The sequence below is a fragment of the Crenobacter oryzisoli genome, assembly GCF_030385785.1.
Classification (GTDB): domain Bacteria; phylum Pseudomonadota; class Gammaproteobacteria; order Burkholderiales; family Chromobacteriaceae; genus Crenobacter_A; species Crenobacter_A oryzisoli.
The window spans coordinates 1-55,287 of record NZ_JAUEDK010000021.1 but is presented as its reverse complement, the minus strand read 5'-3'; the positions used below and the strand labels follow the sequence as shown (position 1 = coordinate 55,287).

Annotated in this window: 51 protein-coding genes, 7 tRNA genes and 1 riboswitch (1 of these 59 only partly in view); of the genes, 34 read left to right on the top strand and 24 right to left on the bottom strand. The window is 65.0% G+C overall.

The genetic code is table 11. The features are described from left to right. From QU481_RS12705 to QU481_RS12695, 3 genes are all read left to right on the top strand, one after another. Positions 1-1,578 carry the 3' portion of a sensor histidine kinase gene (locus tag QU481_RS12705; RefSeq protein ID WP_289830389.1) on the top strand. It extends 531 nt beyond the left edge of the window, so 1,578 of the gene's 2,109 nt are visible here — the last part of the coding sequence; the start codon falls outside the window, past its left edge; it ends in the stop codon at positions 1,576-1,578. Beyond that, positions 1,578-2,858: a sigma-54-dependent transcriptional regulator gene (locus QU481_RS12700; protein ID WP_289830388.1), complete on the top strand. Its 1,281-nt coding sequence runs from the start codon at positions 1,578-1,580 to the stop codon at positions 2,856-2,858. The genes QU481_RS12705 and QU481_RS12700 overlap by 1 nt, the downstream gene beginning before the upstream one ends. Positions 2,859-3,009: 151 nt before the next feature. After that, positions 3,010-3,771, top strand: a complete 762-nt coding sequence (locus tag QU481_RS12695; RefSeq protein WP_289830387.1) for a HesA/MoeB/ThiF family protein — start codon at positions 3,010-3,012, stop codon at positions 3,769-3,771. A gap of 200 nt (positions 3,772-3,971) precedes the next feature. Here QU481_RS12695 and QU481_RS12690 read toward each other — a convergent pair whose 3' ends face one another. The 7 genes from QU481_RS12690 to QU481_RS12660 all read right to left on the bottom strand — a co-directional run bounded on the left by QU481_RS12690 (position 3,972) and on the right by QU481_RS12660 (position 7,731). Continuing rightward, a complete protein-coding gene (locus QU481_RS12690) occupies positions 3,972-4,463 on the bottom strand; it encodes a TlpA family protein disulfide reductase (RefSeq protein ID WP_289830386.1) in 492 nt (163 codons plus the stop codon). 26 nt (positions 4,464-4,489) lie between these two features. Beyond that, complete coding sequence (locus tag QU481_RS12685; protein WP_289830385.1) at positions 4,490-4,897, bottom strand: acyl-CoA thioesterase; 408 nt, start codon at positions 4,895-4,897, stop codon at positions 4,490-4,492. 87 nt (positions 4,898-4,984) lie between these two features. Beyond that, positions 4,985-5,374, bottom strand: a complete 390-nt coding sequence (locus QU481_RS12680) for a VOC family protein (RefSeq protein WP_289830384.1) — start codon at positions 5,372-5,374, stop codon at positions 4,985-4,987. Positions 5,375-5,389: 15 nt separating this feature from the next. Then, positions 5,390-5,761, bottom strand: coding sequence for a VacJ (locus QU481_RS12675; RefSeq protein ID WP_289830383.1), 372 nt, complete (start codon positions 5,759-5,761; stop codon positions 5,390-5,392). Between the two features lie 27 nt (positions 5,762-5,788). Continuing rightward, on the bottom strand, positions 5,789-6,658 hold the full coding sequence (locus tag QU481_RS12670; protein WP_289830382.1) for a TonB family protein: 870 nt from the start codon (positions 6,656-6,658) through the stop codon (positions 5,789-5,791). A 90-nt stretch (positions 6,659-6,748) separates the two neighbouring features. After that, positions 6,749-7,213, bottom strand: coding sequence for a Dps family protein (locus QU481_RS12665; protein ID WP_289830381.1), 465 nt, complete (start codon positions 7,211-7,213; stop codon positions 6,749-6,751). Positions 7,214-7,296: 83 nt separating this feature from the next. Continuing rightward, entirely contained in the window at positions 7,297-7,731 is a 435-nt protein-coding gene (locus QU481_RS12660) for an FxsA family protein (protein WP_289830380.1), read from the bottom strand. 13 nt (positions 7,732-7,744) lie between these two features. Here QU481_RS12660 and cutA point away from each other — a divergent pair, with 13 nt between their 5' ends. The 6 genes from cutA to QU481_RS12630 all read left to right on the top strand — a co-directional run bounded on the left by cutA (position 7,745) and on the right by QU481_RS12630 (position 8,998). Beyond that, positions 7,745-8,068, top strand: coding sequence for a divalent-cation tolerance protein CutA (cutA, locus tag QU481_RS12655; RefSeq protein ID WP_289830379.1), 324 nt, complete (start codon positions 7,745-7,747; stop codon positions 8,066-8,068). Between the two features lie 120 nt (positions 8,069-8,188). Beyond that, positions 8,189-8,264 (top strand) — tRNA-Lys (locus tag QU481_RS12650). 24 nt (positions 8,265-8,288) lie between these two features. Further along, a tRNA-Lys gene (locus tag QU481_RS12645) sits at positions 8,289-8,364 on the top strand. A 10-nt stretch (positions 8,365-8,374) separates the two neighbouring features. Continuing rightward, positions 8,375-8,450: transfer RNA gene (locus QU481_RS12640), tRNA-Lys, on the top strand. Between the two features lie 11 nt (positions 8,451-8,461). Beyond that, a tRNA-Lys gene (locus QU481_RS12635) sits at positions 8,462-8,537 on the top strand. Positions 8,538-8,662: 125 nt separating this feature from the next. Then, complete coding sequence (locus QU481_RS12630) at positions 8,663-8,998, top strand: hypothetical protein (RefSeq protein WP_289830378.1); 336 nt, start codon at positions 8,663-8,665, stop codon at positions 8,996-8,998. Between the two features lie 58 nt (positions 8,999-9,056). On the opposite strand, the gene pyrE is transcribed toward QU481_RS12630, so the two are convergent. Next, positions 9,057-9,698 carry an orotate phosphoribosyltransferase gene (gene pyrE / locus QU481_RS12625; RefSeq protein WP_289830377.1) on the bottom strand — a complete coding sequence of 214 codons (642 nt, stop codon included), beginning with the start codon at positions 9,696-9,698 and terminating at the stop codon, positions 9,057-9,059. A 74-nt stretch (positions 9,699-9,772) separates the two neighbouring features. Here pyrE and QU481_RS12620 point away from each other — a divergent pair, with 74 nt between their 5' ends. Together QU481_RS12620 and QU481_RS12615 are read left to right on the top strand one after the other, a co-directional pair. Continuing rightward, positions 9,773-10,546 carry an exodeoxyribonuclease III gene (locus QU481_RS12620; RefSeq protein ID WP_289830376.1) on the top strand — a complete coding sequence of 258 codons (774 nt, stop codon included), beginning with the start codon at positions 9,773-9,775 and terminating at the stop codon, positions 10,544-10,546. Position 10,547: 1 nt separating this feature from the next. Beyond that, on the top strand, positions 10,548-11,141 hold the full coding sequence (locus QU481_RS12615; protein ID WP_289830375.1) for an alpha/beta hydrolase: 594 nt from the start codon (positions 10,548-10,550) through the stop codon (positions 11,139-11,141). Between the two features lie 174 nt (positions 11,142-11,315). Here QU481_RS12615 and QU481_RS12610 read toward each other — a convergent pair whose 3' ends face one another. Continuing rightward, positions 11,316-12,152 (bottom strand): sulfurtransferase, encoded by an 837-nt coding sequence (locus tag QU481_RS12610; RefSeq protein WP_289830374.1) that lies wholly within the window; start codon positions 12,150-12,152, stop codon positions 11,316-11,318. Positions 12,153-12,322: 170 nt separating this feature from the next. Continuing rightward, the gene (locus QU481_RS12605) at positions 12,323-12,724 is read right to left on the bottom strand and encodes an HIT family protein (protein ID WP_289830372.1); all 402 of its coding nucleotides are present in this window, start codon (positions 12,722-12,724) and stop codon (positions 12,323-12,325) included. 153 nt (positions 12,725-12,877) lie between these two features. Here QU481_RS12605 and paeA point away from each other — a divergent pair, with 153 nt between their 5' ends. The 4 genes from paeA to QU481_RS12585 all read left to right on the top strand — a co-directional run bounded on the left by paeA (position 12,878) and on the right by QU481_RS12585 (position 16,485). After that, positions 12,878-14,191 (top strand): polyamine export protein PaeA, encoded by a 1,314-nt coding sequence (gene paeA / locus QU481_RS12600; RefSeq protein WP_289830371.1) that lies wholly within the window; start codon positions 12,878-12,880, stop codon positions 14,189-14,191. Between the two features lie 180 nt (positions 14,192-14,371). Next, entirely contained in the window at positions 14,372-15,238 is an 867-nt protein-coding gene (locus tag QU481_RS12595) for a DMT family transporter (protein ID WP_289830370.1), read from the top strand. Between the two features lie 179 nt (positions 15,239-15,417). Further along, on the top strand, positions 15,418-16,023 hold the full coding sequence (locus tag QU481_RS12590) for a hypothetical protein (RefSeq protein ID WP_289830369.1): 606 nt from the start codon (positions 15,418-15,420) through the stop codon (positions 16,021-16,023). 201 nt (positions 16,024-16,224) lie between these two features. Beyond that, positions 16,225-16,485: a hypothetical protein gene (locus QU481_RS12585; RefSeq protein ID WP_289830368.1), complete on the top strand. Its 261-nt coding sequence runs from the start codon at positions 16,225-16,227 to the stop codon at positions 16,483-16,485. Positions 16,486-16,954: 469 nt separating this feature from the next. On the opposite strand, the gene QU481_RS12580 is transcribed toward QU481_RS12585, so the two are convergent. From QU481_RS12580 to kefF, 3 genes are all read right to left on the bottom strand, one after another. Then, positions 16,955-20,803 (bottom strand): DUF3683 domain-containing protein, encoded by a 3,849-nt coding sequence (locus tag QU481_RS12580; RefSeq protein WP_289830367.1) that lies wholly within the window; start codon positions 20,801-20,803, stop codon positions 16,955-16,957. A 234-nt stretch (positions 20,804-21,037) separates the two neighbouring features. Then, positions 21,038-22,843 carry a monovalent cation:proton antiporter-2 (CPA2) family protein gene (locus tag QU481_RS12575; RefSeq protein WP_289830366.1) on the bottom strand — a complete coding sequence of 602 codons (1,806 nt, stop codon included), beginning with the start codon at positions 22,841-22,843 and terminating at the stop codon, positions 21,038-21,040. Continuing rightward, a complete protein-coding gene (gene kefF / locus QU481_RS12570) occupies positions 22,840-23,409 on the bottom strand; it encodes a glutathione-regulated potassium-efflux system oxidoreductase KefF (RefSeq protein ID WP_289830365.1) in 570 nt (189 codons plus the stop codon). The genes QU481_RS12575 and kefF overlap by 4 nt, the downstream gene beginning before the upstream one ends. Before the next feature lie 181 nt (positions 23,410-23,590). On the opposite strand from kefF, the gene QU481_RS12565 reads away from it, so the two are divergent. Together QU481_RS12565 and QU481_RS12560 are read left to right on the top strand one after the other, a co-directional pair. After that, the gene (locus QU481_RS12565) at positions 23,591-27,553 is read left to right on the top strand and encodes a Pls/PosA family non-ribosomal peptide synthetase (RefSeq protein ID WP_289830364.1); all 3,963 of its coding nucleotides are present in this window, start codon (positions 23,591-23,593) and stop codon (positions 27,551-27,553) included. Beyond that, positions 27,541-28,098, top strand: a complete 558-nt coding sequence (locus QU481_RS12560) for a 4'-phosphopantetheinyl transferase superfamily protein (RefSeq protein WP_289830363.1) — start codon at positions 27,541-27,543, stop codon at positions 28,096-28,098. Before QU481_RS12565 ends, QU481_RS12560 begins: the two co-directional genes overlap by 13 nt. Before the next feature lie 68 nt (positions 28,099-28,166). Here the strand turns inward: QU481_RS12560 and pdxA are convergent, their stop codons facing one another. The 3 genes from pdxA to QU481_RS12545 all read right to left on the bottom strand — a co-directional run bounded on the left by pdxA (position 28,167) and on the right by QU481_RS12545 (position 32,900). Then, complete coding sequence (gene pdxA / locus QU481_RS12555) at positions 28,167-29,135, bottom strand: 4-hydroxythreonine-4-phosphate dehydrogenase PdxA (protein ID WP_289830362.1); 969 nt, start codon at positions 29,133-29,135, stop codon at positions 28,167-28,169. A gap of 179 nt (positions 29,136-29,314) precedes the next feature. Next, positions 29,315-30,655 carry a peptidylprolyl isomerase gene (locus tag QU481_RS12550; protein WP_289830361.1) on the bottom strand — a complete coding sequence of 447 codons (1,341 nt, stop codon included), beginning with the start codon at positions 30,653-30,655 and terminating at the stop codon, positions 29,315-29,317. After that, complete coding sequence (locus QU481_RS12545) at positions 30,645-32,900, bottom strand: LPS-assembly protein LptD (RefSeq protein ID WP_289830360.1); 2,256 nt, start codon at positions 32,898-32,900, stop codon at positions 30,645-30,647. The genes QU481_RS12550 and QU481_RS12545 overlap by 11 nt, the downstream gene beginning before the upstream one ends. Before the next feature lie 73 nt (positions 32,901-32,973). Here QU481_RS12545 and amgK point away from each other — a divergent pair, with 73 nt between their 5' ends. Genes amgK through QU481_RS12520 form a run of 5 tightly spaced genes read left to right on the top strand, consistent with a single transcriptional unit; the run spans position 32,974 to position 36,646 of the window. Continuing rightward, entirely contained in the window at positions 32,974-33,978 is a 1,005-nt protein-coding gene (gene amgK / locus QU481_RS12540) for an N-acetylmuramate/N-acetylglucosamine kinase AmgK (protein WP_289830359.1), read from the top strand. Continuing rightward, positions 33,978-34,670: an N-acetylmuramate alpha-1-phosphate uridylyltransferase MurU gene (gene murU / locus QU481_RS12535; RefSeq protein WP_289830358.1), complete on the top strand. Its 693-nt coding sequence runs from the start codon at positions 33,978-33,980 to the stop codon at positions 34,668-34,670. The genes amgK and murU overlap by 1 nt, the downstream gene beginning before the upstream one ends. Beyond that, positions 34,670-35,200, top strand: coding sequence for a crossover junction endodeoxyribonuclease RuvC (ruvC, locus tag QU481_RS12530; RefSeq protein WP_289830357.1), 531 nt, complete (start codon positions 34,670-34,672; stop codon positions 35,198-35,200). Before murU ends, ruvC begins: the two co-directional genes overlap by 1 nt. Positions 35,201-35,256: 56 nt before the next feature. Next, positions 35,257-35,850: a Holliday junction branch migration protein RuvA gene (gene ruvA, locus QU481_RS12525; protein ID WP_289830356.1), complete on the top strand. Its 594-nt coding sequence runs from the start codon at positions 35,257-35,259 to the stop codon at positions 35,848-35,850. Positions 35,851-35,890: 40 nt separating this feature from the next. Further along, entirely contained in the window at positions 35,891-36,646 is a 756-nt protein-coding gene (locus tag QU481_RS12520; RefSeq protein ID WP_289830355.1) for an NYN domain-containing protein, read from the top strand. A gap of 56 nt (positions 36,647-36,702) precedes the next feature. Here the strand turns inward: QU481_RS12520 and ribB are convergent, their stop codons facing one another. Continuing rightward, positions 36,703-37,353 carry a 3,4-dihydroxy-2-butanone-4-phosphate synthase gene (ribB, locus tag QU481_RS12515; protein WP_289830354.1) on the bottom strand — a complete coding sequence of 217 codons (651 nt, stop codon included), beginning with the start codon at positions 37,351-37,353 and terminating at the stop codon, positions 36,703-36,705. Between the two features lie 128 nt (positions 37,354-37,481). Next, a riboswitch (FMN riboswitch) is annotated at positions 37,482-37,624 on the bottom strand. Positions 37,625-37,697: 73 nt separating this feature from the next. On the opposite strand from ribB, the gene ruvB reads away from it, so the two are divergent. Both ruvB and QU481_RS12505 read left to right on the top strand, forming a co-directional pair. Then, positions 37,698-38,732, top strand: coding sequence for a Holliday junction branch migration DNA helicase RuvB (gene ruvB / locus QU481_RS12510; protein WP_289830353.1), 1,035 nt, complete (start codon positions 37,698-37,700; stop codon positions 38,730-38,732). Positions 38,733-38,815: 83 nt separating this feature from the next. Further along, complete coding sequence (locus QU481_RS12505; protein WP_289830352.1) at positions 38,816-39,217, top strand: hypothetical protein; 402 nt, start codon at positions 38,816-38,818, stop codon at positions 39,215-39,217. Positions 39,218-39,289: 72 nt separating this feature from the next. Here the strand turns inward: QU481_RS12505 and proB are convergent, their stop codons facing one another. From proB to QU481_RS12490, 3 genes are all read right to left on the bottom strand, one after another. Beyond that, positions 39,290-40,408, bottom strand: coding sequence for a glutamate 5-kinase (gene proB / locus QU481_RS12500; protein ID WP_289830351.1), 1,119 nt, complete (start codon positions 40,406-40,408; stop codon positions 39,290-39,292). 70 nt (positions 40,409-40,478) lie between these two features. Continuing rightward, on the bottom strand, positions 40,479-41,918 hold the full coding sequence (locus QU481_RS12495) for a cyclic-di-GMP receptor FimW-related protein (RefSeq protein ID WP_289830350.1): 1,440 nt from the start codon (positions 41,916-41,918) through the stop codon (positions 40,479-40,481). Positions 41,919-41,987: 69 nt separating this feature from the next. Beyond that, positions 41,988-43,334 (bottom strand): adenosylmethionine--8-amino-7-oxononanoate transaminase, encoded by a 1,347-nt coding sequence (locus QU481_RS12490; RefSeq protein WP_289830349.1) that lies wholly within the window; start codon positions 43,332-43,334, stop codon positions 41,988-41,990. 200 nt (positions 43,335-43,534) lie between these two features. Here QU481_RS12490 and QU481_RS12485 point away from each other — a divergent pair, with 200 nt between their 5' ends. Together QU481_RS12485 and QU481_RS12480 are read left to right on the top strand one after the other, a co-directional pair. Further along, positions 43,535-44,008, top strand: a complete 474-nt coding sequence (locus QU481_RS12485; RefSeq protein ID WP_289830348.1) for a pilin — start codon at positions 43,535-43,537, stop codon at positions 44,006-44,008. 353 nt (positions 44,009-44,361) lie between these two features. Next, positions 44,362-46,170 (top strand): PglL family O-oligosaccharyltransferase, encoded by a 1,809-nt coding sequence (locus QU481_RS12480; protein WP_289830347.1) that lies wholly within the window; start codon positions 44,362-44,364, stop codon positions 46,168-46,170. Positions 46,171-46,264: 94 nt separating this feature from the next. Here QU481_RS12480 and rpoH read toward each other — a convergent pair whose 3' ends face one another. The 4 genes from rpoH to ftsY form a co-directional block, all read right to left on the bottom strand. Next, positions 46,265-47,119 carry an RNA polymerase sigma factor RpoH gene (gene rpoH / locus QU481_RS12475; protein ID WP_289830346.1) on the bottom strand — a complete coding sequence of 285 codons (855 nt, stop codon included), beginning with the start codon at positions 47,117-47,119 and terminating at the stop codon, positions 46,265-46,267. Positions 47,120-47,248: 129 nt separating this feature from the next. Then, positions 47,249-48,157 carry a permease-like cell division protein FtsX gene (gene ftsX, locus QU481_RS12470; protein ID WP_289830345.1) on the bottom strand — a complete coding sequence of 303 codons (909 nt, stop codon included), beginning with the start codon at positions 48,155-48,157 and terminating at the stop codon, positions 47,249-47,251. Beyond that, positions 48,154-48,807 (bottom strand): cell division ATP-binding protein FtsE, encoded by a 654-nt coding sequence (ftsE, locus tag QU481_RS12465; RefSeq protein ID WP_289830344.1) that lies wholly within the window; start codon positions 48,805-48,807, stop codon positions 48,154-48,156. The genes ftsX and ftsE overlap by 4 nt, the downstream gene beginning before the upstream one ends. 68 nt (positions 48,808-48,875) lie before the next feature. Further along, positions 48,876-50,009, bottom strand: coding sequence for a signal recognition particle-docking protein FtsY (ftsY, locus tag QU481_RS12460; RefSeq protein WP_289830343.1), 1,134 nt, complete (start codon positions 50,007-50,009; stop codon positions 48,876-48,878). Between the two features lie 73 nt (positions 50,010-50,082). Here ftsY and QU481_RS12455 point away from each other — a divergent pair, with 73 nt between their 5' ends. The 8 genes from QU481_RS12455 to tuf form a co-directional block, all read left to right on the top strand. Continuing rightward, the gene (locus QU481_RS12455) at positions 50,083-51,465 is read left to right on the top strand and encodes a M16 family metallopeptidase (protein WP_289830342.1); all 1,383 of its coding nucleotides are present in this window, start codon (positions 50,083-50,085) and stop codon (positions 51,463-51,465) included. Continuing rightward, positions 51,455-52,759 (top strand): M16 family metallopeptidase, encoded by a 1,305-nt coding sequence (locus tag QU481_RS12450; RefSeq protein ID WP_289830341.1) that lies wholly within the window; start codon positions 51,455-51,457, stop codon positions 52,757-52,759. The genes QU481_RS12455 and QU481_RS12450 overlap by 11 nt, the downstream gene beginning before the upstream one ends. A 67-nt stretch (positions 52,760-52,826) precedes the next feature. Then, a complete protein-coding gene (gene rsmD / locus QU481_RS12445) occupies positions 52,827-53,387 on the top strand; it encodes a 16S rRNA (guanine(966)-N(2))-methyltransferase RsmD (RefSeq protein WP_289830340.1) in 561 nt (186 codons plus the stop codon). 77 nt (positions 53,388-53,464) lie between these two features. Beyond that, positions 53,465-53,716 (top strand): YfhL family 4Fe-4S dicluster ferredoxin, encoded by a 252-nt coding sequence (locus QU481_RS12440; protein WP_289830339.1) that lies wholly within the window; start codon positions 53,465-53,467, stop codon positions 53,714-53,716. 161 nt (positions 53,717-53,877) lie between these two features. After that, positions 53,878-53,962 (top strand) — tRNA-Tyr (locus QU481_RS12435). Positions 53,963-54,011: 49 nt separating this feature from the next. Beyond that, positions 54,012-54,085 (top strand) — tRNA-Gly (locus tag QU481_RS12430). Positions 54,086-54,104: 19 nt separating this feature from the next. Next, positions 54,105-54,179: transfer RNA gene (locus tag QU481_RS12425), tRNA-Thr, on the top strand. A gap of 38 nt (positions 54,180-54,217) precedes the next feature. Beyond that, positions 54,218-55,287: elongation factor Tu (gene tuf / locus QU481_RS12420; RefSeq protein WP_289830338.1), on the top strand; the 1,070-nt coding region annotated here is incomplete at its 3' end.

Genomic DNA, 55,287 nt, shown 5'->3' with positions numbered 1-55,287 from the left:
GGCTTCGCTGCCGCCCAGGCGTCCGCGGTCCCGGTGCCGCCATCTCGCGAGGCGATCCGTCAGGTCACGCTGCGCCGACCGCTGGAGACGATAGAGAACGAGGGCGACCGCAGCCTGGTGCTGCGCGTGCTGGCGAGCTATCGCACGCTCGACGATCAGCCGCGCATCCTGGCGGTGCGCCAGAGCGCGCCCGACCGCATCGCCCGTGACGCCTCGCTGATCGAGAATGCCCGCTCCGAGTACCGTCAGCTCCTGATCTCGCGCGACGGGCTGAAGACCTTCTACATGCTGACGCTGCTGCTCTCGTTCCTGTTGGCGCTGACCGCGGCGCTGGCGTTCGCGCTGTTCCTGTCCGAGCGGCTATCCGCACCGCTGTCGGAGCTGGCCGCCGGTACCCGGGCGGTGGCGCAGGGCGACTTCTCCAAACGTCACCCGGTGTACCGGCGCGACGAGCTGGGCATGCTGACGACCTTGTTCAACCGGATGACGCAACAGCTCGAGGAGGCGCGCCACAGCGCCGACGAGAACCGCCGCCAAGAGGAGGCGGCCAAGCTCTACCTGGAGAGCATCCTCGCCAACCTGACCGCCGGGGTGATCGCGTTCGACGCCAGTTGGCATCTGCGTGCGGCCAATACCAGCGCGGCGCACATTCTCGGCATCGATTTCTCCGAACTGGTAGCCGAACCGTTTACCGCCTGGGCGACGCTGAAGCCGGCCATGTCGCCGCTGATCGACATCGTGCGCGAGAAGGCCGCCAGCGCCAAGAAGGGCCAGTGGCAGCAACAGTTCGACTATGTGACGCCGAAAGAATCGCTGATCCTGCTGGCGCGCGGCACGCCGCTGCCGGAGCGCTCGGGCAGCGGCTATGTGGTGGTGTTCGACGACATCACCGAGCTATTGCGCGCCCAGCGCGACGCCGCGTGGGGCGAGGTCGCCAAGCGGCTCGCACATGAGATCCGCAACCCGCTGACGCCTATCCAGCTCGCCGCCGAGCGTCTGGCGATGAAGCTGTCCGACAAGCTCGCCGGCCCCGATGCCGACATGCTGCGCCGTTCGACCGACACCATCGTCAAGCAGGTGGGAGCGCTCAAGGGCATGGTCGATGCGTTCCGCGACTACGCCCGCGCGCCGCGCACACAGCTGTCGCCGCTCGATGTGAACGGGGTGATACGCGAGGTGCTGACGCTGTATGAGGCTAACCCGGCGCTACGGGTCGACCTCGTCGCCGGGCCGCTCCGGATCATGGGCGATGCGGCATTGTTGCGCCAAGTGCTGCATAATCTGTTGCAAAACGCACAGGATGCGGTCCTTGACGTTGACATCCCGATGATTCACATTAGCAGCCGTCTGGTTGGCCATGAGGCGCAACTGTGCGTCGAGGACAGCGGGTCGGGTTTCAGCCCCGACATCCTGCCGCGCGCTTTCGAGCCCTACGTGACCAACAAGCCAAAGGGGACTGGTCTCGGTTTGGCAGTGGTGAAAAAAATAATAGAGGAACATCACGGTGCGATCACGCTTAGCAACGCCGAACCACATGGCGCGCGCATTCTTATCACCTTGCCGTTGCTGGAGGCTTAATGCGTAGCAGCGATATCTTGATTGTCGATGACGAAATCGGCATTCGCGAGCTTCTGTCGGAGATTTTGCAGGACGAGGGTTATTCGGTCGCTCTGGCCGAAAACGCCGAGGTGGCGCGCCAGTTGCGCAACCAGATCCGCCCGGCGCTGGTGCTGTTGGACATCTGGATGCCGGACTGCGACGGGGTGACCCTGCTCAAGGAGTGGGCGAAGTCCGGCCAGCTGAACATGCCGGTGGTGATGATGTCGGGCCACGCCAGCATCGACACCGCGGTCGAGGCGACCCGCATCGGCGCGTTCGACTTCCTGGAAAAACCGATCGCGCTGCAGAAACTGCTGGCGACGGTGCAGCGCGGCCTCAAATACGGCGACATGCAGGCCAACACCTCACTGTCGCTCGACAAGCTCGGCAAGAGCGAACCGATCCAGGAGCTGAAACGCCAGCTCGAGCGGGTGTCCAAGGTCAAGTCGCCGGTGTTGTTGACCGGCGAGCCGGGGTCCGGCTTCGAACTGGTGGCGCGTTTCTTCCATCAGGGCAACACGCCATGGGTGACGCCGGCCAAGCTCGAGCAGCTCGCCGACGCGCCGCTGGAGCTCTTGCAGAAAGCCAATAACGGCGTGCTGTTCCTGCCCGAGATCGGCCAGTATCCGCGCCGCATCCAGCAGGGCCTGCTGTTCCTGCTCTCCAAGCTCGACCGCTTCAACGTGCGGCTGGTGTGCTCGTGCAGCCGCCCGCTGCAGGAGCTGCTGGTCGACCCGGAGTGCGACAACCGCCTGCTGACCGCGCTCTCCAGCGTGATCGTGCCGATCCCGCCGCTGCGCGAGCACGCCGAGGACATCATCCACCTGGCCGAGCAGCTGCTGACCGAGCTGGTCGAGTCCAAGCAGGTGCCGCCGCGCAAGCTGACCACCGCGGCGCTGAACGCGCTGCGCCAGTACGACTGGCCGGGCAACCTCGAGCAGCTTCGGAGCATCCTGAAGAGCATCGCGCTGACCGCCGAGGCCGACGCGATCGATGCGCCGGAGGTCAGCAAGGTGCTGGCGCAGTTCAAGCACGAGAAACCGGTGGAAGAGACCGGCTTCGACTTCAACCTGCCGCTGCGCGAGCTGCGCGAGCAGCTGGAGCGCCGCTATTTCGAGTACCACATCACGCTCGAGAACGGCAATATGAGCCGGGTGGCGCTGAAGGTCGGCCTGGAGCGGACGCACTTGTACCGCAAGCTCAAACAGCTGGGGATCAAGTTCTCGCGTCGCACCGCCGAGGAACCGTCCTCGTCCTGAGCCGCGCAGGGATGACACGCCCGGTCCGCCCCATTTTGCACGGGGCCGGCCGGGCGTTGTCGCGTATACCGGCAGGGCGTCTTGAACTAGAATTGTTCTCCTGTCGCCGTTGCCCTCTGCCCGCCCCGGCTTCCTCATTCCAGACCCAATCATGACTGAACTCAACGACCAGGCGCTGCTGCGCTACAGCCGCCATATCCTGCTGCCGGAAATCGATATCGAGGGCCAGCAGCGCCTCCTCGGCGCCCGCGCGCTGGTGGTCGGCGCGGGCGGGCTCGGCTCGCCGGTGGCGCTGTACCTGGCCAGTGCCGGCGTCGGCACCATCACCATCGCCGACGACGACGAGGTCGAGCTGACCAATCTGCAGCGCCAGATCGCGCACGATATGGCGAGCCTCGGCGTCAACAAGGCCGAGTCGGCGGCGCGGCGCATGCGCGCAATGAACCCGGACATCCGCATCGTGCCGCTGGCGGCGCGGCTCGATGCGGCCGCGTTGGCCGAACGGGTGGCCGAGCACGATGTGGTGCTCGACTGCTGCGACAACTTCGCCACCCGCCACGCGGTGAACGCCGCTTGCGTCGCCGCCGGGGTGCCGCTGGTGTCCGGCGCGGCGGTGCGCTTCTCCGGTCAGCTGGCGGTGTTCGACACGCGCGACGCGGCGTCGCCGTGCTACCACTGCCTGTTCCCGGACGAGGGCGAGGCCAGCGACGGGCCGTGCGCCACCTTTGGCGTGCTGGCGCCGCTGGTTGGCGTGGTCGGCTGCCTGCAGGCGGTCGAGGCGATCAAGCTGTTGGCCGGGATACGGCCGACCCTGGGGCGGTTGACGCTGTACGAGGCACTGTCGGGCGAGTTCCGCGCGATGAAGGTACCCCGCGACCCGGCCTGTCCGGTGTGCGCGAACCGTCCGGCCTGAACCGACGGCATTGGCCGAAGCAACAAAAAAACCCCGCGATGCGGTAATGCCGTTCACTTAAGGAAAAAGCACCGCCCACCAAGGTGGAAAAACGGTGCTTTTTTGTTACTTCCAAGCGTTCTTCGAAGCTAAAATCCGGACTGAACGGCTTAAGTGAACGGCATTACCGCGATGCGGGGCTTTTTGCTTGCAGGAACAGCCTACGCCTTCAGCGCCTGCTCGATCAGGCCGCGCAGCTCGGCGAAGTTCGGTTCGCCGACGTAGCGCTTGATCACCTTGCCGTGCTTGTCGATCAGGAAGGTGGTCGGCGCGAGCTGGATGTCGCCGAAGGCCTTGGCGATGGCGCCGTTGGTGTCGAGGGTGACGAAGAACGGCAGCTTGTTGTCGGTGACGAAGGCCTTCACATAGTTGGGCGGGTCGTAGCTCATCGCCACCGCCACGGTTTCGTAGCCCTGCGGCGCGTAGCGCTCGTGCGTCGCTTTCAGCTTCGCCATCTCGGCCACGCAGCCGGTACAGCTGGTCGCCCAGAAATTGACCAGTACCACCTTGCCCTTCAGCGAGCTGGTGCTGGCGGTCTGACCGGTCAGCGAGGTGTAGCTGACCTCGGGGGCCGACTCCTTGTCGAAAAACACGGTGTACGCGACCAGTGCGGCTACAGCCACGCCGATCAGGGCAAACAAAACCTTCTTCATCGCAGTCGTTCAAGCATGGGGGTGGATCATTCGTCCTGCATCGCTTCGAGAAGTTCCTTCAGGGTTCCCTCGAGCGGCACGGCTTTCTGTTGTTGGCCATCGTACACGACAAAGGTCACGTCCGCTTCGGCGACCACGGTGTCACTGCCGTCGATGCGCACCACCTGGTGCATCACCGCGCTGCGTCGGCCGACGCTCTTTACCGAGGTATCGATCGCCAGCACCTCGTTCATCGTCGCCGCGCGCCGGTAGTCGATATTGATGTTGACCACCACCAGCGCCAGGCCCGACTGCAGGAACCACGGCAGGTCGCCGCGTTCTTCGAAGAAGCTCCAGCGTGCTTCCTCGAGGAACTCCAGGTAGCGGGCGTTGTTGACGTGGCCATACAGGTCGAGGTGATAGCCGCGGACCTTGATCGTCGTACTGTGAGTCATGTGTTTCCCCTTGCTTTCTCGTGATGGGGCCGGCGCAGTGTCTGCCGGCGGGTGTCGCGACCTTCGGCCGGGCTGGCCGGGTCGCGTTTATTCTGTTGGGGCGGCGAAATTCAGTTCCACGCCGTTGCCGGCCGGGTCGAGGAAGAACAGCTGGCGCACGCCGCTGCCCGGTACCACCGCTTGCTGGTAGGCGATGCCGAGCGCATCGAGCTGGGCTGCCATGGCCGTCGGGTTGGTCGCGTGAAACGCGACGTGGTCGAAGGTGCCGCCGGCATGCACGATACGCATCTCATCGGGGGACGCTTCGGTCAGATGCAGCACCGGCTCGGTCCCGGCGTACAGCCAGTAGCCGAAGCGTGCGAACGGCGGGCGCGGCCCGTCGGCGAGACCGACGGCGGCGATGTAGAACGCCCTCAGCTCGTCGAGCAGCGCGCGCGGGGCGCGCAGATTGTAGTGATCGAGGCCGAGGGCGGGCATGGGCGGAATCTCGCTTCAGGCTTCCGGCAGGTCGAACGGCACGAAGGCTTCGCGCTCCAGCGCCTCGTCGACCAGGTCGGTCAGCACCGGGTGGATCTCGATGTCGAACCACTCGGCGAACAGCGCCGGGGTCAGCGGGGTTGGCCACAGCGCCTCGTCCTCGCACCAGTCGGCCAGTTCGGCGGCGAACAGGCTGGCGTACTGCTCGATGACAAAGGCTCGCGCCTCGTCGGCATCGTCGGCCGGCGGTACCAGCAGGCCGTTGCAGCCCTTTTGCAGTTCGGCCAGGGGCAGCGCGGCGACATGGCTGCCTGGCAACCCCTGCAGCCAGGCCAGGAACGGTGCCTTCGGTTTGATCAGCGCGAGGCTGCGGTTGACTTCGTACATGGCATCTCTCCGGAACAAACGGCTAGCTTAGCCGCCAGCGAAGCGGTTGTCGCGGGTGAAGTTCCAGCGGCGGACGATTTCCAGCGCATTGGCGCGCGCTGCCAGCTGCGCAGGGAATGGTGCGAACGGCGCAGCCATTTTCACGAGATCGATCGCCGCCTGATTGATGGCTGGCTGACCGGAGCCGCGGCGCAGCTTCACGGAGCGCAAGGCACCGCTGCTGTCGATCACTACCGCCAGCTCGAGCGATGCCTCCTGGTCACGCGCAACCTCCGGGTAGTTGAGTGTGCCCAGCCGCTCCATCTTCAGCCGCCACGCCTCGACATAGCTCTTCCACTCGACACCGGTGGCGCTGCGGCCATAGACCAGCAACTGGCGGGCTCCATTGCTGCTGGAGTCGGTGGCGCTGTCGTCGTCCGAGCCGTCGAGTGCGCGGGCGGCATTGCGGCCCTGGGCAAGCAGACTCTGTGCGCTGAAATGGCCGCTACCGGTCGGGGCGGGGCTGTCTGGCTCGGCCTGGGCGGGACGCGCGTGCCTGGCTGGGCGGGGGAGGTTCGGTGTCGCCGGTGGTGTATCGAGGCGGCTCGGCGCCGGCTTGGGCGGTGCGACATGATGCACCGGGACCTTGCGCGATGGCTGGGCAGGGAGACGATGGCTGATCACCGGCGGCGGCACCGCAGCAGCCGGCGGTACGACCTGTTCGGCAGGCGGCGCCGACTTGGGCATCGGGGAGGCCAGCGTCACGGAGAGTCGCGCCGGCGGCGGGGGCAGGCTTGGCTGCCAGCTGAGCGGACGCATCACCAGCAACAGCATGTGCACGGCGAGCGAGGCCAGCAGCATCACCGCTAGGGGACGCCACGGGGTCGGGAAATGTGAGCTAAATACTTGGTTGGACATGAAAAAACCCGGTCATCGTCGCTAGTCTAGCATGATCCGGGTGGCTGTCATGCCATGCCCGTCGCCCGGCTGGCACGTCATGGCATCGGTTTATTTTTCCAGCAGGCTGCGCAGCATCCACGCCGTCTTCTCGTGGATCTGCAGGCGCTGGGTCAGCAGGTCCGCGCTCGGCTCGTCGCTGGCCTTGTCGACCACCGGGAAGATGCTGCGGGCGGTACGGCAGACCGCTTCGTGGCCGTCGACCAAGAGCTTGATCATCTCTTCTGCCTTCGGCACGCCGGCGGTTTCGGGAATGCTGGAGAGGCGGGCGAACTCGCTGTAGGTGGCCGGTGCCGGGAAGCCCAGTGCGCGGATGCGCTCGGCGATCGCATCGACCGCCAGCGCCAGCTCGTTGTACTGCTCTTCGAACATCAGGTGCAGGGTGCGGAACATCGGGCCGGTGACGTTCCAGTGGAAATTATGGGTCTTCAGGTAGAGCGTATAGCTGTCGGCTAGGAGGCGAGACAGGCCCTGGGCGATGTCGGCGCGATCTTGCTCGTTGATTCCGATATCCATGAAGCATCTCCTTGTGACGGCAGGGGGCCTGCCTGGCATTGCCCGGACGACACCTTGGCTGGGCGTGGCCGGGGCGAAAGAGGTCAGTGCAGATGGCGGTTGCGGTCGACGGTCTCATCCACCCGGGTATATTCACCTTCGATGGCATCGCTGTCGGCGCCGGTGTGCGTTTCCCCCGGTCCGCTGCGCATCGTGATGCTCGGGCCTTTCAGCGGCAGCAAGAGGAGCACCGCCAACACGTCGGAGATCAAGCCGGGAATCAGGAAGAATACGCCGGCAAGCACGTAGCGCAACGGCCACAGCAGGCTGTACAGCGACACCTGCTCGCCCTGGCGGAACACCGCACCGAGCGTCAGCAAGGCGCCGACCTTCTGGTTGCGCAGCATCGTCAGACCGAGCAGCGCCGAGGCAATCACGAACAGCAGCGTCCAGCCGGCGCCGATCTTGTCGGCCAGCATCACCAGCGTGGCGATCTCGGCAAACGGGTACAACAGCAGTAAAAGCAATAATCCACGCATCGAAGGAGCCACTATGAAAATTTCAGTTGTATTGTGTACGGTCCCCGACGCGGCGACCGCCGAGCGGCTGGCCCGCACGCTGGTCGAGGAGGGGCTGGCGGCCTGCGTCAATCTCCTGGCACCGTGCCAGTCGGTGTACCGCTGGCAAGGACAGTTGGAGAGTGCGAGCGAGGTGCCGCTGATCATCAAGACGACGACGGAACGCTATCCGGCACTGGAGGCCCGCCTCGTCGAGCTGCACCCGTACGAGGTGCCGGAAATCCTGGCCTTGCCGGTCGAGGCCGGCCTGCCATCCTATCTAACATGGGTGGGCGCCGAGACCAATTCAAGGGGCTGATGGCAAATTCGGCGCGTTGCGCGGGCGGTGGTCGTCATTTTGCCATAGGAATATTTTTCGGCCATGACAAAAAAGGCTTGACCCAGCGCGCCGCCGCTCTGTATAGTTGCGGCCTCTCGAGGGTCGTTAGCTCAGCTGGTAGAGCAGCGGACTTTTAATCCGTTGGTCGCAGGTTCGAATCCCGCACGACCCACCATCGAGAACCCAGGCTTTAGTTTGGGGGTCGTTAGCTCAGCTGGTAGAGCAGCGGACTTTTAATCCGTTGGTCGCAGGTTCGAATCCCGCACGACCCACCATCTTGACGATGGGCTGTTAGCTCAGTTGGTAGAGCAGCGGACTCTTAATCCGTAGGTCGAGTGTTCGAGCCACTCACAGCCCACCATACCGCCTGCCGGGTCGTTAGCTCAGCTGGTAGAGCAGCGGACTTTTAATCCGTTGGTCGCAGGTTCGAATCCCGCACGACCCACCACGTGAATTTTGAAAAACCCCTGCCCAACGGCAGGGGTTTTTTGCTTTGGGCCTCATTGAGTCAACTAGCTCACACTCGGCATAATGTCCGTCGACAGTCTTTCGAGCCCATTTCAAGGAGTGATCATGAGCGGTGTTGCAACCCGAGCTGGCCTGGCGCTGCTGGCCGGCCTGTGGCTGGGCGGCGCGTTGGCGCAGACGGCCGACGAACAGCTGTTGTCGGCACAGATGGCGTTTCAGGATGCCAGCAGCCGTGTCAACGGCGCCAAGATGACGCTGAAGAGCGCTGAAGACGCCAAGAAATTGGCTGATGGGCGACTCGCTGACGCGCAGGCGGCGGCACAGAAGGCCGCTGCCGACCTAGCCGCCGCGCAGAGTGCCAAGAGTGCTGCCGACAGCGTGGAGCGTCAGGCGACCCAGGCGTTGAACGCGGCCTGGCAGCGTAAGGAAAGCGGCGGCTGATGGCAAAACGGCCCGCGCGGCGTAAGCCGGCGGGCCGTGATCGTATCGCTGCTAGCGCTTACTTGACGCCGTATTCGGTGCGATAGGCTTCGACCGCGGCCAGGTTGGCGGCCAGTTCCGGGCTGTCGCCGAGGAAGGCGAGGATGTCTTCCAGCGTAGCGATGGTGATCACCGGCAGGCCGTACTGCTGCTCGACTTCCTGCACCGCCGACAGCGCGCCGGTGCCACGCTCCATGCGGTCGAGCGCGACCGCTACGCCGGCCGGTTCGGCACCCGCGTCGCGGATCAGCTGGATCGACTCGCGCACCGCGGTGCCGGCGGTCATCACGTCGTCGACGATCAGTACGCGTCCCTTCAGGGGGGCACCGACCAGCACGCCGCCCTCGCCGTGGTCCTTGGCTTCCTTGCGGTTGTAGGCGAACGGTAGGTTGCGGCCGCCTGCGGCCAGCGCCATGCCGGCGGCGGCGGCGAGGATAATGCCCTTGTAGGCCGGGCCAAACAGCATGTCGAACTGCAGATTGCTGGCGTTGATCGCCTGGGCGTAGAACTGCGACAGCTTCAGCACGCTCTCGCCGTCGTTGAACAGGCCGGCGTTGAAGAAATAGGGCGACTTGCGCTTGGACTTGGTGATGAACTCACCGAATTTGAGCACCTGCTTCTCGAGCGCAAAACGAATAAAATCCTGACGAAAATCGCTCATCGTATTCCTCTGACTATTACAAGCATCTGATTGGTCGGCAAAAAATCGCCGGCAAGGATACCACGGGAGACCCCATGCTTCGAATCGTTTCGGCCAACCTCAACGGCATCCGCTCGGCGGATCGCAAAGGCTTCTTCGACTGGATGGAGGCCAGCGGCGCGGACGTGGTCTGCGTGCAGGAACTGAAGGCGCAGGACGGCGACCTGTCCGAGCGGATGCGTGCGCCGGCCGGCTACCAGGGCCTGTTCCACTACGCCGAGAAGAAGGGCTACAGCGGCGTCGGCCTGTACAGCAAGCGCACCCCGGACCGGATCGAGGAGGGCCTGGGCATCGCCGAGTTCGATGCAGAGGGCCGCTACCTGCGCGCCGACTTCGGCAACCTGACGGTGATCTCGCTGTACCTGCCGTCCGGTTCCAGCAGCGAGGAGCGCCAGGATGTGAAGTTCGCCTTCATGAAAGTGTTCCTGCCGCACCTGGAGGAGCTGTTCGAGGCCGGCCGCGACATCGTGATCTGCGGCGACTGGAACATCGCCCACCAGGAAATCGACCTGAAGAACTGGAAGGGCAATGTGAAGAACTCCGGCTTCCTGCCCGAGGAACGCGCCTGGCTGACCGATCTGTTCCACCGCGTCGGCTGGGTCGACGTGTGGCGCACGCTCTACCCGGAAGTGCCCGGCTACACTTGGTGGAGCAACCGCGGGCAGGCGTATGCCAAGGACGTCGGCTGGCGCATCGACTACCACATCACCACGCCGGGCATCGCCGCCAAGGCGCGCGACGCGAGCGTCTACAAGGACGTGAAGTTCTCCGACCACGCCCCGCTGACCGTCGATTACGACTGGAGCTGAGATGTTTGACGAAGACATTACGCTGGTCCTGGTGCCCGGCTGGGGCAATTCCGGGCCGCAGCACTGGCAGAGTCACTGGGAGAAGGGCTATCCGCTGGCGGCATGGGTTGAGCAGCGCGACTGGCTGTACCCGAGCCGCGATACCTGGGTCGCAGCGTTGGCCGACACCATCGCCACAGTCGACGGCCGAGTGGTGGTCGCCGCGCACAGCCTGGGCTGTCACACCGCAGTCGAGTGGCTGCTGTCAGCCCCGCTGGCCGAACAGTGTCGGGTGCAGGGCATGCTGCTGGTCGCGCCGCCGGCGCTGCCCATCCGTGCCGAGCAGGCGCGTGCGAGCGGTGAGCTGCCGGACGATGCACCACTGCCCGACTTCGCCGGCTTCGAGGCACCGCGCCTGCAGCGCCTGCCGGTGCCCACGTTGATGGTGGCGAGCCAGGACGACCCGTTCTGCGACTTTGCCGAGTCCCGGCGGATGGCCGAAGGCTGGGACGTGCCGCTGATCGACGCCGGCAGGGCCGGCCACATGGGCAGCGATAGCGGGCTCGACAGCTGGCCGGCAGGCCAGAAGCTGTTGCAGCGGCTGATGCTGGGCTAGCCACCAACAAAGTACTCCCAGCGTTGATGCCCTGCCGTACTGCTTGTACTGCCTGCGACAAGGGCGTCTAGCTGGGATCAGCTATGCGGGACGTTGTTAGCACCCGGTAGCAATGAAAAAAGCCGGCGCAAGCCGGCTTTGTTGCATCGACCGTTGTCCGGCCAAGTTTAGCGCTCAGCGTGCCACCGGGCGAGCAGGGTCGCTGCACCATTCGCTCCACGAGCCTGGGTAGAGCCGGCTGCCGGCGAGGCCTGCGTGTGCCATTGCCAGCAGGTTCACACAGGCCGACACGCCGCTGCCGCACTGGTGCACCACATCGGCCGGCTCGCGACCGCCGAGCAGCGCCAGCCATTCCTGGCGCAGTTGTTCGGCTGGCTTGAAGCGGCCGTCGCCGCTCAGGTTGTCTTGGAAGAAGCGGTTGGCCGCGCCGGGGATATGGCCGCCGACCGGGTCCATCGTCTCGCCCTCGCCGCGGAAGCGCTCCTGTGAGCGGGCGTCGACGACCAGGAAGTCGTTTTGGCTCAGGTTGGCGAGCACGGCATCGACGTCGACGCTGTCGCAAATCGCGCTACGCGGCGCGAATCGGGTCGGGTGGCTGGCCGGTGCGTCGGCCGTGAGCTGGCCGCCATTGGCCTGCCAGGCGGCAACGCCACCGTCGAGCACTGCGATCGCATCGTGGCCCAGCCATTTCAACAGCCACCAAGCGCGCGACGCGTACAGGCCACCGGCGTCGTCGTACGCGACCACCTGGGTGGACGGGGTAATGCCGAACGCGCCGAGCACCACCGCCAGGCGCTGACCATCCGGCAGCGGATGGCGACCGTTCTGCCCGGTCTTGGTGCCGGACAGGTGGTAGTCGAGATTCAGATAGTGTGCCCCCGGCAGATGGCCGGCGTCGTAGACCTGCTGGCCCCAGCCGGGATCGGTCAACTTGAAGCGGCAGTCGAGGATCACGGTCTGCGCCGGCGGCAGGGCGGCGAGTTGTTCGGCGCTGATTAGTGTGGTGTACATGGCGTCTCCATCGGAATGGCACGCCACGGTGAGCGGCGCGCGGGAGCGCACCCTGGGGAGGGTGCCGGGCGGAGCCGCTTGCGAGCCGGCCATGCTGGCCGGCTTGGGAGCGGTTCCCATGCTGATGGATTAGCCTACAAGGGCGGCGGGCGCTGGGCAAGCCTGTCGGCTTAAGACTCAAGCGCGGCGCGTAGCCGTTCGGCCAGGGCTTCGACCCGGTGCGCAACGCCGTCGCGCTGGCGCGTCGCCCAGATCGGCGTGGGGAAGTGGGCGTCGTCGGCGAAGCGTGGAATCACGTGCCAGTGCAGGTGCGGCACCACGTTGCCGAGCGTGGCAAGGTTGATCTTGTCGGGGTTGAGTACCGCGCGCAGCGCTGCCTCGGTGCGGAACACCCAGGCCATCAGCCGTGTGCGGTCGGCGGCGGACAGGTCGGTCATTTCCTTCACGTGGGCGTTCAGAATCACCCGACAGAACGCGGGGTAGTCGGGCTCGTTGGTCACCAGCACCACCCGCAGGAAGTTGTCGCGGTACAGCACTTCGCCGCTGTCGCGGTCACACAGTTCGCAGTTCATTCTCAACCCTCCATCCGGGCGCAACACAGGGCGACGATACTAGCACAGCCGGTACTGCGCACCGCTGCATGACGAGCGCAAGCGGCCGGTCCGGGGGCATATGCTAGACTGGGTACGCCCATCGCGACGTTTCATTTCAGTTTTCGACTATTTATGAGTCTGTTCAATCACATCATCGTCATCGCCCTCCTGATCGCGTCCAGCGCGTTTTTCTCAGTATCCGAGATCTCGCTTGCGGCGGCCCGCAAGCTCAAGCTGCAACTGCTGGCCGACGACGGCGACGGGCGTGCCGCCAAGGTGCTGCAGCTGCAGGCACACCCGGGCAACTTTTTCACCGTGGTGCAGATCGGCCTGAACGCGGTGGCCATCCTCGGCGGTATCGTCGGCGAGGCGGCGTTCACCCCTTACTTCGCCGCGGCGCTGCAACCCTGGCTGCACGACGCGGCGCTGGCCGACCGCGTCGGCTTCCTGTGCTCGTTCCTGCTGGTGACCTCGTTGTTCATCCTGATCGCCGACCTGATGCCCAAGCGCCTGGCGATGGTGGCGCCCGAGGCGTTGGCGGTGCGGGTGGTCGCGCCGGTGCTGTTCTGCATCCGCCTGTTCCGGCCGCTGGTGTGGGTGTTCAACGGCCTGGCGAACCTGATCTTCCGCCTGTTCAAGGTACCGACCGTGCGCAGCGACGTGATCACGTCGGCCGATATCCTGGCGATGATGGACGCCAGCGCCGAGGCCGGCGTGCTGCAGCACCAGGAGCATCACCTGCTGGAGAACGTGTTCGAGCTGGAGTCGCGCTCGGTGCCATCGGCGATGACGCAGCGCGAGAGCATCGTCTATTTCACGCTGCAGGAGAGCGAGGCGAGCATCAAGGAGAAGATCGCCGAACACCCGCATTCGAAGTTCTTGGTCTGCGACGGCAGCATCGATGCGATGGTCGGCTACGTCGACTCGAAAGACATCCTCAAGCGGCTGCTGACCGGGCAGAGCATCTCGCTTGGCGACCGCAAGATGGTGCGCAATCTCTTGGTGGTGCCGGATACGCTGACCCAGTCGGAGATGCTCGAACGCTTCAAGGGCAGCCGCGAGGACTTCGCAATCATCCTGAACGAGTATGCGCTGGTGGTCGGCGTGATCACGTTGAACGACGTGATGAGCACGCTGATGGGCGACCTGGTCAACCCGTTCACCGAGGAGCAGATCGTCAAGCGCGATGCCGACTCCTGGCTGATCGACGGGGTGACGCCGGTCGAGGACGTGCTGCGCGCGCTCGACATCGAGGAGATGCCAGACGACCAGAATTACGAGACCATCGCCGGCTTCATGATGTACATGCTGAAGAAGATCCCGAAACGCACCGATTGCGTCGAGTACGCCGGCTACAAGTTCGAAGTGGTCGACATCGACAACTATCGGATCGACCAGCTGCTGGTGACGCGGGTGAAGGGCGAGCCGGCTCCGCAGCCGGAATAGCGCACTGGCGTTGTCGCGCGGCGTCTTGTCAGGCGCGCGTGGCGTTAGCGGTGGCAAGCCCCGGAGCAGCTCGTCGCCCGGAGGTCCGCACCGCTTGGAAGCGATCAGCTGGATACAGTATGCTAAGCAGCTTGGCCCCTCGGCCAAGCTGTTGTTTTTTCGACTCCAAGGAATTCCGCGATGCGCTCCCATCCGATGCTGTTTGCCACCGGCGCGATTCTGCTGTGGGCGTCGCTTGCCACGCTCGGCGCGCTGACGCGCAGCCTGCCGCCGTTCTTCGTGGTCGGCATCGCGCTGGTGATCGGCAGCCTGCTGTCGTTGAACCGGCTGAGAGAGTGGCGGGTATCGGCCAAGGTGCTCGGTGTCGGGCTGTATGGCCTGTTCGGCTACCATTTCCTGCTGTTCTTCGCCTTTCGTCATGCGCCGGCGCTGGAGGCGAACCTGCTCAATTACCTGTGGCCGTTGTTGATCGTGCTGCTGTCGCCGCTGATCGTGCCGGGCACGGTGCTGGCGCCCCGCCATATCGTCGGCGGCCTGCTCGGCTTCGTCGGCGCCGGCCTGATTGTGACCGGCGGCAAGCTGTCGGTGTCGGGCGGGGCGTTGCCCGGCTATCTCTTGGCGATCGCCGCGGCCTTCGTCTGGTCCACGTACAGTCTGTTGACGCGCCGGTTGAGCTTCCCCAACGGCGCAGTCGGCGGCTTCTGCTTGCTGTCCGGCCTGCTGGCGCTGGCGTGCCACGCGCTGTTCGAGCCTGCGGTCAGCCCGAGTATGGCGCAATGGTTGGCGCTGATCGGCCTGGGGTTGGGACCGATGGGCGGCGCGTTCTTCCTGTGGGACCGGGCACTGAAGAGTGGCGACCCTCGCCAGATCGGCTCGCTGTCGTATACCACGCCGCTGTTGTCGACGCTGCTGCTGGTCGCCAGCGGCCAGGGCGAGCTCAATGCGGTGGCAGGCTGGGCGATCCTGCTGATCCTCGGCGGCGCCTTGCTCGGCACGCTGAGCTCGGGCTGGTTCCAGCGCTGGCGCAGTGTAGGCAGCACGGCCTGAGCGGGTATGTTCAAGTTATTTGTCACTGCTTGATATCTGTCTATATGTCGTTGTTTTCTTGCCGGGGGGTGTCATTGGCGAGCTATGATGGATGAGTGCAGGTCTGCATGATGCCCGACGCTGCAGCCGGCGCATGACGTTGGCGCGGCCTCTTCTCGCGACTGATAAGGGAACGAACGATGAAAAAACACGTAGTGGCATTGCTGGTGGCTGGTGTGTTCGGTGCGGTTCCGTTGGTACAGGCGGCGACGTCGGAGGCGCCTCAGGCTTCGGCTGCTGCCGGTGAGGACGTTGCCGTGGGCGGTGGCGTGCGTATCGAGGCGACGGTGAAGAGTGTCGATCTGAAGAAGCGCATGGTGACGCTGACCGAGGCCGACGGCTCGACGCATGTCTTGACCGTGGGCAAGGCGGCGAGAAACCTTCCCCAGGTGAAGCCGGGTGACAAGGTCGTTTTGAATGCCATTGCCGCGGTGGCCGTTTCGCTGGAGCGCACCAAGACGCTGAGTCCATTGATCGTCGAGAAGGTGACGACGGTGCGAGCCGTCGAAGGCGAGAAGCCGCTGGGTGCGGTGCGCCATCAGGTAACCGCTTCGGTGAAAGTGCTCGATGTCGATCATGAGAAGAACCTCGTGACCATCCAGGATGCGAAGCAGAACGTCGAGATGCTGAGGGTGCGTAGCCCGGCTATGCAAGAGCGCCTAAAGGCGATCAACGCCGGTGACTTCCTGAAGGTGAAGTTCATCCGAGCCGTCGTCATTGATGTGACGCCGGCCGCTGCCAACTAGGCCAGCCCCTGCTCTTCGTATCGACAAGCCGGCATAGCCGGCTTTTTTCATCGCTGAGACCGGGACTGGGCATGGTACAGGCGGTTACATCTGCTCACATTTGCCCAACATACCCGGGGGGCAGGGCCTGCCTAGTATGGATTCGAGGAAGCACCACAAGCCTTCCAGAAGCGTTTGATCCATACAACAAGGAGTTGGTCCATGAAAAAGCTCTTGATCGCCCTGACCACCGCGCTCAGCCTGATAGCGGCCGGCAGCTTCGCCGCAGAGACATCCGCACCGCAGGTAGCGGCTCCGAAGGCCGAGACCAAGGCGCCTGCCAAGTCGCCGAAGATCCACAAGGGCCACCTCAAGCACAAAGCCACCTCTTCGCCGGCGCAGAAGGCGCAGACGGGCAAGCCGCCTCACCATCACAAGAAGCATCACCACAAGAAACACCATCATCACAAGGCAGCCAAGTAGCCGGGCCGGTCAGCGCCAGCCACTCGGCCAGATCGAGCTGATCCGGCCATGGGGCACGGGGACGTGTGGTGGCACAATCCCGATTGTGGGGCCCCAAAGGGGAGAGTGGTAGGCCGGGGGAGGCGTCAGCCCCCCCTTTTTTGCGTCTGGCCGCCGGCGAAGCGGGTCATGTTTGGTCCTGCTTGCTGGGCGCCATGACCTCGTCCACTTCGAGCCGCTAACAAAACCCCCTTGGCGTTGTTATGCGGCCTTGCCGTACTACTTATACTGTCTGCGGCCGCACGCCTGGCCAAGGTCGCTTCGCTGAGTTTTGTTAGCGGCTCTTAGCCAGCCGTGCCGACGACCATGTCTGGCTCAAGCGCACCCTGTTCGGCGGGGGGAGCAGGTGGTGGCGGTGGCCCGCCATGCCGACCTGTGAGCGCAAAAAAGCCCAGTCCGCGGACTGGGCTTCGTCTTGGTTGAGCGGCGCTTACAGCAGCACGCGCTCGATGCCGCCGTTGCGCGCCTTCTCGACGTATTCCGGCAGCCAGTTGTCGCCGAGCACATGCTTGGCCATCTCGACCACGATGTAGTCGGCCTGGGTGCCGGTGTCCTCGTCGTAGCGGGACAGACCCTGCAGGCAGGACGGGCAGCTGGTCAGGATCTTGACCGGCTGCTGAGCGGGCGCGTCTTTGGTCAGCGCGGCCACGCCCTTGTTGATCTCCTCCTGCTTGCGGAATCGCACCTGGGTGGCGATGTCCGGACGGCTGGCCGCGAAGGTGCCCGATTCGCCGCAGCAGCGGTCGGACAGCGGCACCCCGCCACCCATCAGCTCGTTCACCACCTTGATCGGCTGATAGGCCTTCATCGGGGTGTGGCACGGGTCGTGGTACATGTACTGCTGACCGGTGACGCCATCGAGCTTGATGCCCTTTTCCATCAGGAATTCATGGATGTCGATGATGCGGCAGCCCGGGAAGATGTCCTCGAAGCGGTACTTGGCAAGCTGGTCGTAGCAGGTGCCGCAGCTGACCACCACGGTCTTGATGTCGAGGTAGTTCAGCGTGTTGGCGACGCGGTGGAACAGCACGCGGTTCTCGGTGGTGATCTGCTCGCCCTTGTCGGCGTAGCCGGCCGAGGTCTGCGGGTAGCCGCAGCACAGGTAGCCCGGCGGCAGCACGGTCTGCACGCCGGCGTGCCACAGCATCGCCTGGGTGGCAAGACCGACCTGGCTGAACAGGCGCTCCGAGCCGCAGCCCGGGAAGTAGAACACCGCCTCGGCGTCGTCGGCGAGTTTCGGGTTGCGGATCACCGGCACGATGCTGGCGTCCTCGACGTCCAGGAGGGCGCGTGCGGTCTTCTTCGGCAGCCCGCCCGGCAGCGACTTGTTGACGAAGTGGATCACCTGCTGCTTGACCGGCGGCTTGCCAAGAGTGGACGGCGGCGCCTTGGTCTGGCCCTGGAACAGGCTCAGCTTCTTCGCCACGTCGTGACCGAGGCGCTGCGCCTTGTAACCCCATTCGATCATGCCCTTGCGCAGCATCTTCACCGTGGCCGGGTCCTTGGCGTTCAGGAAGGCCATGCCGAGCGCGGTGCCCGGGTTGAACTTCTTGTTGCCGGTCTTGCGCAGGAAGTTGCGCATCGCCACCGACACGTCGCCGAAGTCGATCTTCACTGGGCACGGGTTCACGCAACGGTGACACACCGTGCAGTGGTCGGCCACGTCGGACAGCTCGTCGAAGTGTTTGAGCGACACGCCGCGGCGGGTCTGTTCCTCGTACAGGAACGCCTCGGTGAGCAAGCCGGTGCCGAGAATCTTGTTACGCGGGCTGTAGAGCAGGTTGGCGCGCGGCACGTGGGTCGAGCACACCGGTTTGCACTTGCCGCAGCGCAGACAGTCCTTGACCATGTCGGAGATCTGGCCGATGTCCGACTGCTCGAGGATCAGCGATTCGGCGCCCAACAGCTCGAACGACGGCGTGTAGGCGCGCGACAGGTCGGCACCGGCCAAGAGCTTGCCGCGGTTGAAGTGGCCGTTCGGGTCGACCTGCTTCTTGTACGCGGTGAACGGCGCCATTTCCTCTTCGGTGAGGAACTCCAGCTTGGTGATGCCGATGCCGTGTTCGCCGGAGATCACCCCGTCGAGTGAACGAGCCAGCTTCATGATGCGTGCCACTGCGTGGTGGGCGGTCTGCAGCATCTCGTAGTCGTCGGAGTTGACCGGCAGGTTGGTGTGCACGTTGCCGTCGCCGGCGTGCATATGCAGCGCCACGAACACCCGGCCACGCAGCACGCGCTGGTGTACCGCGCGCAGCGCCGCCATGATCGGCGCGTCGGTCTTGCCGGCGAACATGGTTTCCAGGTCGGCCAGTAGTTCGCGTTTCCACGACACGCGCAGCTTGAAATCGCGCATCGCGATGAACAGCGTGTCGGCGGCATCCGGCGCGCCGTCTTCGAGCGGAGCGCTCGGGTAGCGTTCGGCGTATTCGCCGAACGGGGTGTCGAGGTGGTCGAGCAGCCACTGCCAGCGCTCGCGTACCGACTCGATCAGCGCCAGCGCGGCGTCGCGGCGGTCGCCGATCAGTTCGGCCGACGGCAGGTCGGTGTCGAGCTTGTCCACGGGCAGGCGGCCGGCGAAGGTGTCGGCCAGCGCGCGGCACAGCGCCAGTTTGTTCTGGATCGACAGCTCGATGTTGATGCGTTCGATGCCGTCCGAGTAGTCGCCCAGGCGCGGCAGCGGGATTACCACGTCTTCGTTGATCTTGAACGCGTTGGTGTGCTTGGCGATCGCCGCGGTGCGCGAGCGATCGAGCCAGAATTTCTTGCGCGCTTCGGGGGTGACGGCGATGAAGCCCTCGCCCGAGCGGGCATTGGCCAGGCGTACCACGTGGCTGGCCGTTTCGGCGACCGCGGTCTCGTCGTCCGACACGATGTCTGCGATCAACACCATCTTCGGCCGGCCCTTGCTCTTGGCCTTGGTGGCGTAACCGACCGCACGCACATAGCGCCAGTCGAGGTGTTCCAGGCCGGCCAGCTGCACGCCGGCGGCGAGACCCGCACCGCCGGGCTTGAAGTAGTCGGTGATCTCGACGATGGCCGGGGTGGCCTGCGCGACGGTGCCGAAGAATTCCAGGCACACGGTGCGGGTGTGCTTGGGCATGCGGTGCAGCACGAAGCGCGCCGAGGTGATGATGCCGTCGGTGCCTTCCTTCTGTACGCCCGGCAGGCCGGCGAGGAACTTGTCGGTCACGTCCTTGCCGAGGCCGACCTTGCGGAAGGTGCGGCCCGGGATCGCCAGCTCGCGGGTGTCGAGCACGGTCTTGCCGTCTTCGGCCAGCTTGGTGATGCGGAAAGTGGCGGTGTCGACGTCGTGGATCTTGCTGAAGTTGTGGCCGACGCGCTCGATGAACAGCCAGTTGCCGTCCGGGTCAACCATTTTCCAGCTGGCGAGGTTGTCGAGCGCGGTGCCCCACAACAGCGCCTTCTTGCCGCCGGCGTTCATCGCGACGTTGCCGCCGATACAGGAGGCGTCGGCCGAGGTCGGGTCGACCGCGAACACCACGCTGGCCGCATGGGCGGCTTCTTCGACGCGGCGGGTCACCACGCCGGCGCCACACTGGATGGTCGGGTGCTTGCCGTCGAGACCGGGCAGTTCGATGTACTCGACGCCGTTGTGGCGGTCGAGCTTCTCGGTGTTGATCACCGCGCTCATGCGGTCGAGCGGCACGGCGCCGCCGGTGTAGCCGGTGCCGCCGCCGCGCGGGATCATGGTCAGACCCAGCTCGATACAGGCCTTCACCAGCGGCGCGATCTCGGCCTCGGTGTCCGGCGCCAGCACCACAAACGGGTATTCGACGCGCCAGTCGGTGGCGTCGGTGACGTGCGACACGCGCGCCAGGCCGTCGAACAGGATATTGTCTTTGCGGGTGTGGCGGCCCAGGCGCTTGAGGATTTTGGCGCGCAGTTCACGGGTCTCCGAGAAGCTCTGTTCGAAGCGCTCCACCGCACGGCGAGCGGCGGTGATCATACCGCCGACCTTGTCGTTGCCTTCGCGGCGTTTTTCAACCTCGGTCAGACGGTGGTGCATCGCGCCGACCAGCGCGGTGAGGCGCTTGGGATTGTCGAGCAGGTCGTCGACCAAGTAGGGGTTGCGCTCGACCACCCAGATGTCACCCAGCACCTCGAACAGCATACGGGCCGAGCGGCCGGTGCGGCGCTCGCCGCGCAGCTCGTCGAGCATCGACCAGACCTCGTCGCCGAGCAGGCGGATGACGATCTCTCGGTCGGAAAACGAGGTGTAGTTGTAGGGGATTTCGCGTAGTCGGGGCTGGGTGGTCATGGTGCTCAAGCCGCAATCGGATGGGGACGAATGCCCTAAAGTGTATCCGAAATGCTGCGTCGCGAAAAACGGCACGCCCGGCATGGTTATTGTCCGACAGTCGGCAGGGGCGCGATATTGCCATCAGTTGGTAATATTTGGGCATTAATTGCTGATGCTATCGATATTGCCGATTTTCTCGCCCGGTGCAGGCCCCAAGCAGCGTTCGTGCCAGCCGTCGGAAAGTGGACGGACTCAGTGCCAGTCCGGCTCGTTGTCGCCGCTGGGGCGGTTCAGCTCGGCGCCGAGCAGGTTTTCCAGGTCGCGACGGCCGCGGTGCATCAGCGAGATCAGCCGGTCGTGGTCATGACGGTGCTTCAGGCCTTCGGCCAGCAGCGCCTCGTCGTGCTGGCGGAAGCGCCAGACGAGACGCCGGGCGGTGTACGGCTCGTGACCGAGCTGACGCAGCGCCAGCTCGGCGGCGATCAGCGCCGAGCCGAAGGTTTCGCGCACCACCTCGACACCCAGTTCCAGCAGGTCGGCCGCATCGCTGCGGCCGTGCGCGCGCGCGATGATCGCGAGGTCGGGGTAGCGCTGGCGTACTTCCCTGGCGGTTTTCACCACCGTATCCGGGTCGTCCAGCGCCAGTATCAAGAGGCAAGCCCGCGCGGCGCCGGCCGCTTCGAGCACGTCGAGTCGGCTGGCGTCGCCGTAATACGCCTTCCAGCCGAAGCGGCGCACCATGTCGATCTGGTTGGGATCGTGTTCGACGATGGTCGCGCGCTGACCGATGCCGTGAAACAGCCGCATCACCACCTGGCCGAAGCGACCGAAGCCGGCGATGATCACCGGGTGCTGCTCGTCGATCACGTCGGCCGGCCGCGGGTTGGCCTGACGTTCGAAGCGTGGCAGCAACTGGTGCTCGAACAGCATCAGCAAGAGCGGCGTCGCCACCATCGACAGCACCACCGCCGCCTTGAACTGGGCGGCGCGCGTCTCGTCGAGCAAGCCAAGCCGATTGGCCTCGGCAAACAGCACGAAGGCGAACTCGCCGACCTGCGACAACAACATCGCAAACGGCAGCGCGTGCTGGGTGCACAGTTTGAACAGCCGGCCGAGCGGGAACAGCAGCACGATCTTGACGAGCAGCACCAGGGCGGCGAGCGCCAGCACCGTCAGCGGGTCGGCGAGCACCAGCGCGAGGTTCACCGACATGCCGACCGCGATGAAGAACAGGCCGAGCAGTAGGCCCTTGAACGGTTCGATGTCCAGTTCCAGCTCGTGGCGATACTCGCTGTCAGCGAGCAGCACGCCGGCAAGGAAGGCGCCCAGTGCCATCGACAGGCCGACCGACAGCATCAGCTGCGCGACACCGACGACCAAGAGCAACGAGAACGCGATGAACACCTCGCGCAAGCCGGCGCCGGCGATCGTCCGCAACAGCGGCCGCAGCAGGAACTTGCCGAACAGGCCGATCGCGACGATCGCCGCCAGCGCCCTGGCTGCCGCCATCGGGTCGAAGCCGCCGCCGGACGTCGGCGCCAACAGCGCCAGCCCCATCAGCAGCGGAATCACCGCCAGGTCCTGCAGCAGCAGGATGGCGAACGCGGCGTGCCCCGGCGCCGAGTTGGTCAGCTGCCGCTCGGTCAGCGTCTGCATCACGATCGCGGTCGACGACATCGCCACGCCCATGCCGGCGACCACCGCGACCTCGTTCGGCCAACCCGCCCAGCGTGCCAGCGCCCATACCGCCGACAGCGTCAGCGCCACCTGCAGTCCACCCAGGCCGAAGATGGTGCCGCGCAGCTGCCAGAGCCGCCGCGGCTCCAGTTCCAGGCCGATCAGGAACATCATCAGCACCACGCCGAATTCGGAGAAGTGCAGCACTTCCTCGACCTGGCCGATCAGGCCCAGGCCCCACGGGCCGATCGCCATGCCGGCGACGAGATAACCGAGCACCGAGCCGAGGCCGAGTTTCTTGGTCAGCGGCACCATCAGCACGGTGGCGCCGAGATAAATGGTCGCCTGCTGGAAGAAGTCGGGCGAGTTGAGGAGGCTCATTGGCAGGTCTCCCGGCTGTCGAGGCGATGGGCCGCTGGGTCGGCGCACAGCGCCAGCAGGTGGTCGCGGTAGGCGCGTGCCTGTTCGGTCAGCGCCTGCGGGTCGATGACCCGGCTGCCGTGAGTGACGAACGGTGCAAGGTAGTGCAGACCGCACAGATGCGCGGTCATTTCGAACGGGCGCAACAGCTCGGCGACGGTGAAGCCGTTCTGCCCGCCGGTACGGTAGCTGTCGTCGGTGCCGCCGGCGCTGATCGCCTGCACCAGGTATTTACCGGCCAGCGCCTCGCCGCCACGGCCGTAGGCCCAGCCGCGCGTCAGCACACTGTCCAGCCATTCTTTCAACAGCGACGGACAGGAGAACCAGTACAGAGGGTGCTGCAGCACGATCAGTTGGTGCTCGGTCAGCAGCGCCTGCTCGTGCGCCGCGTCGATGAAGCCATCGGGATAGCGGTGGTAGAGCGGGTGGACGGTAACGCCGGGCAGTTCACGCGCCGCATCGAGCAGTGCCCGGTTGACACGCGAGTCGCGGTGGTTCGGGTGGGCGTAGATGATCAGCGTTTTCATGCCAGAAGTGTAATGCCGGGCATTGGACGGCGCCTAATGATTAGACCAAACGGGCATGTAACAGGCAGTAACCGACGAACGGTCGACACTACAATCCGATACGATGAAATCCGCATTTTTTTGGTAAATTGCACGACTTTTCGTCACTTATGACGGCTTTTGCATTGTTTAGGATTTTGTCATGATATTACGCGGCCCCCATCGTCCGGAGCTGTTACGGCACGAGGTGCTGCCCGACTTACTCGAAGCCACCGCGGCCCGACTGCCCGGCAAAGCGGCGTTGATCGACAGTGAACGTGTGCTGAGCTACGGAGAACTCGACCGGCTCGCCGACCTCGCCGCGCATCACCTGATCGAAGCCGGCGTCGCGCCGGGCCAGATCGTTGGCCTGTGGCTGCCGCGCGGCGCGGACCTGCTGATCATGCAGGTGGCGATCACCAAGGCCGGTGCCGCCTGGCTACCGTTCGACGCCGACACGCCAGTCGATCGCATTGCCGTGTGTCTGGACGACGCCGGCGCGAGCGGCCTAGTCTGCTGCGACGCGCTGCTGTCGGCGCTGGAAGGCTTCCCCTTGCCGCTGTGGCGAGCCGAAGCGCTGCTTACAAGGGTCGATGGCCCGCTGTCGCGCCGCGAGGGGCTTGAGCCCAAGCACCCGGCCTACGTGATCTACACTTCCGGCTCGACCGGCAAGCCTAAGGGCATTGCCATCGAGCACGGCAGCATTTGCCATTTCCTCAGGAGCGAGAACGCCATTCTCGGCGTGCGCGAGGATGACAAGGTCTACCAGGGCTTCTCGGTAGCGTTTGACATGTCGTTCGAGGAAATCTGGATTTCGTACCTAGTGGGGGCGACGCTGTGGCTCGCGCCGCGCGACATCGTCAGCGACCCGGACGCGTTGCCGGCGGCGCTGATTCGCGAAGCCATCACCGTGCTGCACGCGGTGCCGACGCTGTTGGCGCTGTTCGCGACCGACGTGCCGAACCTGCGCATCGTCAACCTGGGCGGCGAGATGTGTCCCGAGGCGCTGGTCGAGCGCTGGGCGACGCCCGGCCGGCAGATGTTCAACACCTACGGGCCGACCGAGGCGACGGTGTCGGCGAGCCTGGCCGAACTTAAGCGCGGCGAGCCGGTGACCATCGGCACGCCGCTGCCCAACTACGGCCTGCTGGTGGTGGACGACAGGCTCAACGCGCTGCCGGCTGGCGAGACCGGCGAGCTGTGCATCATCGGCCCGGGTGTGGCCGCCGGCTATCTGGGCCGCCCCGAGCTAACCGCCGAGAAGTTCGTTCCGAATCCCTACGCGGTGAATGAGCACGAACTGCGTCTCTACAAGACCGGCGACCTGGCACGCATCGACGAGCACGGTCAAATCTGGTGCCTGGGCCGCGCCGATGACCAGGTGAAGGTGCGCGGCTTCCGTGTCGAACTGGGCGAGATCGAGGCGGCGTTGTGCGAGCTCGACGGCATCGGTACCGCCGCGGTGGTGCTCAAACCGATGGCCGGTGTCGACCAACTGGTTGCCTATCTCGCGCCGGAAGGCGGGGCGGCGATCGAGCCTGCCGCGCTGCGAGCGAGCCTCAAGGACCGGCTGCCGCCGTACATGGTGCCGGCGGTGTTCGAGCCGGTCGAGGTGCTGCCGCGACTGACCTCGGGCAAGATCGACCGCAAGGCGCTGCGTGCCCGGCCGCTTGCCGACGTGGCCCCGGCCGCCGAGTCGGATACGCCGGTCAGTGCAGCCGAGGTCGCCTTGTTCAATGCGGCCGTTCCTTTGTTCCCGGGCCAGGCGCTGCGTTTGTCGGCCGACTTCTTCTCCGACCTGGGCGGCCACTCGCTGCTCGCCGCGCGGCTGGTGTCGACGCTGCGCCGCGACGCGCGCTTCGCCGCGATCACGGTGCACGACGTCTACCAGCGCCGCAGCCTGGCGGCGATCGCCGCGGCGATGGATGAGCGTCGCATCGACGACGCGCCGACGTCAGCCGAACCGGTGATCGCGACCACCTCGCGGCTCAAGCGCTTCGCTTGCGGTGCGGTGCAGGCATTGTGCCTGCCGCCGCTGATCGGCCTGAGGATGCTGACCTGGCTGGCACCGTTCTTCACCTACCACTATTTCACCGGCGACGATGGCGACAGCCTCGCGTTGGCGGTGCTCGTGTCGCTCGCGGCGTTCCTCGCCGCGCAGCTGGCGAGTTTCGCCATCGCGATCGTCGGCAAGTGGCTGGTGCTCGGCCGCGCCAAGCCGGGCCGCTATCCGCTGTGGGGCGGCTATTACCTGCGCTGGTGGCTGGCCGACAGGCTGTCCGAGATCCCGCCGGTCTACCTGATCGCCGGCTCGCCGCTGCACGCGACCTACTTGCGCCTGATGGGCGCCAAGATCGGCCGCGATGCACTGATCGGCTCGATCTCGCTGCGCGTGCCGGACCTGCTGACGGTCGGCGACGGGGCGAGCATTGGCGCTTCGGTCAATCTGGAGAACGCCCGCGTCGAGCGCGGCCATCTGCTGTTGGGCAGTATCGACATCAGCGACGATGCCTACGTCGGCTCATATGCGACGCTGGAGAGCGGCACGGTGATCGAGCCGCGCGGCCGTCTGGAGGGGCTGTCGGCGCTCGGCTCGGGCCAGCGTGTGCCGGCCGGCCAAGTGTGGGACGGTGCGCCGGCACGCTGGCAGCCGGAACGCGTTCCTGAGAGCTATCCGTCGCGCCGGCAGCCGGGTTTGTTCGGGCGCCTTGCCGCAACGCTCGCGTATCTGGCCGGCGCAGCGCTGGTGTCGGCACTGTTCTTCATGCCGGTGTTCCCGAGCTTCATGCTGATCGACTGGGTGGACGCCAACTGGCTCGACCTGTCTTCGCAGGGCGCACCGGGCTTCTCTGCCTTCGCGGTTTACCTGCTGTTGGCGCTGCCGGCGAGCGCGCTGTTGGTCGTCGCGACGATGCTGACCGCCGCGGCGCTGCGCTGGCTGGTACTGCCGCGTCTCGCCGCCGGGCAGTGGCCGGTGCACAGCCGCGTCTATTACCGTAAGTGGATCACCAACCAGATCCAGGAGGCCAGTCTGCACGTGCTGCACGGTCTCTACGCCAGCGTGTTCGCGCCGTGGTGGTACCGGCTGTTGGGTGCGCGGGTTGGCAAGGGTGCGGAGATTTCCACCGCGATGGGGGTGGTGCCGGACATGCTGACGTTGGGCGACGACACCTTCATCGCCGACGCGGTGATGCTCGGCGACGAGGAGATCGACGCCGGCTGGATGCGGCTGCGTCCGACCGTGGTCGGCCACCGCAGTTTCGTAGGCAACGGCGCCTACATCCCGGATGGCACCACGCTGCCCGAGGACGTGCTGATCGGCGTGCAGTCCAAGGCGCCGGCGGCGCTGTCGAGCGGCGACACCTGGGTCGGCAGCCCGCCGATGAAGTTGCCCGCGCGCGAACAGCTTGCCGGCTTCCCCGAGCATCTGACCTTCCGCCCGTCGGCCGGCCGCCGCATTGCGCGCGGCACGATCGAGACGCTGCGCACCGTGTTACCGCTGGCGCTGGTGATTGCGGTCGGCTACTGGACGGTGCTGGCGGTGCTACCGATCGCGGCGCGCGGTGACTGGGTCGAGGCGGTGACGCTGCTCGCCTCGACGGGCCTCTGGTACGGCGTCGGCTCGCTGCTATTGGTCGTTGCATTGAAATGGTCGTTGATCGGGCGCTACACGCCGCATGCAGCGCCGATGTGGACACGTTTCGTCTGGTTGTCTGAGGCGATCACCAGCGTGTACGAATCGATGGCGATTCCGAACTGCCTGAACTTCTTGCGCGGCACGCCGCTGTTGTCGTACGCGCTGCGGCTGTTTGGCGTGAAGATCGGGCGCGGGGTGTACCTCGATACCGCCGACGTGACCGAGTTCGATTGCGTGCGTATCGGCGACTACAGCGTGTTCAACGCCTGGTCGGGACCGCAGACTCATCTGTTCGAGGACCGGGTGATGAAGATCGGCCGGGTCGAGGTTGGGGCGGGCGTCACCGTTGGTGTGCGCGCCACCGTGCTGTACGACGCCAGCATCGGCGACGGCGCGACGCTCGGACCGTTGACCCTGGTGATGAAGGGCGAGCACATCCCGGCCGCCAGCCTGTGGACCGGCACGCCGGCGGTGCCATGGCTGCGCTGAACTGGTGGCTGCCACCTGCGACGTTGGCCGAGCGCGGCGTATGCGCCGGCTGGCTGAGCTTGCCGGGTTCCCGCATGGCGCAGCGTGAGGCGGTGCGGCGGGAGTTGCCGGTAAGGTTGGCCGAGCCATTCGGTCAGACTAGTGGATCGTTGCGGCTGGTCGAGACCGAGACCGCGCCGCGGTTGCAGGGGCTGGTCGGCGCCCAGTGGCTGTCGTTGTCGTACGCCGGGGAACGCATCGGCTTCGCGCTCGCTGCGAGGCCGGTAGGTATCGACCTGGTCGAGGTCGGCGCGCTGCCCGACTGGCGGGAGGTGGCGGAGGATTTTTTCGGGCCGAACGTGACCAGTGAACTATTGGCACATCCCGGGCATGAACAAACTGCTGCGTTTGCCCTTGCTTGGGTGGAACTGGAGGCGCGCGGCAAGGCGCTGGGCGAGGGGCTGGCAGAGTGGGATGCTGCGCGGGCGGCACGACTGGCTCGGACGGAGCTGGCCTATCGCAATGTGGCGGATGGTTACGCCGTGGCGTTGGCGTTGAGAGGCTAGGAAGGGAACGCGGGGTTAAAACGGAGCCGCCGGGGCAATCCGCATGTCGGAATGCCCCGGCGGTTTTTTTATCGGCCGGCCAGCTGTTCTGCCAGGCTCAGCGCCTCGAACAGGCTACCTGACTCGGCGCGGCCGCTGCCGGCCAGCTCCAGCGCGGTGCCGTGGTCGACCGAGGTGCGGATGATCGGCAGGCCAAGGGTGATGTTGATGCCGCGGCCGAAGCTCGCGTACTTCAGCACCGGCAAGCCCTGGTCGTGGTACATCGCCAGCACCGCGTCGGTGTGGTCGAGCAGACGTGGCTGGAACAGCGTGTCGGCTGGCAAGGGGCCGACGAGGTCCATGCCTTCGGCGCGCAGCTGCGTGAGCACCGGCGCGATCACGTCGATTTCCTCCCGGCCGAGATGGCCGTCCTCGCCGGCGTGCGGGTTGAGGCCGGCGACTAGGATGCGCGGTTGCGCGAAGCCGAACTTGGTCTTCAGGTCGTGGTGCAGGATGCGGATCACTTCGGTCAGGCTCTCGGACGTGATCGCGTCGGCGACGTCGCGCAGCGGCAGGTGGGTGGTGGCGAGTGCGACGCGCAGGCTGCCGCCGGCCAGCATCATGACGACCTTTGCGGTGCCGGTGCGCTCGGCCAGGTACTCGGTGTGGCCGGTGAACGGCACGCCAGCGTCGTTGATCACGCCCTTGTGCACCGGCGCGGTGACCATGGCGGCGAATTCGCCGGAACGGCAGCCGTCGATCGCCGCATCGAGCGTGGCGAGCACATAGCGGCCATTGGCCGCATCGAGCCGGCCGGGCTGGCAGGGAGCGGCGAGCGGTACGTGCAGCACTTCGAGCGCTCCCGGTGGTGGCGTGACGTCAGGCCGGTAGTCGACCAGCGCGACGGTGCGACCGAGCAAGGCGGCGCGCTCGGCAAGCAGGGTACGGTCGGCGATTACCACTGGACGGCAGCGGTGCGCGCGTCCGGCCAGGTCCAGGACCAGGTCGGGGCCGATGCCGGCGGGCTCACCGGCGGTGATGACGATGACGGGATGCATGATTCGAGTCCGTTCAGGAGGCCGATACGCGGCCTCGTCAGTGTGCAGTACCAGTACCGGCTACGACCGGCGCGAGCGGCGCAAAATCCGGCCGCCGATCACGTTAATTAATTGTCATGGCCAAAACAAAACACCCGGTCGGCAAGGCGCGACCGGGTGTCGGGCAGGGCGGGCGACGCTTACTGGTTGTCGTCGAGCCGTTCCTGCACGAATGCCGAGTCACGCAGCTGGCGCACCCAGTCGAGGTAAGCCTGCTCGACCTTGCGCGCGCGGATCTGCTGCTTGATCGCCAACCGCTCGCGCTGGTCGGCGACGTCCTGAGTGCGCTTGTCGACCACCTTGATCAGGTGCCAGCCGAACGGGCTGCGCACCGGGGCGCTCACCTGGTTGAGCGGCAGGCTGAGCATCGCCTTCTCGAATTCCGGCACGGTGTCGCCGAGGCTGACCCAGCCGAGGTCGCCGCCGCGGGTATTGCTGCCGTCTTCCGAGTACAGGCGTGCCATTTCTTCGAAGCTAGCGCCGCGGGCGATACGGTCACGGATCTGGTCGACCTTGGCGCGCGCGTCGGCCTCAGACACCGCCTCGTTGGTGCGGATCAGGATGTGCTCGGTATGGTACTGCTCGACCAGTTGCGCAGCGCCTTGCGCGCGCTTTTCGATCAGCTTGAAGATATAGAAGCCCTGCGGGCTGCGGATCACGCCGCTGCTCTCTCCCGGCTGCAGCGTCTCGAGCAGCGATGCGAGTTCAGGTGGCAGCGAGGTGGCCGGTCGCCAGCCCAGATCGCCGCCCTTCAGCGCGTTCGGTGCGTCCGAATAGGTGGCGGCTACCTGGGCGAACGGCTTGCCGGCCTTGATGTCGGCGAGCGCCGTTTCGGCGCGCTTGGACTTGAGGTCGATGTCCTTGGCGCTGGCGCGCTCCGGGACGCTGACCAGGATGGTGGCAAGGTGGTAATCGCTGCGGTTGGCGGTATTGGCGCTCTTCAGAACCTGGTCGACTTCGGTGTCGGTGACGGTGACGCGCGACTCGACCTCACGCTGCTTCAGCCGGTCGAGCGTGATGTCGCGGCGCATGTCGGAACGGAACTGGGCTTGGCTCACGCCATCCTTGGCCAGTTGCGCATACATGCCGTCGACGCTGACCTTGTTCTGCTTGGCGATCTGCGCGATGGTGCGCTCGAGCTCGCTGTCGTCTACGCTGATGCCGTTGAGGGAGGCGAACTGCATCTGCACGTCTTCGGTGATCATCTGTTCGAGCACCTGGTGCTTGAGCGCCTCGGGCTCCGGCGGCGCGACATGCTGGCGCTGCAGGTTGTCGAGCGCCTGCTTGATACGATGATCGAGTTCGAGCTGGGTGATCACCTGCTTGTTGACTACGGCAACGATGCGGTCGACTGACTTGACCGGCGCCGGTGCGACGGCGAGGGTGCCGGAGGTCAGCGGCGTGGTCGGTGCGGTCGCGGCGTGGGCCGAAACGAAGGCGCCCGCCACAAGGACGGCGAGCAGGGTCTGCTTAGAAGTCATTGCTTGTCTCGTTGATCTTGCTGTAACCGGGGATGGAGAGGCGCAGCGTGTTGAGCGGGTTGCTGCCGATGCCAGCCAGGTCTTTGAGTTCGACTTGTACGTAGAACTTGGTCTTCACGTTGACAAGGTCGGTGACATAGCGTTGACCGACCAAGCGTAGTGTCCAGCAGCCGTCGTTGTACTCGAAGCCGGCCAGTTGCTCAAGCGGCTTGCGTTGGTTGAGCGAGTAGTTGAGACGGGCGAGGCCGTACCAGCGCCGGGCGATCGGCCACTGCGCGCCCAGGTCGACCTGGCGCAGCGTTTCCGGATTGTTGTTGATGTCGACGTCCTGGTTGTAGCCGTAGCGGTAGCGGGCGCTCAGCGTCTTGCCCGGTGCCGGGTTGTAGCGCAGCGAGGCGGTGACCTGGTCAGTGTGGCTGTCGGCCTGGCTGTACTGGTAGTTGGAGTCGAAACGCCAAGCGCGGGTCAGGTCGCCACCGGCGCCGAGCAGGAAGTCCGAGCCGCTGCCGGTGCGCTGGGTCGTGTTGCCGGCCAGGTTGATGTCGTCGCGGGTGAAGTAGTAGCGCTGCGCGAAGGTCAGCCGCAGCCGTTCGAGGCCACCCTCGTTGTCGATCAGGCGGCTGGTTAGGCCGGCGGTCACCTGGTTGGCGCCATTGATGCGGTCCGAGCCGGAGAAGCGGTTCTCGGTGAACAGCTGCGCGTAGTTGATGTCGTTTTCCGAAGTGTCGAAGTTCGGCAGCGTGTTCTGCGCCTTGGTCGGAATGTAGACGTAATAGAGGCGCGGCTCCAGCGTTTGCGTATGGTCTCGGCCGAAGAACGAGGTGTCACGGTCGAAGTAGAGGCCGCTGTCGATACTGGTGATCGGCAGCTCCCGGGTTTGGGTGCTGCTCGGTGCGGCACTGGCAATCGATGAACCGGCAAAGCTGTCGAGGCTGTACTCGGTGTAGTGGAAGCCGATCTTCGGTTGCACATAGCCCCAGCTCTTGTCCAAGCGCCAGGTCACCGACGGGTAGGCAACGAAGCGGCGGCCGCTTTGTTGCACGTCGCTGCTGAAATAGGTCCACTCGCTGGCGAGGTTCGCCGACGGACCATCCTCCAGGCTCTTGTTCAGGTTCAGTGTCAGCTGCGGCAGCCGCGCGTACGGCGGCGTCACCGGCGAGAGCGGGTCCTGCTGCAGCGTCTGGTAGCGCTGCCAGCGCAGCATGGCGCTGCCACCGATGCCGGCGACGTTGAAGCCGTAGTTGAACCATGCCTCGCGGTCGAGGTTGGTGCTGTCGGCGATCGTCTGGCGGTTGCCGAAGTCCTTGAAGTAGTTGTCGTCCGATACCTGGGTGGCGATGTAATTGAAGCTCAGCCCCGGCAGCAGTGTCTGGCTGTGCGTGCCGTTCCACAGCCAGCGGCTGGAGTCGGTGGTGCGGTCGTTCGGCATCTGCTCGGTGTACAACGTGCCGCGGTAGCTGGGCTCGAGGTAGCGGAACTCGCCGGCGACGCCTGCGCCGCGCTTGGCGTTGTAGCGCGCAGTCAGCGTGGCGTCGTAGTTTGGCGCCAGGTTGAAGTAGTACGGGATGTCGATGCCGAAGCCGTCGCTGCCGCCGGAAATCACCGGCGCCAGCACGCCCGACTTGCGACCGCCGTCGAGCGGGAAGTCGATCCATGGCGTGTAGAACACCGGTACGCCCTCGAATTCGAGGTGGGCATGGTGGGCCACGCCGACGTTGCGGTCGTAGTCGAGATCGATCGCCGACGCCTTGATGTACCAGGTGTCATCACCGGGCGAGCAGGTGTTGAAGCGGGCTTGGCGCAGCTGGTACTGGTCGGGGCCTTCGAAGCCGATCTCCTGGCCGTCGCCGCGCAAGCGCCGCTTGGGCCCGGTCTGAGTCTGGGCGTCGAAGGTGGCGTCGCTCGCCTTGCCGGTGCGGCTGTCGAGGTAGTAGTCGAGGTCGTGGCCGGTGACGACGGCGCCCGGCTGGGTCAGCGTGAAACGATCGCCCGCCTTGACCCGGTTCTTGTCCTGGTAGTAGTCCAGCCAGTCGGCGTTGACGGTCTGATCGTTGCGGGTCACCACCACGTCGCCGCGCGCCTTGAGCACCTCGTCCATGGTGCCGGACAGGTCGTCGGCCGTGACGTGCGTCTGGTCCGGTTTGACGTCGGGGGTGGTCAGCACCACCGGCTCGTCCGCCAGCGCAAACGGGGCGCAGAAGGCGGTGGCCAGCGCGAGTACAAGCCGGGTCGGGCGTAACGGCATGCAAAAAGCCATATCGTGGGGTGGTCGGGACGTATAAAATCGCACCATTCTATCAGTACCTTGTTCGAGACACATGCCGCGACAACTCGCTTTGCAATCCTGGCTGGCCACCCTTTATCCGAACACCATGATTTCCTTGGCGTTCGCCGCTGCCGATGCCGACTTCCGGCGCTATTTCCGCGCCACTTTCCCGGACGGTTCCACGCTGATCGCGATGGATGCGCCGCCGGACAAGATGGACACCCGACCCTACGCGCGAGTTCGCGAGCTGTTTGCGATGCTGAACGTGCCGAAGATCGTTGCGCACGATCCGGAGCAGGGGTTCATGCTGCTCGAGGACCTGGGTAACGTCACTTATCTGGCCGCACTGCAATATGACCCGCGCCCCGAAGTGACCAAGCACCTGCTGCTCGAGGCGATCGACGAGCTGGTCACGCTGCAGCAGGCGAGCCGTCCCGACGCGTTGCCCGAGTACGACGCCGCACTGCTGAGCCGCGAGCTCAACCTGTTCCCGGAATGGTTTGCCGCTAAGGAGCTGGGCAAGCCGTTTACCTTCGCGCAGCGCCAGGTGTGGGAGCAGATGTGCCAGCTGCTGATCGGGCGCGCGCTGGCCCAGCCCAAGGTGTTTGTGCACCGCGACTTCATTGTGCGCAACCTGATGCTGACGCGCGGCCGCCCCGGCGTGCTCGACTTTCAGGATGCGGTGTACGGCCCGATCAGTTACGACCTGGTGTCGCTACTGCGCGATGCCTTCATCGGCTGGGACGAGGAGTTCGTGCTCGACCTGGTGGTGCGCTACTGGGAGAAGGCGCGCGCCGCCGGCCTGCCGGTCAATCCGGAGATCGACGCGTTCTATCGCGACTTCGAATGGATGGGCGTGCAACGTCATTTGAAGGTGGCCGGCATCTTCGCTCGCCTGTACCACCGCGACGGCAAGGACAAGTACCGCGGCGAGATTCCACGCTTTATCGACTACCTGAAGAAGACCTGCCGCCGCTACAACGAGCTGGCGCCGCTGTACCAGCTGCTTGTCCAGCTGGTCGGCGACGATGACGTGCAGACCGGGTACACCTTCTGATGCGGGCGATGATTCTGGCCGCCGGGCGCGGCGAGCGGATGCGTCCGCTGACCGACCGCACCCCCAAGCCCTTGCTGCCGGTCGGCGGCCTGCCGCTGATCGGCTGGCACATTCGCCGGCTGGCCGCGGCCGGCATCACCGACCTGGTGATCAACCATGCCTGGCTCGGTGAGCAAATCGAGGCGGCGCTCGGCGACGGCGCGGCCTTCGGCGTGCGCATCGCCTACTCGCGCGAAGGACAGGCGCTGGAGACCGCCGGCGGCATCGCCACCGCCCTGCCGCTGCTTGGCGATGCGCCGTTCCTGGTGGTGAACGGCGACGTGCTGACCGATGTCGACTTCACAATCCTCGCCGAACGGGCCGAGAGCCTCGACGGCACTCTCGCGCATCTGGTGATGGTCGACAATCCTGCCCATCATCCTGCCGGCGACTTCGGCTTGCTCGCCGATGGCCGCCTTTCGACCAACCCGGCCGATGGAGTGTCGCTGACCTTCGCCGGCATCGGCGTCTATCACCCGGCGCTGTTCGCCGACACGCCGCCTCATCAGCCGGCCAAGCTCGCACCGCTGCTGCGCGCGGCGATGGCCGACGGCCGGGTCGGTGGCGAGCGCCATACCGGTCTATGGCTCGATGTCGGCACTGCTGAGCGGCTGGCCGAGGCTGACGCGATCGCACAACACTGGGCGCGTTGATGGCGCGTCGCATCCTCGGCATCGACCCGGGCAGCCGCATCACCGGTTTCGGCGTGATCGACGTGATCGGTCAGCAGCGCCATTACGTCGCCTCCGGCTGCATTCGCACCCCGCAGGGTGCGCCGCTGACCGAGCGGGTCAAGGTGTTGGTCGATGGCCTGTTCGACGTGATCGCCACCTACCGGCCGACCGAGTCGGCGATCGAGCAGGTGTTCGTTAACGTCAACCCGGCGGCGACGCTGATGCTCGGCCAGGCGCGGGGCGCCTGCCTGTCGGCGCTGGTGATGCGCGACCTGCCGGTGGCGGAATACACCGCGCTGCAGGTCAAGCAGTCTGTGGTCGGCCACGGTAAGGCGCCCAAGGAGCAGGTGCAGTACATGGTGGTGACCATGCTCAACCTGTCCGGCACGCCGCAGGCCGACGCCGCCGACGCGCTGGCGGTGGCGTTGGCGCACGCCAACCACTCGGGTGGCGCGATTGGCGCGCTGGCGCGCCAGGGGCTGCGTATCAAGGGCGGACGGCTCGCCTGAATTTCCGCCGAGCGGTTGTGATCCGTTCGGTCAACCTTTTCTTGTCAGGATTCACGATGATTGGACGCCTCAGCGGCTCGCTGATCGAAAAACTCCCGCCGCAGGTGGTGCTGGACGTCGGCGGCGTTGGCTACGAAGTCGACGTGCCGATGAGCACCTTCTACCAGCTGCCGCCGCTCGGTGAGAAGGTGGTGCTGTTCACTCACCAGGTGGTGCGCGAGGATGCCCACCTCTTGTTCGGCTTCGCCAGCAAGGAAGAGCGCCAGACCTTCCGGGCCCTGATCAAGGTCACCGGCATCGGCGCCAAGATCGCGTTGGCGATCCTGTCGACGCTGTCTGCCGACGAGCTGGCGATCGCGATCGCCGCTGAGGATATCAAGCGCCTGTCGGCTGTGCCGGGCATCGGCAAGAAAACCGCGGAGCGGCTGGTGCTGGAACTGCGCGGCAAGCTGGTCACCGGTGGTGCGGTGGCCACGCCGGGCGGGCTGCCGCTGGTGGCCGAGCCGTCGCCGCTCGACGATGTCGCCAACGCCTTGCTCGCCTTGGGTTACAACGAGAAGGAGGCGGCGGCGGCGGTGAAGATGTTGCCGGCTGGTGTCGGTGTCAGCGAGGGGATTCGCCTCGCGCTGAAGGGGCTGGTAAAGGCCTGAGTTGCCGCGCGCGGCCCTATTCAACCTTGAGGGAATTCCGATGGCCAACGTCGCGGTGCTGATCGACGCGGACAATGTGTCGCCGAGCTGGATCGAGAACGTGCTGACCGAGGCGACCAAGCTCGGTTCGCTGGCGCTCAAGCGCGTCTACGGCGACTTCAGTCGGCAGGACAAGACCTGGCGCGAACTGTGCGCGCGGCTGGCGATCCAGCCCATTCAGCAGTTCCCGAACACCAAGGGCAAGAACGCCTCGGACATCGCGATGGTGATCGACGCGATGGACCTGTTGCACTCCGGGCGCTATGAGAGTTTCTGTCTGGTGTCGAGCGACAGCGACTTTTCGCGGCTGGCTACCCGGCTGCGGGAGGACGGCGGCGATGTGTGGGGCTTCGGTGAGTTGAAGGCGCCGGAGGCTTTCGTCAAGGCGTGCAGCAAGTTCGTCTACGTGGAGATCCTCGAGGGCGATGAGGAGGACGAGGAGGACGAGCGCGAAGGCGACGAGCCGGTTACCGACCATCTGCAACGGCTGAAGCTGCCGATCGACCGGCAGTTGAAGGCGGCGCTGCGCGAAGCGGTGCAAACCGCGTCGGACGAGGAGGGCTGGGCGCAGCTTGGCGGCGTCGGCAGCCTGATCACCAAGCGCCTGCCCGACTTCGACTCGCGTAACTACGGCTACGCCAAACTCTCCAGCCTGATCAAGGCGGTCGGACTGTTCGAGGTGGTGATCCCGAACGACGGCAACAACCGCTCGCCGCTGGTACGGCTGAAACTTGGCCGAAGCCGCGGCGGGCAGTGAGCCCGTTCTCGTCATGAAAAACAGGGAGCCACGGCTCCCTGTTCTGTTTTGCCGGCTTAGGCTGGCAGCGCTTCGGCCAACCATTCGGCCTGCCGCTCGCGCCACGCGACCAGCTCATCGATGGTCAGCACCGGCAACTGGTGTCGGGCGGCGTAGGCGTCGATCTGGTCGCCGACCATCATCGTGCCGTCCGGATTCATCAGCTCGCACAGCACCCCGGCCGGGGAGAGGCCCGCTAGGCGCGCCAGATCGACGCTGCCCTCGGTGTGGCCGCGCCGTTCCAGCACGCCACCAGGGCGGGCGCGTAGCGGGAACACGTGACCGGGACGGGCCAGATCGTCGGGCTGGGCATCAGGCGCCAGCGCAGCGCGGATGGTGGTGACCCGGTCGGCGGCCGACACGCCGGTGGTGACGCCGCGGCGCGCCTCGATCGACACGGTGAAGGCGGTGGCAAAGCGGCTCTGGTTGTCGGCCACCATCGGCGCTAGTTGCAGCCTATCGGCGTGCTCCGGCGTCAGGCACAGGCAGACGATGCCGCTGCCGTCGCGGATCAACTGCGCCATCATGGCAGGGGTAAGCCGTTCGGCGGCGACGATCAGGTCGCCCTCGTTTTCGCGGTCGTCGTCATCGAGCAGGATGACCGGGCGGCCGGCACGCAAGGCGTCAAGCGCGGCGTGAATTTTGTCGGAAAGGCTATCGGTATGCATGGAAACGGTCCTCGTCAAACAGTGAGAAACACGTTCCAGGGCGTGCAAGAACGGCGGGGACGGACGCACAGCGCCAAGCCTTTCGGCCGAGCGCGCACGCGCCACCCTCCCGCACGGGAGGCAGCGGCTGCCATCTTCTTTCATCCGGACTGTGACCGTCGGCCCCGGACTTTCACCGGATCTGCTGACCCTATCGCTCGATAGGCGCTCGCGGGCTCGCTCTGTCGAGCATACCGCCGGTGGGGAATTTCACCCCGCCCTGAAGACGTACTGGTGGCCGAATCGGCCGGCAACGAGTATAGCGCAATGGTAAGATCGGCCCATATTCATTCAGGCCTGACACGATGATCGAAACCGACAACCTCATCGGCGGTGCCCCGGAGCGGCGCATCGTCACCCAGCAAAGCCTGTCAGCGCAAGAAGAGGCACTGGAGCGCGCGTTGCGCCCCAAGGCGCTAGACGATTACGTCGGCCAGAAGAAGGCGCGCGAGCAACTGGAGATCTTCATCGAGGCGGCGAAGAAGCGCGGCGAGGCACTCGACCACGTGCTGCTGTTCGGCCCGCCGGGCTTGGGCAAGACCACGCTGGCTCACATCGTCGCGCGCGAGATGGGCGTCAACCTGCGCCAGACTTCCGGCCCAGTGCTGGAGCGCGCCGGTGACCTGGCGGCGCTGCTGACCAATCTCGAGCCGCACGACGTGCTGTTCATCGACGAGATCCACCGTCTCAGCCCGGTGGTGGAGGAAATCCTCTATCCAGCGCTGGAGGACTACCAGATCGACATCATGATCGGCGAGGGGCCGGCAGCGCGCTCGGTGAAGATCGACCTGCCGCCGTTCACCCTGGTCGGCGCCACCACTCGCGCCGGCATGCTGACCAACCCGCTGCGCGATCGCTTCGGCATCGTCGCGCGGCTGGAGTTCTACACCGCCGAGGAGTTGACCCGTATCGTCAGCCGCTCGGCCGGCCTGCTCAACGTGACCTTGGCCGAAGACGGTGCGCTCGAGGTCGCCAAGCGCTCGCGCGGCACGCCGCGCATTGCCAACCGACTGCTGCGCCGGGTGCGCGACTACGCCGAGGTGAAGTCGGACGGCGTGGTAACGCGCGAGGTGGCCGACGCGGCGCTGGCGATGCTCGACGTCGACCATGCCGGCCTCGACGTGATGGACCGCAAACTGCTGTCGGCCATCCTCGACAAGTTCGGTGGCGGCCCGGTCGGCCTCGACAACGTCGGCGCGGCGATCGGCGAGTCGACCGACACCATCGAGGACGTGATCGAGCCCTATCTGATCCAGCAGGGCCTGCTGCAGCGCACCCCGCGCGGCCGCATGGCCACCGCACTGGCCTACCAGCACTTCGGCCTGCCGGTGAAGGAGTGAGTGCGGCGGTATGTCTGACGATGCCGATGCGCTTGGCGTACAATCGCTGCTAACCGCTCATCATCGTCCATCGAAGGGATGTCATGTTCTATGCCTTGCTGGGCGCCACGCTGGTCGTGGCGCTGCTCACCTCGATCGCCGTCGCGCGCTTCTTCGACTCCGCGGTCAACAAGATCCTTGCACGCATCATCGGCGGCGACCTGGCCGACGCCTGGCGCAAGTACCTGAGCTTCGCCATCGTGGTGGTCGGGGTGCAGGGCGGGGTGCGGTTGTGGGAGCTGGAGAAGTACGTCACCGCCACCCGCGAGTCGGCGGCGCTGGAGCTCAACGGCATGCGCTGGACCTTGGAGATCTACCGCACCTTCATCGACACGCTGCAGAGTATCGCCTGGGTGCTGCTGCTGTTCTTCCTCGCCGCGATGATCGCCTATGTGATCGTGCGTGCGATCGAGTTGAAGCACGAACAGAAGGACGACGCCAATTAAGGCACGCTTGGCCGTATGACAAAAGGGCCGCCCGATTGGGCGGCCCTTTTTTGCCTTGTCGTCGGTCGGAGTTTACAGCGTCACCATATTGTCGCGATGGATCAGTTCCGGCTCGACCAGGTAGCCGAGCGTCTCCTCCAGCGCGCGGGTCGGCTTCTTCATGATCAGCCGTGCCTCGTCCGAGCTGTAGTTGACCAGGCCGCGCGCCACCTCGTGGCCGGTCTCGTCGACACAGGCGACCGCTTCGCCGCGCAGGAAGTCGCCTTCGACGCCGATCACGCCGATCGGCAGCAGGCTGGTGTGCTTCTCGCGCACCGCCACGGCGGCGCCGGCGTCGAGCACCAACCGGCCAGTTAGCTTCAGGTGGTCGGCTAGCCATTGCTTGCGCGCTGCCATCCGCGTGGTCGGCGCGACCAGCTGGGTACCGATGCCCTCGCCATCGGCGAGGCGCGACAGCACGTTCTGCTCGCGGCCGCTGGCGATCACCGTGGCGGCGCCGCTGCGTGCCGCGCGCTTGGCGGCGACGATCTTGGTGTACATGCCACCAGTGCCGACGCTGGAGCCTGCGCCGCCGGCCATCTCCTCGAGCGCCGGGTCGCCGGCCTCGGCCTCGTGCACGAACTGGGCGTTCGGGTTCTTGCGCGGGTCGGCGGTGTAGAGACCGCGCTGATCGGTCAGAATCACCAGCGCATCGGCCTCGATCAGGTTGGTGACCAAGGCGCCGAGCGTGTCGTTGTCGCCGAAGCGGATCTCGTCGGTGACCACGGTGTCGTTCTCGTTGATGATCGGCACGACATTCAGCGCCAGCAGCGCGGTCAGCGTCGAACGGGCATTCAGGTAGCGGGTGCGGTCAGCCAGGTCTTCGTGCGTCAGTAGCACTTGCGCAGTCTTGAGCCCGTGCTCGCGGAACTCGGTCTCATAAGCCTGAGCCAGGCCCATCTGGCCCACCGCAGCGGCGGCTTGCAACTCGTGCACTGCCTTGGGCCGGCGGCTCCAGCCCAGCCGCTGGCAACCCTCGGCGATCGCGCCGCTCGAGACCAGCACCACTTCTTTGCCGCGTCGCTTCAGCTCGGCGATTTCGGCTGCCCATCGCGCCAGCGCGACGCGGTCCAGCCCCTTGCCATCGTTGGTGACGAGACTGGAGCCGACTTTGACGACCAGACGGGAAGCGGTGTGGATCACGGAGTGCATGGGGGTGGAACCGAGGAAAATAGGTTGACGCAAAGTATACGGTGCTCGCCGTTCCGGCAAAAGGGCAGCCTCACCGCATATTGTCTGACAGAAATTCGACGAGCTGATAGAGGGGGGTCTGCTGCGCCAGTCGCGACAACTTAAGCCGCCTCTCGCCATTGCGGTCGTGCAACCGGCATTCGAGCAGCCGTACAAATGGCCGCCCTGGTAGCAGTAGCTGTGGCTGGCGGTTGTGAAGGGGTAATGGCGGCAGTTCCAGTGCCAGCATGAATGCGTTGGCCGGCCCGCAGTGCAACAGCACCGGCGAGGCGTCGGCGCTGAGTCGTTCCACCCCGCAATTGAGAACGCTGCCGTCCTGGTGGACGGTGGCCCACCGCACCAGCCCGAGCTGCCACGTGGCCACCTCATACAGCGAGCGACACAGTACTAGTTCGCCCTCGCGCAGCGCCAGGCCGTGCGGCTCGCCGTGCAGCGTGAAGCCGGTCTGGCTGTGGTTCTGCTCGATCATGACGACCGCAGGCTGCGGCGACGGCGGATCGGCCGGGGCGCTCGGCCAACGTTGGCCAGCCAGCACGAACCAGATCGATGCCAGGCCGCTGTGGACCAGCAATGCTTGTTGTTGCAGTTCGCGCTGCGGGGCATGGTGGGCGGGTACCGTCCATTCGGTCAGCACCAGCCGCAGCAACTCGTGAGTGTCGAGGCCGTCGATCTGGCTTGTACGGTGAGCCTGCAGCCGGTCGCGCAGACGGGCGATCAACAGACCGAAGCCGAGCCGCAGCCAAGGCCCGGTCGGTGCGCCGTGGTGGAACTGCGGGGGAGCGTCAGCATCCAGCATCAGGTAGTACGCACTGTTGCCATGGCCGGCATCGCGCAGTTCCAGTTCGACGGCGTGCTCAAGCAGCTGCGGCACCAGCCAGTCGAACTGGGCCACGGTCAAGCGACCTGCCGGCAGGAGGCCGAGCAGCAGCAGCCTGCGGTACAGTGTGCCGAGGGCCGGTTCCTGACCCGGCAGGAATTCCCACCCCTGCAGTCGCAGCAGCGAGAACAACTCATGGCAGCGCTGCCAGAATCCCGGCGGTGGCGCGCTGTGATGGCGGACCGCCAGCTCGAAGAGCCGGTGCGCGACCAGCAGTCCGGCGCCAGCGGCATCGAGGGCGGCTTGCTGGTGGCCGGCGGAGAGTTGCTGGGTGAGGATGCGCCGGTGCCCGGTGAACAGTGCCTCATAGAGCGCTAGCTGCAGTGTAATTGCCTGGCGTGACGGGGTGGCGGTGAGCAGGGCAGGGCGGCGAGCCTCGACGGCGCCCTGAAACAGACCAAGCAGTGCCCGGCGGTTGGCGGCGGGCAGCCGGCTGCGGTTGAGGGCGGCGATGGCGTCCAATAGCGCGAGCGCCCCGGTCAAGGCCGGGGTGGCGGGCAGCTCGCCCAACCACTGCTCGACCCGTTCCGGACGGGTCACGTCCTTCTGCGGTGTCTGGTCCAGTGGCGGAAGGGTTAGCAAATGGGAGGGCAACGCCGGTCCTGTCGTTAAGTAGGCATGACTATGGCTTTAATCCTAGTCAGCGGTATGGCACCCTGCCAGTCAAGGCAGTGCCGGGCTCGCCGAGCCGCCGTCTCCGCCGGCTAAGCGGTCCAGTTCGGCCAATACCGCCTCGGTCAGCAGCTGCATCTGGGTGTCGTCGATGATGTACGGCGGCATCAGGTAGACCGTCTTGCCGATCGGGCGCAGCAGGCAGCCGCGCGCCAGCATCCCGGCGAAGAACGCCTGGGCGAAGTCGCCACGCGCGGTGTCGACGTCGAATGCCCAAATCATCCCGACATGGCGGAAGTGCCGCACTGCCGGGTGGGCGGCGACCGGTTGCAGGAGGGTGGTAAAGCGCTCGGCCTTGTCGCGGTTGGCCGAGATGACGTCTTCCTGCTCGAATAGGTCCAGCACGGCGAGCGCCGCGGCGCAGGCGAGCGCGTTGCCGGTGTAGCTGTGCGAGTGCAGGAAGCCGCGAGTCACGTCGTCGTCGTAGAATGCCGCGTAGACATCGTCGGTGGTCAGCACGCACGACAGCGGTAGGAAGCCCCCGGTGATACCCTTGGACAGGCATAGGAAGTCGGGCTTGATGCCTGCCTGCTCACAGGCGAACAGCGCGCCGGTGCGGCCGAAGCCGACTGCGATCTCGTCGGCGATCAGGTGTACCTGGTAGCGGTCGCACAGTTCGCGTGCCAGTGTCAGATACTGCGGATCGTACATCACCATGCCGGCAGCGCCCTGCACCAGCGGCTCGACGATCAGCGCGGCAATCTCGCCGTGGTGCTTGGCGAGCAGGTTTTCCAGCGCAGCGGCAGCGCGGCGCGCCACGTCGGCAGCGCTCTCTCCCCCGGCCGCATGGCGGGCGTCCGGGCTCGGTACGCGCAGCCCGGTCTTCAAGAGCGGCGCATAGGTGTCGGAGAACAGCGGCACATCGGTGACGGCCAGCGCGCCGACCGTCTCGCCATGGTAGCTGCCTTCCAGGCTGACGAAGCGGCGCTTTCCAGGCTCGCCGACGTTCTGCCAGTAGTGGAAGCTCATCTTCAGTGCGATCTCGGTCGCCGAGGCGCCGTCCGAGCCATAGAAGGCGTGGCCGAGGCCGGACAGCCGGCCCAACCGTTCCGACAGCTCGACCACCGGTTTATGGGTGAAGCCGGCCAGCATGACATGCTCGAGCGAATCGAGCTGGTGCTTGATGGCCTGCTTGATCGCCGGGTGGCCGTGACCGAACAGGTTCACCCACCATGAGCTGACCCCGTCGAGGTAACGATTGCCGTCGAAGTCGGTCAGATACATCCCGTCGGCCGAAGCGATCGGGATCAACGGCAGCGTCTCGTGACGCTTCATCTGGGTGCAGGGGTGCCAGACCGCAGCGCGGCTGCGGGCGAGCCAGTCCTGGTTGTGCGACATGAGGGTATCCTTGCGCTTCGATAAGTCGCGCCATTGTGACACGTGTACCGGCGCCACCGCGCAATCGTCGGCGTCCCGGGGCCGGCCTCTTGCCGGCACATGATGGCTTTGGCAAATAAAAATGACTTTGACATAAATTGGGGCGGCGCCTTACCGTAGCGGGCTCACCGATTCCCCATCGTTCTCTGGAGGCCATCTCTGTGGCTAGAAGATCCTTGCAGCAGGGTTTCACCCTGATCGAGCTGATGATCGTCATTGCGATCGTGGGCATCCTGGCGTCGATCGCCATCCCCCTGTACCAGGAGCACATCGCCCGGGCGAAGGTGACCGAGGCGCTGCAGGCGCTGAGCGTGGCGCGCACGGCGGTGGCCGAGTACGCAGTCACCAACAACAAGATGCCGGACAACAAGGAAGCGGCGGGCTTGTCGCGGGTGAGCTCTACCTATGTGAACGGCATCGACTACGCCAAGGGTGCCGATGCCAGCCACGGCACCATCGTGGTCACGCTGAGCGACGCCGTCGGTCCCGGCATCCAGGATAAGACCAACCAGTTTTCGCTGGCCGTGGCGATCGACGACAAGGGGCAGGTGAGCTGGAAATGCCAGCCTGGCCGCGACGACAAGGGAGCGAACGCCGCCCCGCTCAATTACCTGCCTGCCAATTGCCGCGGCTAAGAACCTGTTCACGATCTCATGAACGAAGGGTCAGCCAAGGCGAAATGATGTGAAAAAGCGGAATGTACATGGAGTACATGAGCATGTTGAGCGTCATTTCAACGCAGGATCACCCGAGTGCAGCGGATCGTGAACAGGTTCTTAGCGCCGCGCGCACCTCTCCCGGCGCTTTGCTCTACCGTACCACCTGGCCTCAACTGGGTGGGATAGGGCGGCGAGTGCCACGGGCCTGATGGGATGTCGGCGGGCGTAGTGCATCTCGGACTGTAATGCCACTAGCAGGCGGCGACGCAGTTCGTGTTGCGGCCGGCTTGCGGTATCCTTCGCACTTTGCTTCGCATCCGTTCTTCGTCATGTCCATTCAACGAGTTGCCACCCCGCTGGCGTTGACCAGCTGGTGTCTGATCGCCGCGCTGCCGTTCCTGTCGCGCCTCCACTATGTACCGCTGCCGCAATGGTTCGGCGAGGCGGTCGTGGTATGGCTCGCCCTCGCGGCCTGGCTGTTCCTGCTGCCCGGTGGCGCACTGCCGGCCCGCCTGCCGCGCGTCAGCGTCTGGATGCTGGGGTTGGCCGCCGTCTGGGCGGTGCAGCCGTGGTTCGTCGACATCCTGTTTCCCGGCATGAACTGGGCAACGTCGTTGTGCTTTGTCGCCCTGGCGCTACTCGGCTACGTCACCGTGGCGCTGCGCGAGCGCCGCGGCAGCGTCTCGGTCACCGCCTGGCTGGCCTGGGGCCTGTTGTTCGGGGCGCTGGCGCAGTCGCTGATCGGTTTCTGTCAGGTGACGGGGCTCGCCGTGAAGATGGGCGGGGTGCTGTTCTACGACTCTAGTCATCCGACCACCAATGTGTTCGGTCATATCGGCCAGCGCAACCAGTACGCGCACTACCTGGCGTGGGGCGCGCTCGCGACGGCGTATCTCGCCTGCGAGCGCCGCCTGAAGATCTGGCTGGCGACGCTGATCGTGCTGTGGCTGGCGCTGTCGATGGGCTGGGCCGCCTCGCGCACCGTGCTCCTGTACGCGGTTGCAATGGTGGTGATCGGCTGGCTGTGGCACTGGCGCGTGCGCGAAACGGCGTCGCGCCGTCTCGGTCTCGCCTTCACCGGCGTGGCGGTGGCGATCCTCGCCGGCCAGTTCCTGGTGCCGCTCGCCAACCATCTGATGTCGCTGTTCACCCATAGTCACGTCGAAGTGGCGAGCGGGGTCGAACGCCTCGCCGCCAACAGCGACGATATGGGCGCGCGCCGCTTCGTCGAGTGGCATAAGGCCTGGATCGTGTTCCAGGCGCAGCCGTGGTTCGGCACCGGCTGGTCGCAGTTCGGCACGCAGAGCGTGCTGCTGCAGATGCGCCCGGAGTTCGCCGATGCGGCGTTCAACAGCGGCCTGTTCACCAACGCGCATAATCTGGTGCTGCAGCTGATGGCCGAAGTGGGTGTGGTCGGTACACTGGCGTCGCTCGGCGGCTTCGTCTGGGCGATCTGGCCTTACTTCGGCCGCAAGGCTCGTCCGGAGGGCGCGCTGCCGCTGGCAATGCTGGCGGTGACGATGCTGCATAGCATGCTTGAATATCCGCTCTGGTACCTGTACTTCTTGGCGGTGCTGGTCATAGCGGTGGCGCTGGCTCCGCAGCCGGAAGGGGAGCTGCGACGCGGCTGGCTGGTACCGCTCATCAGCGCCGTCATGGCAGTGGCGCTGACCGTGCTGGCCGTACAAGGCTATCAGCGCTACTGGGAGCTGGTCGGGCTGTACACGCCGTTCGACAACGCCAAGCGCGACGCGCCGCGCGTCGCCCGTCTGGCCGCCATCGTCGAGCACGAGCCGCTGTATGCCTTCCATGCGCTCAACACGCTCGACAACTACCTCGACGCCACGCCGGACAATCTGGTGCAGAAGCGCCGCTGGGTGAACCTGCTGGCAGCGTCGCGTCCGTACCCGGACGTGCTGTTGAAGAAGGCCAAGCTCGAGGCGCTGGCCGGCGAGGAGCGCCGCGCCGAGGAGACGCTCAGCCAGGCGCTGGCGTCGTTCCCGACCTACGCGCAGAGCTTCCTCGACGACCTGCCGGAGGATCAGCCGCAGTACAACGGGCTTCGTCGCGTCGCTCAGGTGGGCTACGACCGGCTGCCGGCACGCTACAAGAAGGTCAGCGATGGCGACGACGAGTAAGCATTAGCCCCGGCCACTCCTGTGGCCGGTTTCGCCAAAAACAAACAGCCCGCAGATGCGGGCTGTTTTGCTTGGGTGACGTTGGCCGAGTCGCTCAGGCCACTTCGGCGGCGAGCGTTGCCTTCATCTTGGTCAGCGCCTTTGCCTCGATCTGACGAATCCGCTCGGCCGACACGCCGAACTCGGCGGCCAGCTCGTGCAACGTCGCGCCGCTGTCGTCGGCCAGCCAGCGCGCCTCAATGATGCGGCGGCTGCGCGGATCGAGCGCTTCGAGCGCCTCGCGCAGGCCGTCGCTCTGCAGGCGGTCGAACGCGCGCTTTTCCAGCTGACGGGTCGGCTCGTGGTCGTGGTCGGCCAGCCAGTCGATCGGCGCGAAGGCCTCGTCGTCGTCGTTCTCGGCCACCAGACCGATGTCCTGACCGGTCAGGCGGGTTTCCATTTCCAGTACTTCTTCGCGCTTCACACCCAGATCGTCAGCGATCTGCTGCGCTTCCTTATCGGTCAGCGCGGCGAAACCCTTCTTCATGCTGCGCAGATTGAAGAACAGCTTGCGCTGCGGCTTGGTGGTCGCCACGCGCACCAGACGCCAGTTGCGCAGGATGAATTCGTGGATCTCGGCCTTGATCCAGTGCACGGCAAACGAGAACAGACGCACGCCGCGGGTCGGCTCGAAGCGTTTCACCGCCTTCATCAGGCCGATGTTGCCTTCCTGAATCAGGTCCGCTTGCGGCAGACCGTAACCGGCGTAGCCGCGGGCAATCGATACCACCACGCGCAGATGGGACAGCACGAGCTTTTTCGCCGCTTCCAGATCGTCGGAGCGGTGGAAGCGGGTCGCCAGCTCGGTTTCCTCTTCGGGCGTCAGCATCGGAATGGTGTTCACCGTCTGGATGTACTGTTCCAGACTACCGTTGGACGAAGGAACGGGCAGGGCGAAAGTAGCTGTCATAGGTTGGCTTTCCTCCTTGAGCATGGACCCTATCTTAGCACTCGATGATCGAGAGTGCCAAACGGCGTCGGCCCGGTCGCCATTGGAATTTTTCAATGATATCAATAGCCTGTTTAAATCATGTTCCGGCTAGTTGGCGCTGACGCGGCGCAGATGATGATCTGCAGCCAGTCGAGCTCCGAGCGTCGCGAGCAATACCGCGCAGCCCAATACCAAAGCCAGTTCGAGTGGGGAGAGACCGCGAAGTTCCACCCGCTCGTTGTAGAGCTGGGCGAATTCGGCGATCGCGGGGTTGGCGACGGCGATCAGCCAGGCGGTCAGTCCCCATGCCACTAGGCCCGCCAGCAGGCCCTGCCACAGCGCGTGGTACAGGAACGGTCGTCGGATGAAACTGTCGGTGGCGCCGATCAGCTTCGACACCTCGATCTCGTCGCGTCGTGCCAGAATCTGCATCCGGATGGTGTTGTGGGTGATCAGGACCAGCGCCACGCTCAACGCCAGCGCCAGGAACACGGTCAGGTGCTTGCCCAGGTCGACCATGCCGTACAGTCGCTTGGCCCAGCTGGCGTCGAACTGCGCCTCCTCGACCATCGGCAGGCCGGACAGCTCCTTCTGCAGCAGCTCCAGCTGCTTCGGCTCCAGCGAGGCCGGGGTGACCACGAAGGCATCGGGCAGCGGGTTGCCGTCCAGCCCCTCGGTCAGGCCGTTTAGCCCGTTGCGCTTCTCCAAATCGGTGAGCGCCTGCTTCTTGCTGATGAAGGTGTAGCCTTTCACTCGCGGATGGGTCTTCAGTGCGCTGCTGACTGCGGCGATATCCGCCGTCTCGGCGCTTTGTTCCATGAACAGCGTGATCTGCGGCGTCTGTGTCAGTTTCCCGACCCAATCCTGAATACTCATCACCGTCAGGTACAGCGACAAGGGCAATGCCATCGCTATCGATAGCATCGCCAAGGACAGCAGCGAACCGACCGGTTGGCGCAGGATCTTTGCGAGCGCGGTGCGTGCGCTCTGCCAGTGCAGGAACAGATAGTGTTTCATGCGGTGAACTGTCCTTCCTTCAGACGCAGGATGCGGCGGCCGTAGTCTTCCATCAGCGTCTCGTCGTGCGCCGAGATCAGCACGGTGACGCCGACCTGGTGGAACGACTTGAACAATTCCATGATGTCGAGCGCGTAGGCGCGGTCGAGATTAGCCGACGGCTCGTCGGCGATCAGGATCGCGGGTCTGTGCACCACCGCGCGGGCGATGCACAGGCGTTGCTGCTCTCCGCCGGACAACCGGATCGGCATGACCTTTTCCTTGCCCAGCAGGCCGACCTTGTCGAGCGCCGCGCGCACCCGGCGAGCCGCCTCGCGGCGGTCGAAGCCGATGATGTCGAGTGGCAACATCACATTGTCGAACACATTGCGGTCGAACAGGATCTTGTGGTCTTGGAACACCACACCGATATGCTGTCTCACGAATGGCAACTGGCTGCCGCGCAGCTTGGACAGATTATGGCCGCTGACCATCACGCTGCCGCTGGTGGCGCGCTCGAGGCCGGAGATCAGCTTCAACAGCGTCGACTTGCCGGCACCGGAATGGCCGGCGAGAAATACCATCTCGCCGGAGTCGATTGAAAAACTGAGATTCTTCAGTGCTTCGACGCCGCCCGAGTAACGCTTGGTGACCTGGTCGAACTGGATCATGCGAGGCAGTTCCCCTTGCAGGACAGCGGGTACTACCCCGCCGTTGCTGAACAATTGTGATTGTGTAATCAGTCGATCAGCGCGTTGACATAGTCGCGCGCGTTGAACGGGCGCAGGTCGTCAATGGTCTCGCCGACGCCGATGAAACGTAGTGGAATCGGCCGCTGCTTGGCGATCGCCGCGATCACGCCACCCTTGGCGGTGCCGTCAAGCTTGGTCAGGATCAGGCCGGTCAGGCCGAGCGCCTCGTCGAATACCTTCACCTGGTTCAGCGCGTTCTGGCCGATATTGGCGTCGAGCACCAACACGATCTCGTGCGGGGCCTCCGGCAACGCTTTCTGGATTACCCGCTTCACCTTCTTGATCTCTTCCATCAGGTGCAGCTGGGTCGGCAAACGGCCGGCTGTGTCGGCCAGCACGATATCGATGCCGCGCGCTTCCGCTGCCTTGATCGCGTCGTAGCAGACAGCCGCTGCATCGCCACCCTGCTGGGTGATCACGGTGACGTTGTTGCGCTCGCCCCAGGCGACCAGCTGCTCGCGCGCCGCAGCACGGAAGGTGTCGCCGGCCGCCAGCAGCACAGACTTGCCCTGCGACTGGAAGTACTTGGCCAGCTTGCCGATCGAAGTGGTCTTGCCGGCACCGTTCACGCCAGCCATCATAATGACATAAGGTTTGTGGCCGGTCGCGTCGAGCGGCTTCTCCAGCGGGCCGATCAGTTCGGCCAGAGAGTCCTTCAGCGCGCCCTTCAGTTCGCTGCCGTCCTTCAGCCCCTTCAGCGACACGCGGTTGCGCACGTCCTTGAGCAGGTGCATCGTGGCATCGACGCCCATATCGGCGGTCAGCAGCACCGTTTCCAGCTCTTCGTACAGGTCTTCGTCGATCTTGCCGCCGCCGAACACGCCGGCAAGTGACTTGCCGAGCTTGTCGCGGGTCTTGGAGAGACCGGCCTTCAGCCGTTCGGTCCAGCTGAGTTTCTTGGTCGGCTCGGGTAGGTGCTCGAGCGCCTCCTCATCCCGCGCGGACGATATGGTGGCCTGCGAGCTGACCGGGGCCGCATCGCTAACGGCCGGAGACTCGACAGCCGGGACGGTTGGTTCGGGAGTGACGCCAACCGCAGCAGTCTGCTCGGTGGCGGCTGGTGGGGTCTCGGTAGCCGGCTGTACCGGCGGCGGGGACTTCTTCTTGAAAAAGCTAAACATGACTCGCTAAGGTCAACACGACTCGTCGGAAATACCCGGATTGTAACGTCAAAACAGGATCAGGATGGACATCATGCCGCGCTCCTCGCTCATGCAACGCCTGACCGCGGTTGCCGTGCTGGCCCTCGTCCCGCTGCAGACCATGGCCGACGAGCCGGTCGAAGCCACGCTGGACAACGGTCTCAAGGTCGTCGTCAAGCGCGATGCTCGGGCGCCGGTGGCCGTATCGCAACTGTGGTATCGGGTCGGCAGCATCGATGAAGTCAACGGCCGTACCGGGTTGTCACATCTGCTCGAGCACATGATGTTCAAGGGCACACCGACCGTCCCAGCCGGCGAGTTCTCGCGTCGCATCGCTGCCGCTGGCGGGCAGGACAATGCCTTTACCAGCCGTGCTTACACCGTCTATTACCAACTGCTGGCTGCAGCCAGCCTGCCGTTGGCACTGCAGCTCGAGGCCGACCGGATGCGTCATCTCGATTTCAAGGACGACGCGTTCAAGAGTGAGCTTGAGGTGGTCAGGGAAGAGAGGCGCTGGCGGGTCGATGACCAGCCCAGCGCCGTGCTGTACGAGAGCCTCTACGCCAGCGCATTCGTCGTCAGCCCGAGCCGGACGCCGGTGATCGGATGGATGGACGATATCCGGCACATGCAGCCGGGCGACCTGCGCCAGTGGTATCGGCAGTGGTACGTACCAAACAATACCACGCTGGTGGTGGTCGGTGACGTCGACCCGCAGACGGTAATCGCCGAAGCTAAGCAGCGCTTCGGTGGCTATGTTGCGCAAGTATTGCCCGAGCGTCGGCCGCAGCTGGAGCCGACGCAGCTCGGCATCCGCCGCATCACCGTCAAAGTGCCATCGGAACTGCCCTACTTGTTGATGGGGTGGAAGGTTCCACGCCTGCAGAAAATCGACGATCGTCCCCCATATTCCTTATATATACTTTCTGCGCTGTTGGCAGGGCAGGATGCCGCACGGTTGCCGCGCAACTTGGTGCGCAAGGCCCGCATTGTCACCAGCATCAGGACCGACTATGAGCTGTTCGGTCGCGACGACGGCTTATTTACCATCATGGCGATGCCTGCCACAGGCCACGGCGTAGCCGAAGTGGAGCAGGGAATCCGCCGCGAGCTTACCCGCATCGCCCGAGACGGCGTCGGCGAGGCCGAGCTGGAACGAGTGCGCCATCAGATCGAGGCCAGCCGGATCTATCAGCGGGACTCAATGCAGCAACAGGCGATGCAGATCGGTAGGCTCGAAAGCCAGGGTTTCTCCTGGCGTGACGAGAATGCGATGAGTGAGCGGCTGCTTCGGGTCGGTTCGGACGATGTGAGCGCGGCGGCCCAAAGCCTGATCGACGATAATCTGACCGTGGTGGCGCTGCAGCCGTTGCAGGCCAAGGGCAAGCCGCCCGCGCAGGCTGAGTTGCTGCAAGGGGGTAACCATGTCCGTTAAGCGTTACGTGCTCGCGCTGGCGGTGCTGTTGTTCAGCGGTCTCGCGCAGGCGGTCGTGATCCAGTACTGGCAGCAGGCCAACGGGGCGCGGGTGTACTTCGTCGAAACGCACGAGAATCCGATTCTCGACGTGCGCGTCGACTTCGATGCGGGCACCCGCCGCGACAACAGGCCTGGCGTGGCCGACCTGACCGCCAGCCTGCTCGACAACGGCAGCGTCGGCCGGGACGAGGAGGAGATCCGCGCCACGCTTGCGGACTTGGCGGTTTCCATTGACGGTGGGGCCGATACGGAGCGTGCCAGCCTGACGCTGCGCACCCTGTCCCGCCCTGCAGTGCGCGAGCCCGCGCTGGCACTGCTTGCCGATATTATCGCCAAGCCCACTTTCCCTTCCGTAGTGCTGGAACGTGAGAAGCGCCGCGCCATCGATGGCCTGAAACAGCGCGAGAGCAATCCGGGCTTTGTCGCCGATCGTGCGATCGGCCGCCGGCTCTACCCAGAACATCCCTACGGCAATGAAGACAGGCTCAGTGCCCAAGGGATTGCCGCGATCCAGCGGCAGGATCTCCTGGCGTTCTGGCACACCCACTACCAGCCGCGTTATGCAGTGGTGTCCATCGTCGGCGACATCGGCCGGCCCGGTGCAGAACGCCTGGCCGAGCGGCTATTGACCGGCTTGCGGAATGAGGGGCCAGCGCTGGTGGCGATTCCGGCGGTGCCACCGGTCACACCTGGTGTTGTGCGGCAGACCAACTCGGCCAGTCAAGCGCACATCCGCCTCGGCATGCCGCTGATCTCCCGGAGCGACCCGGACTACTATGCGTTGATGGTCGGCAACTATGTGCTCGGCGGCGGCGGCTTCGATGCCCGACTGGTGAAGGAGCTGCGCGTTAAACGCGGGCTGACCTACAGAGTGTCGAGCCAGCTGCTGCCAATGGAACAGGCCGGTCCGTTCACGATCGCGCTGTCGACCCGCAAGGACCAGGCCGATCAAGCGCTGCAGGTGGTCCACAGTACGCTGGCGCGTTTCATCGACGAGGGGCCGACCGAGGTGGAGCTCGCCCAGGCCAAGGCCAATATCATCGGCGGTTTTCCGCTGCGCTTCGACAGCAACCGCAAGCTGCTGGGCCTGTTGTCCATGATCGGCGCCTACCGGCTGCCGCTCGACTATCTCGAGCGCTACCCGCGCGACGTTGCAGCGCTGACCGCCGACCAGGTGCGCGATGCCTGGCGTCGTCGTGTCAGTCCCAACGCGCTGTCCACGGTTGTCATCGGCGCAACAGCTACGCCCTGATGCGAGGCTGATCAAGCCAGGCGTCCGACAATCGGGGTAAACTCTGCGCTTTTTGCAAAGGACCGCCATGACGGCCAACCGTAACCGGGTGCGCATCATCGCCGGTCGCTACCGGCGCCGCCTGTTGTCCTTCCCCGATGCCGACGGCCTGCGGCCGACACCGGATCGGGTGCGTGAAACGCTGTTCAACTGGCTCGGCCAGGAGCTCGATGGTCTCAGCTGTCTCGACCTGTTCGCCGGCAGCGGCGCGCTAGGCTTCGAGGCGGCATCGCGCGGCGCACGACGCGTGGTAATGGTGGAAAAGGGCAAGGCGCCGTTGATGGCGCTAAAGGCCAACCGCCTGGAATTGGGCGCTGATGAGATCGAGGTGGTCGCGATGGATGCGCTGATGTACCTGAAGAGCTGCCGCGACCGCTTTGACGTGATCCTGCTCGATCCTCCGTTCGATGCTGACCTGCTGCCGGTGCTGCTGCCGCTGGCGCGGCCGAGGTTGGCTGAAGGGGGGTATCTCTATATAGAAGGGCGTTCGTTGCCGGATCTGTCCGGTTGGCAGGTCGAGCGACAGGGCAAGGCCGGTGTGGTGCACTATGCGCTACTGCGCGTCGTGGTCGATACCGGGCCGATCTAACCATATAGCGGGGAATGCTTGCAGCCCCGGGGGTGGGGTGACAGAATTTGCCCCATTGAATACTTGAGGAAATTACTATGTCTTTGATGATCACCGACGAATGCATCAACTGCGACGTCTGCGAACCGGAATGCCCGAACAATGCCATCTCGCAAGGTGAGGAAATCTACGAGATCGACCCGAACCTCTGTACCCAGTGCGTCGGCCACTACGATGAGCCGCAGTGCCAGCAGGTCTGTCCGGTCGACTGCATCCCGCTCGATCCGAACAATTCGGAGACCCAAGAGCAGCTGATGCAGAAATATTTGGTCATCACCGGCAAGGCATGATCCGCTGTTAATTTGACTAAGTAATTGATTTAAAATGCAACGCCCCGGCGAAAGGAAACTGCGCCGGGGCGTTGTCCGTTTTGATGCGAAAAAAACTGCAAATTTCGTCAAAAAAGCTGTTGACGGCTAAAAGGGTGATCTATATTATTCGGGTCTCTTCAGGAGGGATTCCCGAGCGGTCAAAGGGATCAGACTGTAAATCTGACGGCTCTGCCTTCGAAGGTTCGAATCCTTCTCCCTCCACCAGATTACTATAGCGTTTGGGCGGCATGTTAGGTCGCCCGGATCGTGAGAGGCGGGTGTAGCTCAATGGTAGAGCAGAAGCCTTCCAAGCTTACGACGAGGGTTCGATTCCCTTCACCCGCTCCAAACGTAGTATCAGTTTAGGGCCCATGTAGCTCAGGGGTAGAGCACTCCCTTGGTAAGGGAGAGGTCGGCAGTTCAATTCTGCCCATGGGCACCATAGCTTAACTTTGGTTTTCAGATTCAGGGAAATTTGCCATGGCTAAGGAAAAGTTCGAGCGGACAAAACCGCACGTAAACGTTGGCACCATCGGTCACGTGGACCATGGTAAGACCACTCTGACTGCAGCGATCACCACCATTCTGTCGAAGAAGTTCGGTGGCGAAGCCAAGGGCTACGACCAGATCGACAGCGCGCCGGAAGAAAAGGCTCGTGGTATTACTATTAATACCGCGCACGTTGAATACGAAACCGAAAGCCGTCACTACGCACACGTAGACTGCCCGGGCCACGCCGACTATGTGAAGAACATGATCACTGGCGCTGCGCAGATGGACGGCGCGATCCTGGTGTGCTCGGCCGCTGACGGTCCGATGCCGCAGACCCGCGAACACATCCTGCTGTCCCGTCAGGTAGGCGTTCCGTACATCATCGTCTTCCTGAACAAGGCTGACCTGGTGGACGACGCTGAACTGCTGGAACTGGTGGAAATGGAAGTGCGCGACCTGCTGTCGTCGTACGACTTCCCGGGCGACGACACCCCGATCATCGTGGGTTCTGCTCGTCTGGCGCTGGAAGGCGACCAGTCCGAATACGGCGAGCCGGCGATCTTCCGCCTGGCCGACGCTCTGGACAGCTACATCCCGACCCCGGAGCGTGCTGTTGACAAGCCGTTCCTGCTGCCGATCGAAGACGTGTTCTCGATCTCGGGTCGCGGCACCGTAGTAACCGGTCGCGTAGAGCGCGGTATCGTCAAGGTCGGTGAAGAGCTGGAAATCGTGGGCCTGAAGGCTACCGCCAAGACCACCTGCACCGGCGTGGAAATGTTCCGCAAGCTGCTGGACCAGGGTCAGGCCGGCGACAACGTGGGCGTGCTGCTGCGCGGCACCAAGCGTGAAGATGTAGAGCGTGGTCAGGTTCTGGCCAAGCCGGGCAGCATCACCCCGCACACCAAGTTCGAAGCTTCGGTGTACGTGCTGAGCAAAGAAGAGGGTGGTCGTCATACCCCGTTCTTCGCGAACTACCGCCCGCAGTTCTACTTCCGTACCACCGACGTGACCGGTGCCATCTCCCTGAAAGAGGGTGTGGAAATGGTTATGCCGGGTGA

What these genes read in the sequence shown, in the direction of transcription:
- ftsE (WP_289830344.1), bottom strand. Translation starts at nt 48,807, where the DNA reads ATGATCCAGTTCGACCAGGTCACCAAGCGTTACTCGGGCGGCGTCGAA.
- pyrE (WP_289830377.1), bottom strand. Translation starts at nt 9,698, where the DNA reads ATGAGCGATTTTCGTCAGGATTTTATTCGTTTTGCGCTCGAGAAGCAG.
- QU481_RS12440 (WP_289830339.1), top strand. Translation starts at nt 53,465, where the DNA reads ATGTCTTTGATGATCACCGACGAATGCATCAACTGCGACGTCTGCGAA.
- QU481_RS12620 (WP_289830376.1), top strand. Translation starts at nt 9,773, where the DNA reads ATGCTTCGAATCGTTTCGGCCAACCTCAACGGCATCCGCTCGGCGGAT.
- rpoH (WP_289830346.1), bottom strand. Translation starts at nt 47,119, where the DNA reads ATGACAGCTACTTTCGCCCTGCCCGTTCCTTCGTCCAACGGTAGTCTG.
- QU481_RS12585 (WP_289830368.1), top strand. Translation starts at nt 16,225, where the DNA reads ATGAAAAAGCTCTTGATCGCCCTGACCACCGCGCTCAGCCTGATAGCG.
- QU481_RS12450 (WP_289830341.1), top strand. Translation starts at nt 51,455, where the DNA reads ATGTCCGTTAAGCGTTACGTGCTCGCGCTGGCGGTGCTGTTGTTCAGC.
- QU481_RS12700 (WP_289830388.1), top strand. Translation starts at nt 1,578, where the DNA reads ATGCGTAGCAGCGATATCTTGATTGTCGATGACGAAATCGGCATTCGC.
- ftsX (WP_289830345.1), bottom strand. Translation starts at nt 48,157, where the DNA reads ATGAAACACTATCTGTTCCTGCACTGGCAGAGCGCACGCACCGCGCTC.
- QU481_RS12455 (WP_289830342.1), top strand. Translation starts at nt 50,083, where the DNA reads ATGCCGCGCTCCTCGCTCATGCAACGCCTGACCGCGGTTGCCGTGCTG.
- cutA (WP_289830379.1), top strand. Translation starts at nt 7,745, where the DNA reads ATGAAAATTTCAGTTGTATTGTGTACGGTCCCCGACGCGGCGACCGCC.
- murU (WP_289830358.1), top strand. Translation starts at nt 33,978, where the DNA reads ATGCGGGCGATGATTCTGGCCGCCGGGCGCGGCGAGCGGATGCGTCCG.
- QU481_RS12490 (WP_289830349.1), bottom strand. Translation starts at nt 43,334, where the DNA reads ATGTCGCACAACCAGGACTGGCTCGCCCGCAGCCGCGCTGCGGTCTGG.
- ftsY (WP_289830343.1), bottom strand. Translation starts at nt 50,009, where the DNA reads ATGTTTAGCTTTTTCAAGAAGAAGTCCCCGCCGCCGGTACAGCCGGCT.
- QU481_RS12690 (WP_289830386.1), bottom strand. Translation starts at nt 4,463, where the DNA reads ATGAAGAAGGTTTTGTTTGCCCTGATCGGCGTGGCTGTAGCCGCACTG.
- ruvA (WP_289830356.1), top strand. Translation starts at nt 35,257, where the DNA reads ATGATTGGACGCCTCAGCGGCTCGCTGATCGAAAAACTCCCGCCGCAG.
- QU481_RS12505 (WP_289830352.1), top strand. Translation starts at nt 38,816, where the DNA reads ATGTTCTATGCCTTGCTGGGCGCCACGCTGGTCGTGGCGCTGCTCACC.
- QU481_RS12480 (WP_289830347.1), top strand. Translation starts at nt 44,362, where the DNA reads ATGTCCATTCAACGAGTTGCCACCCCGCTGGCGTTGACCAGCTGGTGT.
- QU481_RS12680 (WP_289830384.1), bottom strand. Translation starts at nt 5,374, where the DNA reads ATGCCCGCCCTCGGCCTCGATCACTACAATCTGCGCGCCCCGCGCGCG.
- QU481_RS12590 (WP_289830369.1), top strand. Translation starts at nt 15,418, where the DNA reads ATGAAAAAACACGTAGTGGCATTGCTGGTGGCTGGTGTGTTCGGTGCG.
- QU481_RS12665 (WP_289830381.1), bottom strand. Translation starts at nt 7,213, where the DNA reads ATGGATATCGGAATCAACGAGCAAGATCGCGCCGACATCGCCCAGGGC.
- QU481_RS12605 (WP_289830372.1), bottom strand. Translation starts at nt 12,724, where the DNA reads ATGAACTGCGAACTGTGTGACCGCGACAGCGGCGAAGTGCTGTACCGC.
- QU481_RS12565 (WP_289830364.1), top strand. Translation starts at nt 23,591, where the DNA reads ATGATATTACGCGGCCCCCATCGTCCGGAGCTGTTACGGCACGAGGTG.
- QU481_RS12560 (WP_289830363.1), top strand. Translation starts at nt 27,541, where the DNA reads ATGGCTGCGCTGAACTGGTGGCTGCCACCTGCGACGTTGGCCGAGCGC.
- QU481_RS12610 (WP_289830374.1), bottom strand. Translation starts at nt 12,152, where the DNA reads ATGTACACCACACTAATCAGCGCCGAACAACTCGCCGCCCTGCCGCCG.
- QU481_RS12615 (WP_289830375.1), top strand. Translation starts at nt 10,548, where the DNA reads ATGTTTGACGAAGACATTACGCTGGTCCTGGTGCCCGGCTGGGGCAAT.
- QU481_RS12630 (WP_289830378.1), top strand. Translation starts at nt 8,663, where the DNA reads ATGAGCGGTGTTGCAACCCGAGCTGGCCTGGCGCTGCTGGCCGGCCTG.
- amgK (WP_289830359.1), top strand. Translation starts at nt 32,974, where the DNA reads ATGCCGCGACAACTCGCTTTGCAATCCTGGCTGGCCACCCTTTATCCG.
- ruvB (WP_289830353.1), top strand. Translation starts at nt 37,698, where the DNA reads ATGATCGAAACCGACAACCTCATCGGCGGTGCCCCGGAGCGGCGCATC.
- QU481_RS12595 (WP_289830370.1), top strand. Translation starts at nt 14,372, where the DNA reads ATGCGCTCCCATCCGATGCTGTTTGCCACCGGCGCGATTCTGCTGTGG.
- ribB (WP_289830354.1), bottom strand. Translation starts at nt 37,353, where the DNA reads ATGCATACCGATAGCCTTTCCGACAAAATTCACGCCGCGCTTGACGCC.
- QU481_RS12550 (WP_289830361.1), bottom strand. Translation starts at nt 30,655, where the DNA reads ATGACTTCTAAGCAGACCCTGCTCGCCGTCCTTGTGGCGGGCGCCTTC.
- QU481_RS12695 (WP_289830387.1), top strand. Translation starts at nt 3,010, where the DNA reads ATGACTGAACTCAACGACCAGGCGCTGCTGCGCTACAGCCGCCATATC.
- QU481_RS12685 (WP_289830385.1), bottom strand. Translation starts at nt 4,897, where the DNA reads ATGACTCACAGTACGACGATCAAGGTCCGCGGCTATCACCTCGACCTG.
- QU481_RS12575 (WP_289830366.1), bottom strand. Translation starts at nt 22,843, where the DNA reads ATGAGCCTCCTCAACTCGCCCGACTTCTTCCAGCAGGCGACCATTTAT.
- rsmD (WP_289830340.1), top strand. Translation starts at nt 52,827, where the DNA reads ATGACGGCCAACCGTAACCGGGTGCGCATCATCGCCGGTCGCTACCGG.
- QU481_RS12660 (WP_289830380.1), bottom strand. Translation starts at nt 7,731, where the DNA reads ATGCGTGGATTATTGCTTTTACTGCTGTTGTACCCGTTTGCCGAGATC.
- QU481_RS12545 (WP_289830360.1), bottom strand. Translation starts at nt 32,900, where the DNA reads ATGCCGTTACGCCCGACCCGGCTTGTACTCGCGCTGGCCACCGCCTTC.
- QU481_RS12520 (WP_289830355.1), top strand. Translation starts at nt 35,891, where the DNA reads ATGGCCAACGTCGCGGTGCTGATCGACGCGGACAATGTGTCGCCGAGC.
- QU481_RS12580 (WP_289830367.1), bottom strand. Translation starts at nt 20,803, where the DNA reads ATGACCACCCAGCCCCGACTACGCGAAATCCCCTACAACTACACCTCG.
- QU481_RS12670 (WP_289830382.1), bottom strand. Translation starts at nt 6,658, where the DNA reads ATGTCCAACCAAGTATTTAGCTCACATTTCCCGACCCCGTGGCGTCCC.
- proB (WP_289830351.1), bottom strand. Translation starts at nt 40,408, where the DNA reads ATGCACTCCGTGATCCACACCGCTTCCCGTCTGGTCGTCAAAGTCGGC.
- ruvC (WP_289830357.1), top strand. Translation starts at nt 34,670, where the DNA reads ATGGCGCGTCGCATCCTCGGCATCGACCCGGGCAGCCGCATCACCGGT.
- kefF (WP_289830365.1), bottom strand. Translation starts at nt 23,409, where the DNA reads ATGAAAACGCTGATCATCTACGCCCACCCGAACCACCGCGACTCGCGT.
- paeA (WP_289830371.1), top strand. Translation starts at nt 12,878, where the DNA reads ATGAGTCTGTTCAATCACATCATCGTCATCGCCCTCCTGATCGCGTCC.
- pdxA (WP_289830362.1), bottom strand. Translation starts at nt 29,135, where the DNA reads ATGCATCCCGTCATCGTCATCACCGCCGGTGAGCCCGCCGGCATCGGC.
- QU481_RS12675 (WP_289830383.1), bottom strand. Translation starts at nt 5,761, where the DNA reads ATGTACGAAGTCAACCGCAGCCTCGCGCTGATCAAACCGAAGGCACCG.